This window comes from Embleya sp. NPDC005971 (assembly GCF_040629175.1).
GTDB lineage: Bacteria > Actinomycetota > Actinomycetes > Streptomycetales > Streptomycetaceae > Embleya.
In genome coordinates, this window is sequence record NZ_JBEXUX010000018.1 from 114093 (window position 1) to 157071 (window position 42979).

Genomic DNA, 42979 nt, shown 5'->3' on the forward strand with positions numbered 1-42979 from the left:
GAAGAGCTGGGCGCGTCGTCGCCAACCGACTTGCCGATCGGCAAGCCTGAGGTTGACGACGACACGAGTGAAGACGAGTTCGACGACCCCTACGCGGGGTACTCGGCTCGTTACAACGATGACGAAGACGAGGAAGACGACGGCCGATCGCGCCATCGTTGACCCCGCGATCTTCGTCGTCGGGCACGGGACGTAACGCCCTCTTCAGCCGGGGCGCCCGTGCACGGTGACACCGCCCGGTCCGGGACCGAGTAGCAGGACTACTCGACCCCGGGCCGTTTGGCGTGTTCGCGAACGCGCCCGCAGTGGCACCGCCGTCCCGATCCGGGACGACGGCCACCGCCGCGGGTGCTTTCGTCATGCCCGGTGATCGCCGGTCAGTACGGCCCGGCCGGAGCCGGTGACGATGTCGCCGAGGATCCAGGCCGGCACCCCGCGCTCGGCGAGCACCGCGAGGGCCGCGTCGGCCGCGTCCGCGGCGACCACCGCGACCATGCCCACGCCCATGTTCAGCGTCTTCTCCAACTCGGCGCGGGCCACGTCGCCGAGCGCGCCGACCAGGCCGAAGATCGGGGCGGGCGTCCAGGTCGAGCGGTCCAGGCGGGCGTCCAGGTGGGCCGGGAGCACCCGCGCGAGGTTGGCCTCCAGGCCGCCGCCGGTGACGTGCGAGTAGGCGTGCACGTCGGTGCGCCGGGCCAGGTCGAGGCAGTCCAGCGAGTAGATCCGGGTCGGTTCGAGCAGTTCCTCGCCGAGCGTGCGGCCCAGCTCCGGGACGTCCCGGTCCAGGCTCCAGCCGGCGAGCGTGAAGAACACGTGCCGGGTCAGCGAGTAGCCGTTCGAGTGCAGGCCGGAGGCGGCCATCGCGATCACCACGTCGCCCTCGCGCACCCGCTCCGCGCCGAGCAGCCCGTCGGCCTCCACGACCCCGGTGCCGGCGCCCGCCACGTCGTACTCGTTCGGGTCGAGCAGGCCGGGGTGCTCGGCCGTCTCGCCGCCGATCAGCGCGCAGCCGGCCAGCACGCAGCCCTCGGCGATGCCCTTGACGATCGCCGCGACGCGCTCGGGAAAGACCTTGCCGGTGGCGATGTAGTCGGTCATGAACAGCGGCTCGGCACCGCACACGACCAGGTCGTCGACGACCATGCCGACCAGGTCGTGGCCGATCGTGTCGTGCTTGTCCATCGCCTGCGCGATGGCGACCTTGGTGCCCACCCCGTCGGTCGCGGTGGCCAGCAGGGGGCGCTCGTACCGCTTGAACGCGGACATGTCGAACAGGCCCGCGAAGCCGCCCAGGCCGCCGACGACCTCGGGCCGGGTGGCCTGGCCGACCCATTGCTTCATCAGGTGCACGGCGCGGTCACCGGCCTCGATGTCGACGCCGGCCGCGGCGTAGGTCGCGGTGTGGGGGGTGGAGGTGGACTGGTCGCTCACGGCGGCGGCCCTTTCGGGTCGGGTCGGTGGATCTCCTCGGCCACCGCTCCGCGCCCCCGCATGGGGGAACGCGACGCGGCGATCCGAAGAAGAGAACTCGGGGACTCGGCTGATCAGGGACGGCGGAGCGCGTCCTCGGCCCCGCCGCCGCCGAGGAGGGCCTGCACGCCGTCCACGTCGGTGCGGACGGTCTGCTCGATGCCTTCGAGGAGGTGCTTGCCCAGCCGCTCGGGGTCGGGCAGTTCGATCGGGTATTCGCCGTCGAAGCAGGCCCGGCACAGCCGGTCCTTGGGGATGGTGGTGGCCTCGACCATCGCGTCGAGCGAGATGTAGGCGAGCGAGTCGGCCCCGAGGGACTTGGCGATCTCGTCGACCGAGAGACCGTTGGCGATCAGCTCGGCCCGGGTGGCGAAGTCGATGCCGAAGAAGCACGGCCACTTCACCGGCGGCGAGGAGATCCGCACGTGCACCTCGGCCGCGCCGGCCTCGCGCAACATCCGCACCAGGGCACGCTGGGTGTTGCCGCGCACGATCGAGTCGTCGACGACGACCAGTCGCTTGCCCTGGATGACCTCGCGCAGCGGGTTGAGCTTGAGCCGGATGCCGAGTTGCCGGATGGTCTGGCTGGGCTGGATGAAGGTCCGGCCCACGTAGGAGTTCTTGACCAGGCCGTTTCCGTACGGGATGCCGGACTGCTCGGCGTAGCCGATCGCGGCCGGGGTGCCCGATTCCGGGGTCGGCATGACCAGGTCGGCGTCGACCGGGTACTCCTGGGCCAGTCGGCGGCCCATCTCGACCCGGGACGCGTAGACGCCGCGGCCGGCGATCGTGGTGTCCGGGCGGGCCAGGTAGACGTACTCGAAGACGCAGCCCTTGGGCTTGGCCTCGGCGAAGCGTCGGGTGCGCAGGCCGTGCTCGTCGACGGCGATCAGCTCGCCCGGCTCGATCTCGCGGATGAACGAGGCTCCGACGATGTCCAGGGCCGCGGTCTCGCTGGCGACCACCCAGCCGCGCTCCAGTCGACCGAGCACGAGGGGCCGGATGCCCTGGGGATCGCGCGCGGCGTAGAGCGTGGTCTCGTCCATGAAGACCAGCGAGAAGGCGCCCTTGACCTCGGGCAACACCTGCATCGCGGTCTGTTCCAGGGACAGGTCCGGGCTGCCGGCCAGGAGCGAGGTCAGCAGATCGGTGTCGCTGCTGGCCTCGATCCGGCCCTGGTACGGGTATTTCAGTTCGCCGCGATCGGGGCCCTGCTCGGCGACCAGACGGGACAGCTCACCCGTGTTGGTGAGGTTTCCGTTGTGGCCGAGCGCGATGCTGCCGGTCGCGGTTGCCCGGAAGGTCGGCTGGGCGTTCTCCCAGACCGACGAACCGGTGGTCGAGTAGCGGGCATGGCCGACGGCCATGTGCCCGCGGAGCGAGCCCAGGGTGGTTTCGTCGAAGACCTGGGAAACCAGGCCCATGTCCTTGAAGACCAGGATCTGGGATCCGTTGCTCACAGCTATGCCGGCGGATTCCGTTCCGCGGTGCTGCAATGCGTAGAGACCGAAGTAGGTGAGTTTTGCGACCTCTTCGCCGGGGGCCCAAACGCCGAAGACGCCGCAGGCATCCTGCGGGCCCTTCTCGCCGGGGAAGAGATCGTGGTTGAGTCGTCCATCGCCACGTGGCACGTGATCGAGTCTACGACAGGGCCGGATCGATCGCGGATCACCCCATCAGTGGCAGGTATCCGGACAAGTCGCTGCGTTCGCCACTGGCCAGCACCCGACCGTCCTCGATCGCGTCCGCCCAGGTCAGGCGGCCGGTGGCGAGGCGGATCCAGGTCCTTGGGTCGGTCTCGACCACGTTGGGCGGAACGCCCCGAGTGTGCCGGGGGCCTGTGACGCACTGCACTACGGCGAACGGCGGGACGCGGACCTCGACCGAGTGGCCGGGCACCCGGGTCGCCAACGCGTCGGCCAGCGCCCGGACCACGGTGCCCAGTGCGTGCCGGTCGTGCGGGAACGGCTCGCCGAGGGCGCGTTCGAGGTCGTCGGCGTGCACGACACCCTCGACCAGGCGGGTGACGAGCATGTCGGCGACGCGCATCGGGCCGATCCGGGTGATGGTGACCCGGGTGTCCGGGACGCCGTCGAGGGCGGCGATCGCGGCGTCCGCGTAGTCGGCGGGGGTGTGGCCGGCCTCCGCCATCTCGTCGGCGAGGGAGGAGATCACCGCGGCGTACGCGGAGGTGCCGTTCGCCCACTGCTCGACGGTGATCACCGGGCCGTTCGGGACCGGCTCGGCGAGCCAGCGCGGCACCGCCTGGATGCTCGCGGCCAGGTGGCCGACCAGGTTGGCGGTGGACCAGCCGGTCAGGTCGGAGGGAGCGGCGAGTTGGGCGGGGGTCAGCCGGGCCGTGACGTCCACGATCGCCCGCCACTGGGCGATCAGGGCGGCACGCACCTTGATCGGGTCGACCTTGCGGGGGCGGGGGGCGGCGGGGCGGCTGGTCATGGGTGCAGGTTAGAGCGCGCGGCCGAGAGCGAGTAGGCGATTCGTTTCTGCACAGATTCGGCGGGTGCTCGCCCGACCCGGCGCCGAATCGGTGACGCTGGGCGCATGAGCAATTACGGGGATCCCGACCGGGTCGACACGATCGCGGCCGAGTTGGCGACGGCCACCGAGCGGGTGCGACCCGGGCCGGTCGTCGCGGCCGACTGGCACGGCGGCGCGGCGGACGCCTTCGCGGTGCGCGCGCAGAGCTGGCGGCGGGAGTGTGCGGCGACCGAGCCGGCCGTGCTCGCGGTGGTCGAGGCGCTGCGGGCGCACGCGGGGGCGATGCGGGCCGCGCTCGCTCGGATCGCGGCCAACGAGCGGGCCGCCCGGGAGGCGGCCGGGCCGGGTGCGCACGAGCACTTTCCGGCCGGCGGCAGCGCGGCCTGGTTGGACGAGCGATGGGCGCCGCGATGAGCGGCGGGTTCGCCGCCGTACCGGGCGCGCTGGTGGCGCTCGCGGGGCGACTGCGCGCGGTCTCCGGGGAGGTGTGGGCGCTGCGCGAGCGCGTCGCGGCGGTCGACGTGGCGGCGAGTCGGCCGCTGGCGCCGCAGACCTTCGAGGCGGTGCGCGCCCGGCTGCGCGAGGCGGTGGAGACGTTGGATCGGGCCGAACGCACCGGGGTGGATCTGGCCGATCGCTTGGCGGAGAACGCGCGGGCGTACACCGAGGTGGACACGGCCGCGGCGACCCGGTTGCTGGACCTGGTCCCGGCCGGCCCGGCTCCCCCGCCGCCGGCCGCCGCCTCGGTCCGGGTCGCCGAACCGCCGTTCACGCTGCCCGAGGTCTACGACGGGCCGGTCACGGTCCGGCCGATCGGCCGCGGTGCGGGGATCACCCGGCTCGCGCCGGTCGCCTCGGTCACACCGGGCTCGGCGGCGGCGTCGAGTGGGGAGGCGATCGTGGCCCGCGCGAAAGGATGGGCCGACCTGCGCCTGGGTTACAGCATGAGCGGGCTGCACGACGGCTACCGCACGGACTGCTCGGGACTGGTCTCGATGGCCTGGGGCCTGCCGCCGCCGGGACTGACCACGGTGACCCTGCCGGAGGTGTCGCACCCGATCGGCCGGGACGACCTACAGCCGGGCGACATCCTGCTGAACACCGCGCCCGGGGCGGCCGGACACACGCTGATCTTCGCCGGGTGGGCCGACGCGGCGCACACGACCTACCACGCGTACGAAGAGAGCGGTGCCAAGGGCGCGCACTACGGCACCGTCCCCTACCCGTACTGGCCGGGGCACGGCACGTTCCGCCCCTATCGGTTGGGGCGGTAGCGCCCGATTCGGGAAACCCGGGAGGCCCGTGCGGTGTGCGTAGGGCACGTCGCACGGGCCTCCCGGGGGTGCTCGGCTCAGCCGAACAGGTTCTTCAGGGTTCCCTCGTGGGCGGCGCGCACCTCATCCAGCGCCACCGTGAAGTGGCCCTGGAAGTCGAGCGTGTCACCGTCGACCACGCCGATCCGGGCGCACGGCAGGCCGCGCACCTTGCACATGTCGGCGAAGCGCAGTTCCTCGCTCCGCGGCACCGCGACGATCGCCCGGCCCGCCGACTCGCTGAACAGCGCGACGGTGGGGTCCAGGTCCTCCGCGAGCACCACACGCGCGCCGTGGCCGCCGGCCAGGCACGCCTCGACCAGGGCCTGGGCCAGGCCGCCGTCGGCGAGGTCGTGCGCGGCGTCGATCATGCCGTCCCGCGAGCCCGCGATCAGGATCTCGGCGAGCAGCCGCTCGCGCTCCAGGTCGACCTTCGGCGGCAGGCCGCCGAGGTGGTCGTGGGCCACCTGGGCCCAGGCCGAGCCGGAGAGTTCCTCGTGCGTGTCGCCCAGGAGCAGGATGATCTGCCCCTCCTCGGCGAAGCCGATCGGCGTGCGCCGCTCGACGTCGTCGATCACCCCGAGCACGCCGACCACCGGTGTCGGGTGGATCGCCGTCTCGCCGGTCTGGTTGTAGAAGGACACGTTGCCGCCGGTCACCGGCGTGCCCAGGATCTGGCACGCGTCCGCGAGACCGCGGGTGGTCTCGGCGAACTGCCACATCACCGCCGGGTCCTCGGGCGAGCCGAAGTTCAGGCAGTCGGTGACGGCCAGCGGCTTGGCGCCGGTGGTGGCCACGTTGCGGTACGCCTCGGCCAGCGCGAGCTGCGCGCCGATGTACGGGTCGAGCTTGCAGAAGCGGCCGTTGCCGTCGGTGGCGAGGGCCACGCCCAGGCCGGTCTCCTCGTCGATCCGGACCATGCCGGAGTCCTCCGGCTGGGCCAGCACGGTGTTGCCGAGCACGTAGCGGTCGTACTGGGCGGTGACCCAGGACTTGTCCGCCAGGTTCGGCGACGCGACGACCTTCAGCAGGGTGGCCTTGAGCTCCTCGGCCGTGCCCGGGCGCGGCAGCCGCTCGGCGGCGTCCGCCTGGAGCGTGTCCTGCCACTGCGGGCGGGCGTACGGACGCTCGTAGACGGGCCCCTCGTGCGCGACCGTGCGCGGCGGCACGTCGACGATCTGCTCGCCGTGCCAGTAGATCTCCAGCCGGTCGCCCTCGGTGACCTCGCCGACGACGGTGGCGATCACGTCCCACTTGTCGCAGATCTCCATGAAGCGGGCCACGTGGGCCGGCTCCACGACCGCGCACATGCGCTCCTGCGACTCGCTCATCAGGATCTCTTCGGGCGAGAGCGTGTGGTCGCGCAGCGGGACGGTGTCCAGCTCGACCCGCATGCCGCCGGAGCCGGCCGAGGCCAGCTCGGAGGTGGCGCAGGACAGGCCCGCGCCGCCGAGGTCCTGGATGCCCGCGACCAGGTGCTCGCGGAACAGCTCCAGGGTGCACTCGATCAGCAGCTTCTCCTGGAACGGGTCGCCGACCTGGACCGCCGGGCGCTTGGCCGGGCCGTCCGCCTCGAAGGTCTCCGAGGCCAGGACCGAGACGCCGCCGATCCCGTCGCCGCCGGTGCGGGCGCCGTACAGGATCACCAGGTTGCCCGCGCCGGACGCCTGCGCGAGGTGGATGTCCTCGTGCTTCATCACGCCCACGCACAGCGCGTTGACCAGCGGGTTGCCCTGGTAGCAGGGGTCGAAGACGACCTCGCCGCCGATGTTGGGCAGGCCCAGGCAGTTGCCGTAGCCGCCGATGCCCGCGACCACGCCGGGCAGCACACGCCGGGTGTCGGGATGCTCGGCCGCGCCGAACCGCAGCGGGTCCATCACCGCGACCGGACGGGCACCCATCGCCAGGATGTCGCGCACGATGCCACCGATGCCGGTCGCGGCGCCCTGGTAGGGCTCCACGTAGGAGGGGTGGTTGTGCGACTCGACCTTGAAGGTCACGGCGTAGCCCTGGCCGACGTCGACGACGCCGGCGTTCTCGCCGATGCCCACGAGCATCGCGTCGTTCTCGGGCATCTTGTCGCCGAACTGGCGCAGGTGCACCTTGCTCGACTTGTACGAACAGTGCTCGGACCACATCACCGAGTACATCGCCAGCTCGGACGAGGTCGGCCGACGGCCGAGGATCTCCCGGATGCGGGTGTACTCGTCCGGCTTGAGGCCGAGTTCGGCGAAGGGCTGCTCGACCTCGGGGTGGTCGAGCGCGTTCTTGACGGTGTCCAGGCTCATCAGGCGTTCACCAGGCGCTTCAGGATCGAGGTGAAGAACGGGAGGCCCTCGGTCGTGGGACCGGTCAGCGGCTCGACCGCGTGCTCGGGGTGCGGCATCAAACCGACCACATTCCCGGCGGCGTTGCTGATCCCGGCGATGTCGCGGCGCGATCCGTTCGGGTTGACGTCGAGGTATCGCGCGATCACGCGGCCCTCGGCCTCCAACATGTCCAGGGTGCGCTCGTCGGCGACGAAACCGCCTTCACCGTTCTTGAGCGGAACGGTGATCTCCTGCCCCTGCGCGAAGTCCGAGGTCCATGCGCTGGACACGTTCTCGATGCGCAACTTTTGATCACGGCAGATGAAGTGCAGGTGATCGTTGCGGGTGAGCGCACCCGGCAGCAGGTGGGATTCGCAAAGAATTTGGAAACCGTTGCAGATGCCCAATACCGGAAGGCCGGCCTGCGCCTGCTCGATCACCGATTCCATCACCGGCGAGAAGCGCGAGATCGCGCCGCAACGCAGGTAGTCACCGTAGGAGAATCCGCCGGGCAGGACGACCGCGTCGACCTGCTGGAGGTTCTTGTCCTTGTGCCACAACGCGACCGGCTCGGCACCGGCGATACGCACCGCACGCAGGGCGTCACGGTCGTCGAGCGAGCCGGGAAAGGTGACGACGCCGACGCGGACCGTCACTTCCCCTCCTCCTCGACGCGGACCACGAAGTCCTCGATCACGGTGTTGGCGAGGAACGACTCGGCGGCTTCGCGGATGCGGGCGAGGGCGGCCTCGTCGACCGGTCCCTCCAGCTCCAGTTCGAAACGCTTGCCTTGGCGGACGTCGGTGATTCCGTCGAATCCCAGCCCCGGCAGCGCGCGCTGCACGGCCTGCCCCTGGGGATCGAGGATTTCCGGCTTGAGCATGACGTCGACGACGACGCGTGCCACAGGCACTCCCACTGTGATGGTTCGGGCCGGGCCGTATCCGGGATACGGGGGTTCGGACCCTGCTGCTGGATCGGGTCGGTCGACGCCGGCACCCGATGGATCGGCGGTATCAGGGTACCGGCCGCCTCCGGGGGACCGCCCCAACGCCAAGTTATCCACAGCTTTGGGGTTGTCCACAGGCGGGTTCGCCGGGCCTTGATGTCAATAAATCGCCTCCAAACGGGCAATGTGCCCCGCCGGGTCGTCCCGGGCGGCCGGGCCGCCCGAATGTTGTCCACAGGCTGTGGATCCAGGGTCGTCCGAGCGACGGACACGCCCGCCCGCGCGCGGCGAGAGGAATATCTCGCGTATCGTGAAAACGAATCGCCGACCGGTAAATTAGCGCTTACCGAACCGAAGAAGAGCGGACCACACCGCGACGGTTCGCGTTTAGCGCTTAGACTCGGCAATGTAGTTTTGTTTTTCGCCTCGGTGCTATCACCCGAGAGGACACCGCCATGGCCCAGCGTGTAGTCGTCAGCCTGCACGACGACATCGACGGAAGCGAGGCCACGGAAACCATCCGTTTCGGCCTCGACGGCAAGTCGTATGAAATCGACCTTTCGGAAGAGCACGTTCAGCAGATGCGGGGCGCGTTGGCGCCTTATCTCGCGGTCGCCCGGCGCACCGCGCGCACGGGAAAGCCGTTCCGGCAGACGACCGTCACCTCCGACCCCGCGGCGGTACGGGCCTGGGCCCGGGCGCGGGGCATGGACGTACCCGCCCGCGGGCGTATCCCGGCCCGCGTCTACGCGGAATTCGAGGCCGCCAACACGGCCAACTGAGGACGCGGCCCACCCGACCCCCGTCCCGCGCCACAGGAGGGACGGGGGGCGGGGCTGCGAAAGAACTTTCCCGGACAAAGCCAGACATCCGTAACGATCCGACTTCGGAGCGTACTTGGCACCTCCGAGGGTCCTATAGAGTTCTCTTGCACCCGGGAAACCGGGGAACACACGCAGGCGTAGCTCAGTGGTAGAGCGCCCCCTTTCCAAGGGGGAGACGCAGTGTTCGATTCCTGTCGCCTGCTCTGCTCGATCCCCCGAACCCGAGGTTGGTGGCAACCACCTCTGCGGATCGGGTAGGGTTGGGACACAACGCGGGGCCGAAACCCCGAGTCGTGCGGACGTGGCTCAGTTGGTAGAGCATCACCTTGCCAAGGTGAGGGTCGCGAGTTCGAATCTCGTCGTCCGCTCCATGCGAAGGCCGGATCACCTGGGTGATCCGGCCTTTTTGCTGTGCGTGGGGCATTCGCGCGGACATGCGGATGGATCGGCACGCGATACCGCCGAACCCCGATGGGTCCGGCGGTATCGGGGATGCCGGTCAGGCCCAGCGCCGGCCGGTCAGCCGTTCGTACGCCTCGACGTACTTCTCGTGCGTACGCCGGACGACCTCCTCGGGCAGGGCGGGCGGCGGGGTGTCCGCCGCGCGGTCCCAGCCGGACTCGGGCGAGGCCAGCCAGTCGCGCACGTACTGCTTGTCGAAGGACGGCTGGGCGTGCCCGGGCTGCCATTCGTCGGCCGGCCAAAAGCGCGACGAGTCGGGCGTGAGCACCTCGTCGGCCAGCACGAGGCGGCCCTGCGGGTCGAAGCCGAACTCGAACTTGGTGTCGGCCAGGATGATCCCGCGCTCGCGGGCGATGTCCCTGGCCCGGCCGTAGACGGCCAGCGTGGCCCGGCGCAGCGTGTCGGCCAGCTCGGCGCCGTGGTGCTCGGCGACGTACTCGTACGAGACGTTCTCGTCGTGCTCGCCGACCTCGGCCTTGGTGGCCGGGGTGAAGATCGGCGCGGGCAGTTCGGAGCCGTCGGTCAGGCCCTCGGGCAGCGTGATCCCGCACACCGTGCGCTCGGCGCGGTATTCCGCCAGACCGGATCCGGCCAGGTAGCCGCGCGCGACGCACTCGACCGGCACCATGTCCAGGCGCCGGCACACCAGCGCGCGACCGGCCCAGTCGGCGGGGGCGCCGGCCGGTACCTCGGTGGAGATCACGTGGTTGGGATACAGATCCGCGAGCAGTTCGAACCACCACAGCGACATGCTGGTGAGGATCCGGCCCTTCTCCGGGATCTCCGGGTCCAGGACCCAGTCGAAGGCCGACATCCGGTTGCTCGCCACCATCACGAGGTTGCCCTCGGCGTCGGTGTACAGATCACGCACCTTGCCGGTGTGGATGTGGGTCAGGCCGGGAACCTCGACCGGCTCGGGCTTGGTGACGAATCCGCTCACTGAAACCAGCACTTTCTCGGGTCGTGGACTCGCCGCGTCTGCGCCCGGGCGAGGCGAGCCGAGTCTTTCACGGCCCCGGTCGAGGCCGGTATGCGCGGGCTTGGGTGGGGGCGTGCCGGACACGGCCTAGGCGGCCGAGCCGCCCGGGTGGACCGGTTCGCGGGTGGGGATGCCGATGCGGGCCAGCCAGGTGCGCAGCGGGGCGTCGTTGCCCTCGTCGACGGCGCGGGTGATCAGCGTCGCCAGGTCGACCGCCCGGCCCGCCCCGTCGACCAGGACCGGGCCGTCCAGCCAGTCCACCGCCGGGCGCATCCGACCGGTGTCCAGGGCCGCGCAGGCGACCACCGCGAACAGGTGCTCGGCGGCCTTGCGGCGGCCCTCGTCCGGATCCCGGCGCAGCACCGCCAGCGCGTCGTCGACCGGGGCCGCGAACGCCTCGGCCCGGGCCCGCCAGACCGGCTCGATGACCGCCTGCGGGTAGTCCGTCCAGCGGACCGGGTCCGGGGTCGGGTTGTCCGCGAAGATGCCCGCCGCGAGGCGGGAGATCTCGCCGTCCATGCCGACCGGGTCGACGAGCAGGTCGCTGGCGGGCCGCTCGGCCAACCGCGCCCCGAAGGCGTCCGCGAGTTTGTCCCGCCGGGACAGCTCGGTCAGCGCCGACACCACGCCCGCCATCAGCGCGTCCGGGCGGCGCCCGATCGTCCAGGCGGGGGCCGCGAGCCGGGTCAGCAGCCGGTCCCAGCCCGCGTAGGCCAGGCCGACCTGTTCGTGCGCGGCGGCGCGCAGCTCCGGCTCCAGCGGGATGGCCAGTGCCGCCGCGCCGACCGCGATCTCGCGTTCCATCAGCTCGGCGTGCCCCTGGCACAGGCCCAGCAGTTGGCGGGCGAACGCGCGGGAGACGCGGCGTGCCGGGCGCAGCGGGAGCGGGCCCGGTGGACGGCGCACATCGGCGACGGCGTCCAGCCTGCGCACCCAGCGCCGGGCGCCCGCGACGGCCGGTTCGGCGGATGCCTCGGTGCCCGCCACGACCGGGGCGAGCAGGGCGCGCAGCTCGCCCACCCGCAACCACCACAGGAACGGTGCGCCGATCACCAGCACGGTGCGTCGGGCCCGTCGGGGATCGGGTTCCAGCCAACTGTCACATTCCGGGCACAACCGGATGCCGTCGGGCGTCGGGACGCGCAGTTCCTCGGCCAGTTCGCGCACCATCGTGTGCAGTTCGGGGGCGTCCCCGGGGTCCAGCGTGATCGCCGGGACACCGGTCCTGCGCACCAGCGCGAGGTCGAGCGCGACCCAGGCGAGCACGGTCACCAGGGCCACCGCCGAGACGGCGAGCAGCGTTCCCGGGGCGCTTGCGCCGTAGCTGCGCGAAGCGCCGTACAGCAGCAGGCCGGCGGCCGTGAGCGCGGCCAGAACGGCGCCGTTGCGCACCCACAGCACGGCGCGCGCCCGTGCGCGCGCCTCGGCCAGCGCCAGTGGTTCGGCCGACTCGCCCACACGCATCGCCCCCATCCGATCCTGGATCCGGGGATCACTCGTCCGGGTCGTCGGTCACGACCCGCGGTGCTCGCACGATAATGCGACGAGTTCCGGTGTTCAGCCCCTTCGGGCCGAACACCATCCCTGCGAGTGAGATCCGGGGCCGGACGGCTGCGTGTGTTCGAGCCGACCGGTGAGGACTGCGAACGGCCGAATTCAGCCGTTCGCGACCCCGCCGGCGACGCTGATCTCGCCGCGGATCGCCTTGGCGGCGATGTCGGTGCGATGGTGCGAGCCGGGCAGGCCGATCAGCGCGACACCCTCGTAGGCGCGTTCGCGGGCCTGTTCCAGGGTCGCACCGGTCCCGGTCACCGAGAGCACCCGGCCGCCGGAGGACAACACCTCGTCGCCCTCGCCGCGGCGGGTGCCGCCGTGCAGGACGTAGGTGTGCGCGAGCTTGGCCACCTCGGCCAGGCCCTTGATCGGGTCGCCGGTACGCGGGGTGGCCGGGTAGTTCTCCGCGGCCACCACGACGGTCACCGCGGCGCCCTCGTGCCAGCGCAGCGGCTCCAGCTCGCCCAGGCGGCCGGTGGCGGACGCGTGCAGCACGCCGGCCAGCGGGGTGGCCAGGCTCGCCAGCACAACCTGGGTCTCCGGGTCGCCGAAGCGGCAGTTGTACTCGATCACGCGCGGGCCGCGCGAGGTCAGCGCCAGGCCGATGAACAGCACGCCCGAGAACGGGGTGCCCCGGCGGCGCATCTCGTCCACGGTGGGCTGGGCGACGGTGCGCACCAGGTCCTCGGTCAGGCCCTCGGGGGCCCACGGGAGCGGGGTGTAGGCGCCCATGCCGCCGGTGTTGGGACCGGCGTCGTCGTTGCCGACCCGCTTGAAATCCTGGGCGGGCTGCAGGGCCACCACGTCGTTGCCGTCGCACAGCACGAACAGCGAGACCTCGGGGCCGTCCAGGAACTCCTCGATCACCACCCGGTCGCAGGACGCTGCGTGCGCGCGGGCGACGTCGAGGTCGTCGGTGACCACGACGCCCTTGCCGGCGGCGAGGCCGTCGTCCTTGACCACGTACGGCGGCCCGAACGCGTCCAGCGCGTGCTCGGCCTCCTCGGGGGTGGTGCACACGTAGCTGCGCGCGGTGGGCACGCCGGCCGCGGCCATCACCTCCTTGGCGAACGCCTTGGAGCCTTCCAGCCGGGCGGCCGTGCCGGACGGGCCGAAGCAGTCGATGCCGCGGGCACGCACGGCGTCCGCGACCCCGGCGACCAGCGGCGCCTCGGGGCCGACGACGACGAGGTCGACGCCGAGCCGCTGCGCGAGGTCGGCCACGTCCCCGGCGTTGAGGGCGTCGACCTGGCGCAGCTCGGCCACCTGGGCGATGCCGGCGTTGCCGGGCGCGCAGTAGACGGCGGAGACCGCGGAGTCGAGGGAGAGCGAGCGGCACAGCGCGTGCTCACGGGCACCGCTGCCAATCACGAGGACCTTCACACCGGCAGCCTAGTGGGGTGCGCCACGAGCACCGAACTCAGGCGAAGACCACCATCGCGCCCAGCGTCACGCTCTCCTGCGCGGCGGCGTACAAAGTCGCCCACACGAAGCGCTCGCGGGCGAACGGCGCGCCGTCGTAGGTGGGCGTGGGGCGGGGCGGGTCGAGCAGGTCCACGCCGATGTAGGGGGCCAGGTCCTCCAGCTCGCGCAGCATCCCCAGGCTGGAGCCCAACGGGCCGCCGTCCTCGGGCAGCGGATCGTCCATCAGCGGCTGCGGGAAGTCGACCGGCAGGTAGGCGCCCGCGTGGTCGTAGTGCCAGACCAGGTGGGAGAACTGGGCGGCGGCCTCGAAGGTCTCCAGGAGGCGGTCGTAGTCCTCGCCGAGCTGCTCCACCGGGGTGACCGGGAACCCCGTGCGGTGCAGCAGGTAGGCGCGCCGCAGGTAGTGCAGCGATTCGTGGTCGAACGCGCCCGCCAACCGCACCTCGGCGGTACCCGGCTGCCACGTGCGCACCGGCACCGCCGGCAGGCCGTTGCCGACGAGCGCGGCGTCGTAGGCGGCCAGTTCGTCGCGGAACGGATTCTCCGGGTTGTGACACAGCGCGTCCACCAACGGAACGAGCCAGACGTCGCAATCCACGGTGCAGCTCCCGGTCTTGTCGGTGCGGGTGGCGGGTCAGGGCGCCACCGTACCGTCCTGGGGCAGGGCGATCGTCAGCGCGCGTCCGCCAGTTCGCGGGCGAGCCGGCGACCGACCGAGGTGTAGTCGCGCATCAGCGCCATCGCCGCCTCCGCGTCGCGCCGCGCGACCCGGTCGGCGAGTTCGCGGTAGCGGCCCCAGCCGGACGCGGTCGGCGGTGCGTCGCGCAGGTAGGGAACGATGTACATCCAGGCTTGGACCCGCAGCACGGCGAGCACGTCCGCGAGTCGGCGATTGCCGCTCCAGCGCCCGAGTTCGCCGAAGAAACGGCGATCGAGCAGGGCCACCTCGGACACGTCGCCGTTCCAGCGCGCGGCGTCGAGTCGATCGCCGAGCGCGCGCAGCGTGGGCATCGCCTCCTCCGGCGCGGTGCGCGCGACCCGGCCGATCAGCGGCACGCCGAGCAGTCGACGCGACTCGACGATCTCGGCGAAGTCGGTCCAGGTGAAGGTGCACACCTGGAAGCCTCGGTGGTGGCCGCCGAGCAGCAGCCCCTGCGCGGCCAGTTGGATCAGCGATTCCCGTACGGGGGTTGCCGAGACGCCGAAGCGTTGTGCGGTCTCGTTGACGGTGAGCGAGGTACCGGCCGGAAGCCGCCCGGTCACCAGGTCGTCGCTGAGCACCTCGGCGATCTCCTGGCGCAGGCTGATCCGCCGCAACGGGGCGCTCGCGCCGATCGGATCGGCGCCGAGAAGCAGGCCGCCGTCTAAAACACTGCCCTGTGCCGACTGCACGCGGTCTCTTCCCGCCGGCCGTCGACGCCGTCGCGCCGACGGGCATCCGTGCGATCAAGTCGATCGCGTCGATCATATGAACGGATATCCGATTTGGGGAGCAACGTGCCCATCCGATTTCGCCCGCAACGTCGGGAGTTGCACGTAAGGATCATGTAACAGCGGGCCCCGCATGCCGAAAAGAGCCGTACCCGCACCGGTCGGGGTGCGGGTACGGCTCGTTCGCGCAGGCGGTCGGCGGGTGCCTACTCGCAGAACGCGTCCGCGACGGTCAGTGCCTCGTCCAGGATGGCCAGGCCCTCCTTGACCTCGGCCTCGGTGCTCGTGCACGGCGGCACCACGTGGGTGCGGTTCATGTTGACGAACGGCCACAGGCCGCGCGCCTTGCAGGCCGCGGTGAACTCGTTCATCGGCTGCGCGGCCGGGCCGGCGGCGTTGTAGGCGACCAGCGGCTCGCGGGTCTCCTTGTTCTTGACCAGCTCGATCGCCCAGAACACACCGAGACCGCGGACCTCGCCGATGCTCGCGTGCCGTTGGGCCATCGCGCGCAGTTCGGGGCCGATCACGCTCTCGCCGAGCCACTTGGCGTTCTCGACGATCTTCTCCTCGCGCATCGCGGTGATCGTCGCGACGGCGGCGGCGCACGCGAGCGGGTGACCGGAGTAGGTCAGGCCGCCGGGGAAGGGGCGCTCGCGGAAGGTCTCGAAGATGCGGTCCGAGATGATCACGCCGCCGAGCGGGACGTATCCGGAGTTGACGCCCTTGGCGAAGGTGATCAGGTCCGGCGTGACGCCCCAGTTGTCCACCGCGAACCACGCGCCGGTGCGGCCGAAGCCGGCCATCACCTCGTCGGCGATGAAGATGATCCCGTACTTGTCGCACAGCGCCCGGACCCCGGCGAGGTAGCCGGCCGGCGGCACCAGGATGCCGGCGGTGCCGACCACGGTCTCCAGCACGATCGCGGCGATGGTCTGGGCGCCCTCGAAGACGATGGTGTTCTCCAGGTGCGCCAGCGCGCGCTCGCACTCCTGCGCCTCGCCGTCCGCGTGGAACGCGGAGCGGTAGGCGTACGGGCCCCAGAAGTGCACGATGCCGGACACGCCGGTCTCGTTCGGCCAGCGACGCGGGTCGCCGGTCAGCGCGATCGCGTTGGCGGTGGCGCCGTGGTACGAGCGGTAGGTGGAGAGCACCTTGTGCCGACCGGTGTGCAGGCGCGCCATCCGGATCGCGTTCTCGTTCGCCTCGGCGCCGCCGTTGGTGAAGAAGACCCGGTCGAGGTCGCCGGGGGCCAGCTCGGTGATCAGCCGGGCGGCCTCGCTGCGGGCGTCGTTGGCGAAGGCCGGCTGGATCATGCACAGCTTGTCGGCCTGGGCCTTGATCGCGGCGACGACCTTGGGGTGCTGGTGACCGATGTTGGTGTTGACCAGTTGGGACGCGAAGTCCAGGTATCGGTTGCCGTCGTAGTCCCAGAAGTAGGAACCTTCGGCGCCCGCGACCGCCAGCGGGCTGATGAGCCCCTGTGCGGACCAGGAGTGGAAGACATGGGCGCGGTCGGCGTCGTAGACGGCCTGCCCGGCCGCCAGGTCCAGAGTGCTCATGCGGTCACCCTACGGCCGGACAAACGCCGCTCGAAGCGTCAGGTTGTCAACGATCACGGGCCCCGGCCGACAGTGTGTCGGCCGGGGCCCGGGGGGTTTCGCCGTCTCCGCCCGCCCGCTACTTGCCGCGGAGCAGGCTGTTGATCTCGATGGTCTGCGTGCGGCCGGGGCCGACGCCGATCGCCGAGATCGGGGCGCCGGACATGTCCTCCAGGGCCCGGACGTACGCCTGCGCGTTCTTCGGCAGATCGTCGAACGTCTGCGCGCCGGTGATGTCCTCGGTCCAGCCGGGGAGCTTCTCGTAGATCGGCTTCGCGTGGTGGAAGTCGGTCTGCGACATCGGCAGTTCGTCGTGCCGTACGCCGTCGATGTCGTACGCGACGCAGACCGGGATCTCCTCCCAGCCGGTCAGCACGTCCAGCTTGGTCAGGAAGAAGTCGGTCAGCCCGTTGACCCGGGTCGCGTAGCGCGCGATGACCGCGTCGAACCAGCCGCAGCGCCGGTCGCGACCGGTGGTCACCCCGCGCTCGTGGCCGATCCGGCGCAGCGCCTCGCCGTCCTCGTCGAAGAGCTCGGTCGGGAACGGGCCGGCCCCCACGCGCGTGGTGTACGCCTTGAGGATGCCGATCACGCCGGTGATCTTGGTCGGGCCGATGCCGGATCCGGCGCACGCGCCGCCCGCGGTCGGGTTGGAGGACGTGACGAACGGATACGTGCCGTGGTCCACGTCCAGCAGCGTGCCCTGGCCACCTTCGAGCAGGACGACCTTGCCCTGGTCCAGGGCCTGGTTCAGGACCAGCGTGGTGTCGGCGACGTACGGCTTGAGCTGCTCGGCGTAGCCGAGGTATTCCTCGACCACCTCCTCGACCCGCAGCTCGCGGCGGTTGTACATCTTGACCAGCATCTGGTTCTTGTCCGACAGCGCGCTCTCGACCTTCTGGGTCAGGATGCCGACGTCGAACAGGTCCTGGACGCGGATCCCGACCCGGTTGATCTTGTCGGCGTAGGCCGGGCCGATGCCGCGCCCGGTGGTGCCGATCCTGCGCTTGCCGAGGAACCGTTCCGTCACCTTGTCGAGGGTGCGGTGGTACGGCGTGATCAGGTGCGCGTTGCCCGAGATGATCAACTTGGAGGTGTCGATGCCGCGTTCGACCAGGGTGCTGATCTCGTGCAGCAGCACCCCCGGGTCGACCACGACACCGTTGCCGATGACGGGCGTGCACTCGGGCGTGAGGATGCCGGAGGGCAGCAGGTGGAGGGCGTACTTCTGATCGCCGATGACAACGGTATGGCCGGCATTGTTGCCGCCCTGGTACCGGACCACGTAGTCGACGGATCCGCCGAGCAGGTCGGTAGCCTTCCCCTTGCCCTCGTCTCCCCATTGGGCGCCGACGAGTACGAGTGCGGGCATGAGGCGTACACCCCTTCCAGGCGGGGCATGTTTGACAACGGGAGCCCCGGACGGTCCAAGCCCCTTGACGCGGTGCGCGGCAAGGGGCTCTTGCGGGGAGAGGTTACCTGAGGAAGGACGACCGGTGTCGGCCGAGCGCTCGCTGCTCGTGATCACGGACCCTGCGGCTCGCTCGGCGGACGGCGAATCCGTCCGGGTCGCGCTCGATGTTCTGCGGGCCTGCGCCCCCAGCAAGATCGTCATTCCCACGGACACCGCCGACCTGCAACGCGCCCTCGCGCGGCGCGGTCGTCGGCGTGTCGTGGTGATCGGCGGAGAGGCCGGAGTGCACGCCGTGGCCCGGCTGCTCGATCGTGCGGGCGAACTCGGCGACACACCCCTGGGCATCGTCCCGGTGGACACCGGGAGCGGCCACGGACTGGCCGAGGCGTTGGGCCTGCCGACCGAGCCCGCCAAGGCGGCGCGGGTGGCGGTGGGCGAGAACGAACGTTCCTTCGACCTGATGTCGGACGACCTGGGCGGGCTCGCGCTGCGCTCGGTGCGGATCGGTCACGGGGTGCGTGCGACCCGTCCGGCGCCGGTACGGCCGGCCATCGGGCGCGGCTGGCGCGGGTTGGTCGACCAGGCCGTGCGGAGCGTGTCGAGCACCGTCGGCGCGGCCGTGGGGCCCTCGGGTCACCGGCTGCGGATCGAGGCGGACGGGTGTGTCGTGGCCGACATGGATCGGCCGGTGTTCTCGGTGCATCTGGGATGCGACGGCGCGGCGACCCCCGGGGCGAAGATGACGGAAGTCACGTCGAACGGACCCGGCGGGGGCGACGGATCGAGCGGCACGAACGGGTCGAATGGTACGAAGAGCGCATATCGCACGGACGGCGTTCGCGGTGCCGGGCTGGCGAGCGTGATGATCACCGGGCATCCGGGGGCGGTCCGGTTCGGCGCGGCCCAGGCCCGCGACGCGCTCGTGCAGTTGCGGGCCCACGAGATCACCGTGTGCGGTCGCGACTTCACCTACGCGGCGGACGGCATGGCGACCGGACCGGTACGGCTGCGCACGTGGACGGTGCGGCCGACGGGCTGGCGGCTGTTCGTCCCGGCGTAGCCCCGCAGGGCGGCCGAACGCCGGCCGGGCCGGGAGCATCCGGTCCGGCCGGCGTTCGAGGCATCTCGACCGAGGGTCGGGTCTCAGCCTTCGAGCGCGTCCGCACCCGCCGGGCTGCTGTCCCGCAGGAAGATCGTGCAGCGCGAGTACTCCTCTTCCTCGCCGATGGCCCCCGCCGCCCGCGCCAGCGCGTGCAGCGAGCGCAGGAAGCCGCGGTTGGGCTCGTGCTCCCACGGCACCGGGCCGTGGCCGCGCCAGCCGGAGCGCCGCAGGGCGTCCAGGCCGCGGTGGTAGCCGACCCGGGCGTAGGCGTAGGACTCGATCACGTTGCCCTTGGCGAACGCGTCGTCGGCCAGGTCGGCCCACGCGAGCGAGAAGGTCGGGAACTTCGCGGCCACCTCGGCCGGCGGCACCCCGTCCACGAGCAACGCCAGCGGCTCGGCTTCCTCGGGCAGGTAGGTGGGGTCGGGTCCGCCGAAAAGGTTCTGATCGATGGTCATGGTCCCCATGATTGCCCATCGGGACCGATTGCCCGGCACGACGCGAAGCCCGCGACCTCGTGGTCGCGGGCTTCGGCGGTGCGGGTGCGGCAAGCGGGGCGGCTACTTCAGCCGGGTGCCCGCGGAGCGCAGGTCGCGGCAGGCCACGACGACCCGGTCGGCCATCCCGGTCTCGGCCGCCTTGCCGTACGAACGCGGGTCGTACAGCTTCTTGTTGCCGACCTCGCCGTCGACCTTGAGCACGCCGTCGTAGTTGCGCAGCATGTGGTCCACGACCGGGCGGGTGAAGGCGTACTGGGTGTCGGTGTCGACGTTCATCTTGACCACGCCGTAGTCGAGCGCCTCGCGGATCTCCTCCAGGAGCGAGCCCGAGCCGCCGTGGAAGACCAGGTCGAAGGGCTTCTCCCGGCCGTGCTTGGCGGCGACCGCGTCCTGGATGTCCTTGAGGATGCTCGGGCGCAGCTTCACGTTGCCCGGCTTGTACACGCCGTGCACGTTGCCGAACGTCGCGGCCAGCATGTACCGGCCCTTCTCGCCCAGGCCGATCGCCTCGACCGTCGCCAGCGCGTCGGCCGGGGTCGTGTAGAGCTTGTCGTTGATCTCGTTGTCGACGCCGTCCTCCTCGCCGCCGACGACGCCGATCTCCAGCTCCATGATGATCCGCGCGTCGGCGCACTTGGCGATCAGCTCGCGGGCGATCTCGAGGTTCTCGTCGAGCGGTACGGCCGAGCCGTCCCACATGTGCGACTGGAACAGCGGGTCCTGGCCCTTGGCCACCCGCTGCGCCGAGATGTCGATCAGCGGGCGCATGAACCCGTCGAGCTTGTCCTTGGGGCAGTGGTCGGTGTGCAGGGCGATGTTCACCGAGTACTTCTCCGCGACCACCTTCGCGTACTCGGCGAACGCGACCGAGCCCACGACCATGTCCTTGACGGTGGTGCCGGACAGGAACTCCGCGCCGCCCGTGGACACCTGGACGATGCCGTCGCTCTCCGCCTCGGCGAAGCCACGCAGCGCGGCGTTCAGGGTCTGGGACGAGGTCACGTTGATCGCCGGGTAGGCGAATCGACCGGCCTTCGCCCGGTCGAGCATCTCGGCGTAGACCTCGGGAGTTGCGATGGGCATGCGTCTGCTCCTCGTTGCTCGGCCAAGCGGTGATATGAGGGTTTCGGACACGGATGGCCGTATCCCCGCTTGCCGCCCATCCTGGCAGACCACCCCGGACGACACCGCATCCCGCCCTCCCCGTTCGGGGGACCGGATGCAATATCTGACGGAGCGTCAGTTCGGCATGCGGGTGGCACCGGGCTCTCGGGAAACCTCCGCACGAAATTTCCCATCGGACGCAACCATCCCATTGGAAGCGCGTCTTAGGCATTGAGAGCAAGCGGGGACGCGGCGGGAACGACATGCGGGGCCGAGCGGCACCGGCCTTCGTGACACCCGAGCCCCGGTTCATCCTCGTTTCTTTTCCCACAACCTTCCCCAAGGGACACCCCTGTCATGCGCGTGACCGTTATGAACACTTTTGGCAAGAAGGCGGCCGCGGTCGTCTCCACCGCCCTGCTGCTGGGCGTCGGCCTGCCGCTGGTGCCCGGGATGGCGGGCACGGCATACGCCTGCGCGGGCGCCGACGCCGGGGCCAAGACGCCCGACAACCCGAAGCAGGCCACCGACGCCGCCGCGAAGAGCGGCTCCGACAAAGGGGGTTCCGCCGCCGGCGCACCGGCGCGCGCCGCTTCGACCACCGTGACGACGGACTGGTCGAAGGTGGGCATCCAACTGAGCGGGGTGCCGACCCGGGTGACCCGCGAGCGGTTGGTGCACGCCCGGATCACCGTGGTCAACGGCTCGGGCACGCAGACGGGCCGGATCCCGGTGGCCGTGTACTTCTCCGTGGACGGGAAGTCGAGCCTGGACCCGAACCCGCCCAAGGGCAGCACCGAAAGGTACGCGGCCAAGCCGGCCGACGTCGCGGTGAGCTACTCGTACGCGGGCGTCACGAGCAAGCTCTCGCTGCGCCGCGAGTGCCAGGGCGTACTGGCGGGCCGATTCGCCCTGAGCGGACGCGGCGCGCCGGGTACCCGCACCACGATCGACCTGGCGTTCACGATCAAGTCCTCGCTGCCCGCCAACGCCGTGCACAGCCACCTCTCGGCCTCGATCGACGTCTCCGGCCGGCAGCCACGCAGCGAGTTCGCGTACTTCGACGTGCTCAACAACGCGAGCCCGTCGACCACGCCCTCCACGAAGCCCACCACCAAGCCGTCGACCAAGCCCTCCACGAAGCCGTCGACCGAGCCGGAGCCCACCGCCACGCCCTCGACGAAGACTTCCGTCGAAGCGACGGGTGCGGCGGCCACCGCCTCCGGGGCGCAAGCCGCCGACCGGGCCGAGCTCGCGAAGACCGGCGGCTCCATGGTCGCCCCGCTGGCCTCCGCCGGAGCCGTGCTGGTCCTCGTCGGAGGTGCCGGACTCGCCGTGACACGGCGTCGTCGCGTTCGGAACTGAACCGGCGTGGCGGCGAACTGAGCCGTGGGGAAAAGAACTTCGGGCGCCCACGCAACCCTTCGGGGGGCGGGGCGTCACCAGGACACAAGCTGTGCGCGGAGGGTGGGGGCGGTTTCATGACAGCGAAGGGGGCGGCGGAGCTGTGGCGCTGCTGAGCATGCCGGCATTCGGGGGCGACCAGCAGTCGTCCGGCTCCCCATCGGAGGAAACGACGTCGCCCGAGATACCGCGTCGGTCGCGATTTCGGATCCTCAAGGGTGGCAGTGAGGAACCGCCGGCCCGCCCGACGTTGACCGAGCTGTATCACGCCCAACGGCTCGGCATGGTCCGGCTGTCCATCCTGTTGGTCGACGACCTCGGCACCGCCGAGGACGTCGTCCAGGACGCCTTCACCGCGCTGTACCGACGCTTCGGCGAGGAGTTGGAGGACGTCGACAACGCGCTGGCGTACCTGCGCACCTCGGTGGTCAACCTCTCCCGTTCCGTGCTGCGCCGTCGGCGTACCGCCCGCGCCTACGTGCCGCCACACGAACCCGACGCCTCCTCGCCCGAGGACGCGGTGGTCCTGTCCGAGGAGCATCTACGGGTGCTCGGCGCGGTGCAACGCCTGGCCCCGCGACAGCGCGAAGTGCTGGTGCTGCGCTATTGGTCCGATATGACGGAGGCCCAGATAGCCGAGACCCTCGGGCTTTCCCGTGGAGCGGTGAAGTCCACGGCAAGCCGTGCCATCGACGCCCTGGAAAAACTCATGAAGGACGAACAGTCGTGACCGAACGCGATGCGCGCGACGAATCGATGGAGGATCTGCTGCGCGCGGCCCTGGCCTCGCGCGCGGACTCCGTCACGCTCGGCTCGCTGCGCCCGCCGGGACCGCCCGGGTCGGTGCGCGAGCGCCGCAGCCGGCGCCACACGATCGGCATCCCGCTCGCCATCCTGGCCACCGTGGCCGCGGCCTTCGGCGGGGTGTCACTGGTCGGCGCGCCGGACACGAAGACCAGCGCGCCGATGCAGTCCCGGGTGCCCTCGCCGCTGCCCACCCAGAGTGTGCGGCCGACCCCCACCACGACCGTCGCGACGCCGGAGCGGACCACCACGGCGCCGGGCGCGCAGTCGCCCGAGGCACCGGAATCGGACACCCCCGAGACCGGCCGGGCAACGCATACCCGAGCTTCGAGCCGACCGCCGTCGACGCCCCCGACGAGCGAGCCGCCCGGTTTCCTGACCAGGCCCAGGTCCCCCGACGTCTCGGCGATCAAGTTCGCCAGGCAGCCGTCCTGGACGGTGGTGCGCGAGGACGCCGCACACCAGTGCGTGCTCGCGAACGCGAAGTATGCCGGGGACTGCCTGGGCCACGGCGCCTGGATCAACGTCCAGCCGGTGCCGGACCCGTCCGGCCTGTGGCCGTCCGACCCGTTCGTGGACACCGATGCCGGCGCGTTGACCCAGCCGCTGTGCCTGCGCGACGGCATGGTGGTCACGCCGCCGCCGACCGGAGCCGTCTCGGTGCTGGACACCAAGTCCACGGTCACCGTCGCGGGATATCCCGCGAAGTACCGCTCCTGGACCGTGACCTGCGCCGGCGTCGGGTCCTACCAGGTCCGGCTGTGGTGGCTGGTCGAACAGGGGGTGTACGTGCACACGACCGGGCTGCCGGCCGGTGACGACATCGCCGATCGCATCGTCGCGTCCCTGGACCTCTCCGGCTTCAAGGCCCCCGCGGGAGGCTGAACCCCGTCCTCGGCGGCGCCGTGTCGACGGCGCCGCCGAGCGGGTCGGCGGCGGGTCAGCGCTGCTCGGCCACCTTCTGTGCCGCCTTGCGCGCCGCCACCAGGATCGGGTCCCACACCGGCGAGAACGGCGGCGCGTAACCGAGGTCCAGCGCGGTCATCTCCTCGACCGTCATCCGGTGGGTGAGCGCCACCGCCGCGGTGTCGATCCGCTTCGCGGCGCCGTCCCGGCCGACGATCTGCACACCCAGGAGCCGGCCGGTGATCCGCTCCGCGATCATCTTGACCGTCATCGAGCGCGCACCCGGGTAGTAGCCGGCCCGGCCGGTGGACTCGATGGTCGCGGTGACGAACTCGTAGCCCGCGGCGGCGGCGTCCTTCTCGCGCAGCCCGGTGCGGCCGATCTCCAGGTCGCAGACCTTGCTCACGGCGGTGCCCACGACGCCGGGGAAGGTCGCGTAGTCGCCGCCGATGTTGGTGCCGATCACCCGGCCGTGTTTGTTCGCGTGGGTGCCGAGCGCGATGTGCTGCCGCCGGCCGGAGACCAGGTTGAGCACCTCGACGCAGTCCCCGCCCGCCCAGATGCCGTCCGGGGTGACCCGCATCCGCAGGTCGGTCTGCAGACCACCGCTCGCGCCCAGCGGCAGGCCCGCCGCGCGGGCCAGCTCGGTGGCGGGACGCACGCCCAGGCCGAGCACCACGATGTCCGCGGGGAAGCGGCCGTCGTCGGTCAGCACGGCGCTCGCGCGACCGTCCACCAGCTCGATCTCCCGGGCCTCGGTCTCGGTCACCACCTCGATGCCCAGACCCTCCATCGCCTCGTGCACCAGCGCGCCCATGTCCGGGTCGAGGGTGGACATCGGGTGCGCGGAGCGGTCCACGACGGTGACCCGCAGACCCTTGTTCACCAGCGCCTCGGCCATCTCGATGCCGATGTAGCCGCCGCCGATCACCACCGCCGTACGGTGCTCGGGAGCCAGCCACTCGATCAGCTCGCGCGCGTCGTCCAGGGTCTGCACCCCGTACACGCCGGGCGCCTGGATGCCCGGCAGCGGCGGACGGATCGGCACCGCGCCGGTGGCGAGCACGAGTTGGTCGAAGCCGATCCGGTCGGCCCGCCCGGTACCCAGGTCGCGGACCGCCACCTGACGCCGATCCAGGTCCAATTCCTCCGCCTCGACCCCCAGGCGCAGGTCTATCCCCCGTTTGCGGTGCTCCTGCGGCGTGCGCGCGATCAGCGCGTCCGGGCCGTCCACCTCGCCGGACACCAGATAGGGGATGCCGCACGCGGAGTACGAGGAGAACCGGCCGCGTTCGAGCACGACGATCTCCAGGTCGTCCACGCCACGCCGCCGTCGGGCCTGGGACGCCGCGCTCATTCCGGTGGCGTCGCCACCGATCACCACCAGCCGTTCGATGCCCACGTGCTACCCCTGACCGTGTGTGCGGATGTGTGTCTGCGTGTACCCGGGCACCCTCGCCGAGCGCACGATCCCCGCCGACAAGGTCCCGACCTGGTAATGATGCGGGGTTCCAGGCGGGGACGGGTGACGAGGCGCGCGTCGCGCGGACTACCCTCCAGAGGTGGAATTCCAAGCTGTCAACGTCCTCGACGCGACGTCCCTCATCTCGACGTTCGGACTCATCGGCATCCTCGCGATCATCTTCGCGGAGACGGGTCTGCTGGTCGGGTTCTTCTTCCCCGGCGACTCGATGCTGTTCCTGGCCGGCGTCGCCGCGTCCTCGTCGGCCGAAGAGATCGTCGGCACGTCCATCTCGCTGCCCTGGTTGCTCCTGGGCGCACCGCTGTGCGCGATCGCCGGCGCCCAACTCGGCCACTTCCTCGGTGCCCGGTACGGCACGAAGATGTTCAGCAAACCGGACTCCAAGCTGTTCAAGGCCGAGTACGTGACCAAGGCCGAGCAGTACTTCGAGAAGTTCGGCCCGGCCAAGGCCGTGCTGCTCGCCCGGTTCATCCCGATCGTCCGCACCTTCCTGAACCCCGTCGCCGGCGTCCTGGAGATGCCCGCGCGGACGTTCTTCGTGTGGAACGTCATCGGCGGCCTGGTGTGGACCGACGGAATCATCCTGCTCGGCTACAAGCTCGGCGACTCGATCGGCAGCAGTATCGACAAATACCTGCTGCCGGGGGTGTTCGTCATCGTGCTGATCTCGTTGCTCCCGATCATCATCGAGGTCATTCGCAGCAAGCGGGAGGCGAAGCGCGAAGCGGCGTCCTCGTCGTCGGGTAACTGAACACATACGCTGCGAAGCGGCGGGGTGCCATTGGCACCCCGCCGCTTTTCGTTGTCCGGGCCGGCGTCGAGATCACCCATATTGAAATGCGCAGGCGTACAACCTTTTTCCGTCGCCGTGCGTCGGGTCGGTCCGCGACTAATACGGGGAGACGAAAACACCCTGCCCCCGGACGGGGACCGGAGGCAGGGCGGCTTTCGGTGCGGTGTCCACCGTCCGGTGGAGCACCACGGTTCCCGCGGCGCCGGGAGGCACCGGGGGGACCGGCACACACGCCGGGCGCGGTGCCGTCGGCGAAGGTGGCCGCCGGGTCGGACGGGGAACCGACCCGGCGGCCCGAGGGGAAAGGGCAGAGGTGTCCACGTCCTGTTCGGCGCGAATCGACTCAGCCGCGAGATCGCGGCGAGTGCGCGCAGGACGACATACACGACGAATTCATACTTCCCCCCCGGGAAGTCCGGTCGGCGGATGCGCCGACGTCGGAACTGCTTCGACAATATCCAAATCCACGAAAAAAGCAACGGCCGCCCGGTGAATGCGCAAGGCATCACACGGTGCGGCCGTCGACGGAATGTACGCGCCCGGTACTCGCCCGGTACTAATCGAGTTCGAGATCTTGCAGATGGTAGGCGACCCGATACTCCAGGCCGGCCTTTTCCACCGTCGGCGCGGCACCGCGCTCGACGATCACCGCGACCGCGACGACCTCGGCGCCGGCCTCGCGCAGCGCCTCCACCGCGGTCAGCACCGAGCCGCCGGTGGTGGAGGTGTCCTCGACGGCCAGCACCCGGCGGCCCTTCACGTCCGGACCCTCGATGCGGCGCTGGAGACCGTGCGCCTTGCCGGCCTTGCGCACCACGAACGCGTCCAGCTTGCGCCCCTGCGCGGCGGCGGCGTGCACCATCGCGACGGCGACCGGGTCGGCGCCCAGGGTCAGCCCGCCCACCGCGTCGAACTCCAGGTCCGACGTCAGCTCCAGCATGACCCGGCCGACCAGCGGGGCCGCCTCGCCGTCCAGGGTGATCCGGCGCAGGTCGACGTAGTAGTCCGCCTCCCGGCCGGAGGAGAGGACGACCTTGCCGTGCACGACGGCCTTGGTCTTGATCTGGTCGAGGAGTGCATCGCGGTCGGCATTCATGGCACCGGAGCCTAACCGGCGCGGCGGCGACGGACGTGCACCAGACGCCAGACGAGCAGCGCGCCGAGGGCGGGCACCAGGGCCCGGAGCGCGCGCCGCGCGGCCCGACCGGTGCCGTGGCCGGCCTCGGACCACAGATCCGGCTCCCCATCGAGCACGGCCGGTCGCGGCGTCGGCTGCGGCTGCCGGGACCGGGTCCGCGGCGTCGCGAAGGGATCCACGATCGGCTCGACCGGCTCGAACGGGGTGTCCGCCGCCGGCTCCGGGGCCAGTTCGTCGGCCAGCGCCGCGGCGAACAGGTCGGCGGCCCGGGCGAACGCGGCGGCCCGCGCCCCCGCATCGCCGTCCGCGTCCGGGTCACCCGTATCGGTCGGCTTCGCCGTGTCGGCGAACACGATCCGGGTCTCGCTCGGCTCGTCCTCCTCGTCCGCCGCCAGGTCGTCCAGCCGCACGGTGAACTCGGCGTCGAAGGAACCCGCGCCGTCGTCGCCCGCGCCCTCGGCGCCCGCCACACTCGCGACCAGCGCCAGCGGCTCGACCGCGTCCGCGAGCCGCAGCCTGCCGCGATAGGTGACCGTGTCGGCGCCGACCCGCACCTGCCACCGGCCGGTCAGCTCGATCCCCTCGGCCCCCGTCCGGGCCGGCGCGTCCAACAGCAGGCCGGGCACGCACTGGGCCAGGCGTTCGGCGTCGTGGAAGGTGTCCCAGACCGATCGCACCGGGATCGGCACGACGACTTCGTACTGCATCCGTTCTCCCCGTTCATGGCGGCGCACGGTGCTCGACCGGCGCGCCCGTGGACCGACCCGGACGGTCGGCGGCTACCACCCACCCCATCACACCCGGCGGTGTCGCCCGGTCGGCGCGTCGGGGTCGATCACCCGCGGCGTCTCGACCGGATCGGGGTCCGGGACCGCCGGCTCGGCGGGCAACCACAACCGGCGCACCCGCGGATAGGCGACCGGTACGACCAGTCCCGCGAACAACACCGCGGCGCCCGCCAACGCGACCGCCGCGCCCACCGGCCCGGCGCCGAACGCGTGCGCACACCAGCGGGCGAACAACCACGACCCGCCCGCCGCGCCGGCCGAGACGATCGCCAGGCCCAGGTGGGTGCGGGCGACCCGGATCGTGTCCAGGCCGCGCAGCCGCCGGCGCAGCACCAGGGCCAGCCAGACCAGCCCGATGAGCTGCGCCACGCTGTACCCGGCGGCCATCCCGGTGACCGCCCACTCGGCGGGCAGTGTCCAGTAGGCCAGCAGCGAGAACAACGCCCCGGCCGCGGTCATCGCGGCATTGGCCCAGAACGGCGTGCGGGCGTCCTGGATCGCGTACAGCCCGCGCTGGATCAGGTATTGCGCCGAGTACGCGATCAGCCCGGGCGCGAACGCGGTCAGCATCAGTCCCATCGCGCGGGTGTCCGCCTCGGTGGTGACACCGTGCTGGAAGACCACCGCAGTCACCTGCGGGCCCAGCGCCAGGAACAGGAACGACACCGGCACGATCACCAGCGCGTTCAGCCGCAGGCCCCGGGAGATCGACTCGCGGACCAGAGCCGGGTGTCCGTCCGCCGCGGCCCGGCTGATCCGGGGCATCAGCATGGTCACGATCGACACGGTGACCACGCCGTGCGGGACGATCCACAACAACTGCGCGTTGGCGTACGCGGTGTAGCCCACACCGTGGCCGAGCCCGGACTCGACCGCCTTGTCGGAGACCTCGACCGCGAGCCGGGTGACCAGCCAGTAGCCCAACTGGGAGACACCGACCATGGCGACCGCCCAGCCGGCCATCCGCAGCGGCGTGCCCAGGCCGTGCCCGCGCCAGTCGAACCGCGGTCGCCAACGCACCCCGGCGGCGCGCAGGTACGGCAGCAGCGCCGCCGCCTGCACCACTATCCCCAGCGTGGTGCCCAGGCCGAGCAGGCGGGCCTGCGCGGGGGTGATGCCCGCCGCGTCCCGCACGTCGTGCGCGACCAACAGGAAGGACCCGAAGACCGCGATCACCACGATGTTGTTCAGGATCGGCGTCCAGGCCATCGGCCCGAACCGCCCCCGTGCGTTGAGCACTTCGCCGACCAGGGCGAACACACCGTAGAAGAGGATCTGCGGCAGGCACATCCGGGCCAGCGCGATGGTCAGATCGCGCTGCGCGCCGTCGTAGTCCGCGTAGGCCGACACGATCGCGGGCGCGGCGAGCACGCCCACGACGGTCAGCACCAGCAACACGCAGCCGACCGCGGTCAGCAGCCGGTCGGTGTAGCCGGCTCCGCCGTCCGCGTCCCGCCGGGCGGCGCGCACCAGTTGCGGCACCAGGACCGAGTTGAGCGCGCCGCCGACGAGCAGGATGTAGAGGATGTTGGGCACCGTGTTCGCGACGTTGTAGCCGTCGGCGAACAAGCCGGTGCCCAGCGCCGCGACCACCGTCGCGCTGCGCACGAAGCCGGTCAGCCGGGACACCGCGGAGCCCAGGGCCAGGCTCGCGCCACCGCGCAGCACCGACCGGCCGCGAGCGGTGTCGGCGCCCCCCGCGGCCCGAGCGCGAACCGGCACGGGCACCCGCGTCGACGAGGCGGCGGGTGTCCCGGACGCGGCGTCGCGGTTCTCATCGCGAGCGTGCCTGCCCCCGGGCGGCGCCGAGACGACATGGCTCACAAACGACTCCAATTCGGCCTCGATCGGGGTTTGCGACATGCTCCCCCGTTGTCTGAGTCCTCGGGAGACCACTTCCGTTGCATTCGAATTTCTTGGTGACGAAACCCGCTGCCACGGGCTCTTAAAGAAATGCGGGGCTCCCCCGCATCCCTCCGTCCCCGAGGAGACGTCCCGTGGTCACGCTGCTCCCGGCGCCGCCCGCGCGCTCGAACGTTCCCGCCGCGGCGCCCACCGCACCCGCCGCCGGCACCCCCGCATCCGCCGCGCCCGGCGGTTCGAGGCTGCGGGTCGCCACGCTGACCTCCGACGCGCACCTGGCCCATCTGGACGGACGCGGCGACGCGGGCTTCCTGCAATACCCGTCCTGGGCCGTGGTCAAGGAGGGTTGGCGCAGCGAGGGGATCGGCTGGTACGACGCGAACGGAGCGGTGGTCGGGTCGGCCCTGGTGCTGTACCGCAAGATGCCCAAGGTGCCGTACTGGTTCGCCTACCTCCCCGAGGGTCCGGTGATCGACTGGGTCGATCCCAATCCACAACGCTGGCTGGACCCGCTGATCGAACACATGCGCAAGCGGAACGTGTTCACCGTGCGGATGGGTCCGCCGCTGGCCCACCGGCGGTGGCAGGCGCAGACCGTCAAGGACGCGGTCAAGCACGGCCTCAAGCACCTGGACCGGGTCACCCCCGACGAGATCGACCCGCTCGGCGCCACCGTCGCACTGCGACTGGGCGACCTGGGTTGGCGGGCGTCCGGCGACGGCGCGGACGCGCAGCCCCGGTACACCTTCGAGTTGCCCTTCGAGGACCGGTCGCTGGACCAGGTCAAGGCGGGCTTCAACCAGGAGTGGAAGCGGGCGATCGCCAAGGCGGGCAAGTCGGGCGTGGACATCACCGTGGGCGGCTACGAGGACCTGCCCGCGTTCTTCGAGTTGCTCCAGGTCACCGAGCGCCGCAACGGTTTCCGACTTGGCCGCGAACTGCCCTACTACGAAAGACAGTTCCGAGCCCTCAACACCGAGTCGGCAGGCCGGATGAAGCTCTACCTGGCCCGCTTCGAGGACCGGCTGCTGGCCGCGCACACGCTGATCAGCGCGGGCTCGCGGGTCTGGTACCAGACCGGCGCGTCCACCGACCACGGGCGCGGCGTGCGCCCCAGCCACGCGCTCCAGTGGCGGATGATCCAGGACGTGTACGAACGTGGCGTGCCGGTCTACGACATGCGCGGGGTCAGCGCGGTGATCGACCCGGACGACCGGCTGTTCGGCGTGCTGCGCTGGAAGTTGGGTACCAACGGCCGGGTCGTGGAGAACCTGGGCGAGTGGGAGTACCCGGTGGTACCGACGCTGCACAAGGCGTTTCGGGCGTACATGTCGATCCGCTGAGTGCCGGGACGAGGTCGCCGAGAGACGGGCGGGGGCTGCTCACCCGCGCACGTAGTCGGCGATGCGCGGGTGGTTCAGGGTGGACGGCGGCACATCCACCCGCGCCTCGTGCGGCGGGAACCAGTCGGCCCGGGCCAGCCGTTCGGCCGCCAGGAACGGCACCGCGGCCGCGTCCGGCGCGTCGTCGGCGGCCCGCAGCCCGGTGCCGGGCGCGACCGCGGCGAGCACGAAGCCCCGGTCGGCCGGGCCCGGCACGGTGACCCGATACGGCACCGTGCGCAGTCCGGCGGCGCGCAGCCCGGCCTCCGCGCACCAGTAGGCGCGCGGGTGCGCGTCCGGCGCGGGGGCGTGCACCACGATCCGGCCGGCCGGGCGCAACACGGTCCGGGTCAGGCCGTAGAACTCCTGCGTGTACAGCCGCGCGGCGGCGCCCGTGGTCGGCCCGGGCAGGTCGGCCACGACCACGTCGAAGCGCGCCGGGGCGGCCCGCACCCACGCGAAGGCGTCGGCACCGACGACCCGCACGCGCGGATCGGCGAACGCGTCACCGGCCAACGCGCGCAGCGCCGGATCGGTGCGCGCGGGCGCGGTCTCGGCCACCCGCGCGACCACCAGCACCACCTCGCGCACGGCCGGGTAGCGCAGCACCTCGCGCAGCGCCAGCCCGTCGCCGCCGCCGAGCACGAGCACCCGCTCGTGCCGGCCCGCCATCGCGGGGTGCACCAGCGCCTGGGCGGCCTCGCTCGCCCCCGGGGCGGCCACCCGACGCTCGCCGTCCACGTACAACTCGGGTCCGGCCCCGGTGTGGGTGAGCACCACGTCCTCCCGGGCGGACACCACGTCCCCGTCGTAGAGCGCGTCGCGCGCGGCCCGTTCGAAGGCCGGCGTGGCCAGCCAGGTGCCGGCCAGCAGCGCGAGCGCCGCGCCCACCGCCGCGTACATCCCCACCCGCAGCCGAAGCCGCAGGTCGACGCGGAAGAGCCACAACACCACGAGCGCGCCCACGATCGCGTTGACCACGCCGGCGAGCAACACGGTGCGCAGTTGACCCAGGTGCGGCAGCAGCAGGAACGGGAAGAGCAGGCCGCCGATCAGCGCGCCCACATAGTCGGCCGCGAACAGGTCGGCCACCGCGCTGCCCGCCTCCTGGGGGCGAATGCGCTGCACCAGCGTCATCAGCAGCGGGATCTCGGCCCCGATCAACAGCCCGAGCACGGCCGAGACGGCGATCATCGGCCAGCGGTAGACGTCGTACCAGGCGAACGCGGCGTACAGCGCGGTCGCGCACATCCCGCCGCACACCGCGAGCAGGATCTCGACGGCGACGAACGCCGCCGCGGCCCGGCGCGCGAACGGCTTGGCGGCCAGCGCCCCGACGCCCATCGCGAAGACCATCACCGAGAGCACGATCGAGGTCTCCACCACCGGGTCGCCGCCCAGCGTGCCGCCGAGCGCGGCCAGCGCGAGCTCGTAGATCAACCCGCACGCCGCGCAGACCAGCACCGCGAGCAGGACCACGAACCGCGCCGGCCCGGGCGCGATCGCGGCCGGGCGCGGGCGGACCGCGGACACGCGCGCGATGGTCGGCGCGCCCGGCACGGGGGAGTTCACCCCGAGCACGGTAGGGCCGAAGGAAGCGGATGGCGTCGAACGCGCCGACGGTTCACCCGAACCGGCTAGTTCGGGAGGCAGGGGAAGGAGCGCGGCTCACCGACCCGGCGCGCGGCCGGGTCGACCCCGGGTCAGGCGATGCACGCCGACACGATCGCGGCGATCGAGATCTGCGAGGACGCGGTGACCCACACGCACGGGTGCGGTTCCCGCTCGACCACGGTGGCGCCCAGTCGGCCCGGGGTGACCAGGTCGATCGCCAGGAAGGCGATGGCCATCAGGATCAATCCGGAGACGCCGAACATCGCCGTGGAGGCGAGGCCCTTGCCGAACTCGTCGTAGGTGGTCGCGATCGACGTGGTGACGATCATGCCCACGCCCAGCAGCGCCGAGGAGAGCACCAGGGCCGCGTTGCGATTGCGTTCGATCCAGATCTGTCGGCCGAGGTTGCCGGGCGTCAACACGTCCACGAGGACGAAGCCGAGGACCATGAGCACGATGCCCACTCCCCCGAACGCGAACGCGTAGCCGACCCCTTCGGCAAGGTCCCTGAACATGCCGCCGTCCCCCATCGTCGTCCGATCACCTGATGGGGCGTCATTGTGTCGGATCCCTTCGTGCGATCGTCACATCGCGCGGCTCCGAGTGTTCACGATCCGGCATTCCTGCGGATAGGTGTGCCAGGTGGACCAGACCGCGCCGGCCCCGCACCCCTCGACCACCATCGCGGTGACCGCGTACGGCAGCCCCGGATATCGGCCGATCAGGCCGTACCGGTGCCCGCCGGCCAGGGTGACGATCTCGCGCACCCGGGCAACGAACGCGGCATCCTCGAAACCCTGGGTCAGCGCGGTGAACTCGTACTCCCAGCGGCCGAGCCGAGTGGCCGCCCGGGCGGGCAGCGGGCCGGCCGCGCCCGGCACGCACGCGACGGTCTCCGACACCGGCGCGTCCTCCCCCCGGACGGGACTGATCAACATCTGGTGCGACGCGCCCAGCAGCCGCAGCTCCAGCGTCAGCCCTCCGAGTTCGACGGTGCGCTCGGCCAGCGCGGGCAGCGGCGGCAGGCCCAGGCACCAGCCGAGGGCGTCCGCACGGGTGTCGGTGTACGTGGTGGTGAGTGTGGCGTGCATTCTCGCGCTCATCTGTCCGGGCAACGGGGAGACCCCACGGGAGGCTCCCGGGGGCGACAATCGGCTGCAAACCAGGGGACATGACTCACGGTAGGCGCCCAAAGGCGCAACGTCGTCACCCGTGAAGGTGAAAGGCACCGACACGAATGGGTGAAGGACACCCTGTGAGCGGCCCCGACCCGCACGCGAGGATGGGCGGGTAGACCGAACCCCGCGAAGGAGCCGTACGGATGAACCGACCGCTGTTGGCCCGACACCTGGACGGCCTGGGCACCACGATCTTCGCCGAGATGTCCGCCCTCGCCCGCAGCACCGGCGCGATCAACCTGGGCCAGGGCTTCCCCGACACCGACGGCCCGGCGGAGGTGATCGAGGTCGCCGTCGCCGCCATGCGCGACGGCGCGAATCAATACCCACCGGGCGACGGCATCCCCGACCTGCGCCTGGCCGTGGCCGAGCACCGGCAGCGCTTCTACGGGCAGACCTTCGACCCCGACTCCGAGGTGCTGATCACCACCGGCGCGACCGAGGCGATCGCCGCGGCCCTGCTCGCACTGCTCGAACCGGGCGACGAGGTGGTCGCGCTCGAACCCTTCTACGACTCGTACGCGGCCTGCATCGCGATGGCCGGCGCACGCCGGGTCGGCGTCACCCTGCGCCCCCCGCACTTCCGACCGGACCCGGCCGAGCTGCGCGCGGCGATCACCGAGCGCACCCGGGTGATCATGCTCAACAGCCCGCACAACCCGACCGGCACCGTGCTCACCCGGGCCGAGCTGGAGACGATCGCCGAGATCGCGATCGAACACGACCTGATCGTGGTCACCGACGAGGTGTACGAACACCTGGTCTACACCGGCGAGCACATCCCGATCTCCACCCTGCCGGGCATGCGCGAGCGCACCGTGACCATCTCCTCGGCGGGCAAGACCTTCTCGTTCACCGGCTGGAAGGTCGGCTGGGTGTGCGCGCCCCGGGAACTGATCGCGGCGGTACGCACGACCAAGCAGTTCCTGACCTACACGTCCGGCGCGCCGTTCCAACCCGCCATCGCGCACGCGCTGCGGCTGCCGGACGACTACTTCGGCGGCCTGCGCGAGGATCTGCGACACAAGCGCGACCTGCTCGGCGGCGGCCTGCGCGCGGCCGGGCTGACCGTGTACGAACCGCAGGGCACGTACTTCACCACCACCGACATCACCGCACTCGGCTACACGGACGGCCTGGACTTCTGCCGTCGGCTGCCCGAGCTGCGCGGTGTGGTCGCGATCCCCGAGGTGGTCTTCTTCGACGACGTCGAGGTCGGCCGGCCGCTGGTGCGGTTCGCGTTCTGCAAGCGGGTCGAGGTGTTGGAGGAGGCGGCCAAGCGGCTCGCGGCGACCGGCTGAGCGGGCCCGGCCGAGCGGAAACCGGCGCCCGTGAGTGGGGGTGGGTGCCCCCACACACGGGCGCGGCGGTTACGCCTGGTCGTCGGCGGCCGGCTCGTCCTCGGGGCCGTACTGCTCGTTGATCCAGTTCCCGAACGAGATACACGTGCTGATCCACGCACGCGTGGTGAACACGAACAGCTCGCGGTTGATGCCGGGCTCGCAGTCGAGCTGGGCCTCGCCGATCAGCCGCAGCTTGTCCTCGTGCTCGTGCGTGTAGACCTTGGGCCAGAAGAACTGGCGGTGCCACTCGTCGAGCAGCTCCAGCATCCGCGGCCGCTCGGCCGGGTCGAACGCACGATCGAGGAACATCCGGACCGTGAAGATCTCGTGCTTGTCACCGCGCAGCATGAAGTAGACGCGGAAGCCGTCCCACGGCGCGCAGATGTCACCTTCCTCGTCGGTGAAATGGTTCACCTGAAGCTCGTCGAGGACCTGATTGATCAGATCCGCCGACGGCTTGACGACCGGTGCGGCCGGAACGAAGGTCGACCTCGGAAGCGAGGACGGGTCGATGCTCATGAAGGATCCTCTCCAGACGTATGCACGCCATCCTCTCTCATTCGGCCCAGGGCGGTGGGCCACGCCCGAGCCCTTATTCGTACTCGGTGCCGCCCTTGCGGGTGAGGTAGGCCGCGGAGACGATCTTGCCGATCGCCCGCCCGCCGACCACGTCGCTGTACCGCTCCCGGGCCGGGCGCACCACGAGCCCCTCCCGCAGGTGCGCACCCGTGCCCGAGACCGTCTCCCGGCCCTCGGCCAGGGCCAACAGCGCGGCCTCGTCGTAGGGCCCGGTGTACAACGTCGGCACCACCGGCGGCGCGACCGGCAACCCGGCGAGCAGGTCCGCGAGTTGCTCGGCGTCCACCCGGCGCACCACACCGGCGGCGTCCGCGAACGCGACATCGAAGACCGCGTAGCCCGGCAGCTCCGATCGACCCTGCGCGCCGTACGCCAGGTCCTGCACACCCTGCCCGAACACCTCGCCGAACACGCCCACCCGGGCCGCGCCGAAGCGCGCGGCCAACGACGCGGCGACCTCGGGCAGCCGGTGCGCGAGCACGCTGCGCCAATAGAGGTTGGACTCGTCCCGGACCAACGCCTGCGACCGCGCGCCGAAGCCCTTCGAGGAGACGAAGCTCTCGCCGGTGTCGGCCACATAGGTGTACAGGCACGCGGTCCCGTGGATCTTCTCGGTCGCCACCACCGGCTCGCCGGCGGTGAACAGCGCCGGGTAGCGCCGTACGTTCTCGATGTCGACCCACGGCAGCAACTCGGCCGCGGACACGATGTCGCCGCTCATGTGCACGGGGATCGGCGGCACCCACTTGACGATGCCCAGCAGCTCGGCGAAGTCCTCGTCGGCGGCGAGCGCGGCGGCCCGGTCCAGGCCCGCCAACGCGGCAGGCTGGCACACGATGCCCTGGGACAGCTCGCCGCGCAGCCGGATCGCCCGGACCCGGTTCTTCGCCGACCCGGCGAGCCGCCCGGTGAGCCCGAGCTCCTCGATCAGCGGGTCCGGCAGCACCGCCTGCTCCGGGATGTACAGCGCCACGTCACCGGTGACATAGGCACCCTTGGCGACCACGGCGCGGTACAGCCCGACCTGGGCCAGCTCCAGCGCGTCGGCGTTCGGGTGTGCGTGCACGACCAACCGCTCGACCGTGACCCTGAGTGTGGACATGCCCCGCCCCTTCCCTGCGCTCGCCTCGCGGTGAATCCGCGCCGTCGACACGGTCCCAAGCGGCCGGGCGGGGCCGCCAACGATTTATCGGCGCTCTGGGACAGGATGGGCCCATGCCGAACTTCATCGAAAAGCCCACGGTCGTCGAGGCGGCGGGCAACATCCCCAAGACCATTCGCGAGTTCGTCGGCCGGGTCAACACCGGCGACGAGGCGCTCAGCATCGCGCACATGACCAGCCCGGGCGGCTGGGAGGAGCCGGGCCAGCGCCCCGAGTTCGACGAGTACACGGTCGTCCTGCGCGGCGTGCTGACCGTCGAGTTCGAGGGCGGCAGCCAGGAGGTCGCCGCCGGCCAGGGCATCCACACCGCCGCCGGCGAGTGGGTGCGCTACAGCACCAGGACGACCGAGGGCGCCGACTACATCGCCGTCTGCCTCCCGGGCTTCGCCCCGAACACGGTGCACCGCGACGAGTAGACCTGTGGCCCGGCGGGTGGCGGTCGCCGCCCCGCCGGGCGCCCGGTGCGACGGGCTCAGATCTTGGCGGTGATGGTCGAGATGAACTTCGGCAGCAGTTCGCCCTGCCAGCCGGACCAGGGCGAGTCGGTGCCCTCCTTGGTGAGGCTGCCCGTACCGCCGATCTGGAGGACGTACTGCCCCTTGCGCAGCCGCAGGGTGTTGCTCGAGTAGTAGGCGTCGTCGGCGCCCCCCGCCGTACCGATCGCCTTGAAGTCGGACGCGACCCGCTGCGCGCTGTTCTTGCCGAGGTTCCAGGAGTAGTCGAGCTCCTTGGGAGCGTCGATGTTGTCGAACTGGATGTTCACCTTGATCACGTTGCTGTAGCCGAAGCCGCGCTTGGAGGTCATCGTGTACAGGCAGGTCGTGCTGCGCAGCGCCGGGCCCCGGGACTTGTAGGAGCCGACCGCGTTGGCGGTGCCCTGTTCCTCCTGGGTGATCACCTCGGGGATGACCTTGGCGATCTCCTCCGGCCGGATCAGATCGCATACGTCCGGCCAGGTGGACATGTCGCTCGCCACCGGCGCGAACCTGCCGCCGCTCTTGGGCGCGGGCGGCGCCTCGGGACGCGAGGCGGCCTTCGAGGCCGCCTCGGTCGGGGTGGCGCCGACCGCGTTCGGGTCGAAGCTCTCCAGCTTGCGCACGCTCTCCGTGGGGGGCAGCTTGACCGCTTCGTTCTTCTTGCCGTCCGTGCCGTTGATCAGCAGTGCCGCGATCACCGTCGCCGCCGTGCCCCCCGCGAGCACGGCCAGCCAACTGAAGACCTGCTTGCGGCGGTTGGGCCGCGGCGGCTCGGGCGGATACGGCTGCGGATAGCCGGGCGGGCCGTAGCCCGGCGGCCCGCCGTACTGGCCGGGCCCGCCGTACTGGCCCGGCGGCGGCTGCTGGCCGTAGCCGCCCTGCGGCGGGTAGCCGGGCCCCTGGCCGGAGTACTGGCCGGAGTTCGGGCTGTTGTATTGGCCGGTCATCGAGTGCTCCCGTGGGGACGAACCGTCGTGGGACAGCGGCGGATCAGTCGTCCGTCATCTTGATGTTGAGGACGCGCACCAGAGCCGGTCCGGCCTTCTTCGTCCAGGTGTCGGGTGCGTCGTTGGCGCCCGTCGAATCCTTGGTCATCGCGAGGACTTCCAGGACCACGTAGTAGCCCGGCGAGTCCGGCTTGGCGCCCTGCTTGTACAAGTTGAGCTTGCCGCTCTGACGGAACGCGTCCTGGACGAAGAGCTTGTTGCCCAGGTCCTCGTAGCCGGCGAACGGCGCCGCCTCCGCCTTGGCCTTCTCGTACGCGTCCTTGACCGGTCCGGCGTCGCCGATCGCCTTGATGGTCATGGTGAGCTTGCCGAGCTCGGTGGGGCTCTGCAGGTTGGGCAACTTGATCTGCACCGAGCACTCGAAGTTCCGGGGCGTCTTGGCGCCCTTGCGCCCCTGCCGCGAGCCCACGATGCTCGCGTCCGGGATCGCGTTCTGGATCTCCTTGTCGGACAACATCGTGCACGCGTCCGGCCACGTCCCGGTGTCCCCCGACGCGCGGAACTTCGGGCCGTCCACGACCGCCACCCCCGGCGGCGGCGTGTAGCCCTCGGGGAACGCGATGCCGTTCTCCGCCACCGGCTTGTCGCCCTTGTCGTTCTTCTTGTTGATCTCGTCGACGATGTACGAGGCCGCGACCGTGGCCAGCACACCGCCGACCACCACGCCGATCCAGCCCAGGATCGGCTTCAGCTTGCTTCGGCGCGGTGGCTGCTGGGGCGGCATCGGGCCACCGGGGTACGGCTGTTGGTACATCCCGGGCTGACCGTACGGCGGCTGCTGCTGCGGCGGCCCGCCGTACTGGTTCCCTCCTGGGTTCCCGATTCGTACCATCCCCGTGTTCCTCCCGATACCTGATCCGATGCGCTGTTCCGATGCGCTGTCGTTGCTGCCCTGCCGCGCGGACCGCGGTTTACATCCGTGCCACGAGGTAGCCGATGAGCGTCGGCCCGTACTGCTTGACGGCGTCGTCGCTCGGCAGCCGCGCCCCGCCCGGACCGCTCAGTCCACTGGCCATGTACAACTGCACGTAGTACGGGCCCTTGTGGAAGTAGATGTAAGCGTCGTCGCGGAACGCGTCGTCGGTGCCCAGCTTCGTGCCCAGTTCCTCGAACGTGCCGAACGGCTTGCGTCCGCGGCTCTTCTTGGTGTCGCCGTAGTGGCCCTTCGCGATCGCCGGCGTGCTCACCTCGTGGAGAGTGAGCTCGATCTTGGCGTACGTCGGATACTTCGGATTGTTCGGGTCCGGAACAGCGAGATCGAAGTTGCACTGGTTGTCCGCCGCGCCCGGGAAGTCGTACTTGACCGAGACGGTCGTGTCCGGCTTCCTGGTCTTGATCGTGGCGCCCTTGACGACCGACCCGATCTGCGCGTCCGACAACATCTCGCACGCCTTCGGCCAGGTCTTGCCGTCGTTGGTCGCGTTGAATTTTGCCCCGGCGTCGGTGGGCGGCGCTGCGGGGAAAACCATCGGGCGATCGATCGGCTCGGCACTTTGGCCGGGTTGGCCGGGTTGGCCGCTCTTGCCCCCGCCGGAGGCGCCGGGCTTCGCGGTGCCGACCGAGGTCGGGCCGGACTTGGCGGTGTCCTTGTCGTCGTCGTCCTTGTTCAGCAGCACGAAGCCGCCGACGCCGGCGCCGACCACGACGACGGCGACCGCGGCCCACAGCGCGATCCGGTTGTTTCGCCGCGGCGGCGGGGTGGGCTGCCCGTACGGGTGGCCGGGCGGTCCGTACGCCCCCGGCGGCGGGTAGCCGGGCTGCTGCGGCGGGTGGCCGGGCTGTTGCGGATAGCCGTGCTGCTGCGGGAAGGGCGGCTGCTGCTGCGGGTGTTGTGGGTACTGCCCGGGCTGACCGTAACCACCGCCCTGTTGCCCGGGCTGCTGCGGCCAACCCCCGCTCACAGCTTCTGCCCGACGACTGCGGCCACGGTCGGACCGTACTGACGCGCCATGGTGGAGCCCTTGAGCGGGTTGCCCTGCGAGTCCTCGATCTGGGCGTCCAGGGTGACCCACACCCGGAACCCGTTCTTGGAGATCTGCACCGTGCGGTTGTCGCGGAACGACCCGTCCACGCCGAGCTTGGCGGCCGGGATGTCGTCGTACTGGTCCGGGTAGGCCTTGGCGGCCGTCTCGGTCCGCGTCTTCTCCTTGTCGAAGGAGGCCTTCTCGTCGGCCAACGGCTTGTAGCCGTACGTGGTGACGTTGATCTTCGCGGGGTAGTCCGAGGACTGCAGGTTCGGCAGGTCGAGCAGGACGTCGCACTCGTTGTCGTTGACGTTCTTGCCGAAGATGTTCGAGTAGCGGCCCATGAAGCTCTTGCGCTCGCGGATGGTCGCCTCGGGGATGACCTGCTTGATCTCCTCGTCGGTCAACAGGTCGCAGGCCTTGGGCCAGGACTTCGGGTCGACCGAGACATTGCCGAACTTGGGCCCGGTGATCGCGGGCAGCGCGTCCGGGATCTTGAGCTGGTTGGTGATGTCGGCCTTCTTGGGGCCGGTCGCGGCGGTGTTCTCCGGCGCGGGCGCCTTGCCGGTGACGATCGGCGCGGCCGTGGTCTTCTGCGCCTCGGGGTCCTTCTTGTCGGTCGGGTCGTCGAAACCGACCAGCGCGACCACGACGGACGCGACGATGGCACCCGTGATACCGGCGATCCAGGTGCCGATCACCTTCTTGCTGCGTCCCCCGCGCGGCGGTTGACCGTCCGGGCCCAACGGGACCGGGTTCTGCGCGTACTGCTGGTAGTGCCCGTACTGGCTGTACTGCGGGTACGGATAGCCGCCGGACTCCTGGAAGCCGCCCGGCTGCCCCTGTTGTTGCGGAAAGCCGCCCTGCTGCTGTTGCGGAAAGCCGGCCTGCGGCGGATAGCCACCCTGCGGCGGGCCCGGCTGTCCCTGCTGTCCCGGTTGTCCCGGCGGGCCGGGTGGCATCGGCGGCACAGGCGGATAGCCCTGACCATCGCTCATCGGGAGGTCCCCCTCGGATCTCGGCTTCGCCTGGCGATTTTCGTGCAGGCAGCAGGCGCTGAGACATGCTGCCATGTGCATGGTGGGGCCGCAGCGGTCAAGGGTGTCGTTTGTGGCGACATTCACCTAAATAAGTCTCCCGGGGCGCACAACGTTTCGATGACGTCAAGCGTCTCGACCATCGGATCATCGCCCCGAAGCCGCCCCTCACAGGCTACGAGGCACTAAAGTTGAGTCAGGAATACTCAAGCGATTTGACCGGTTGCACCCGACGGCTCATCCTTGAGCGACAACCACTCAACTCTTTCCGTGGAGGAAGCGAATCATGGCACGTGCGGTCGGTATCGACCTCGGTACGACGAACTCCGTCGTCAGCGTTCTGGAAGGCGGCGAGTCGACCGTCATCACCAACGCGGAGGGGTCGCGGACCACACCGTCCGTGGTTGCCTTCGCGAAGAACGGTGAAGTGCTCGTCGGCGAGGTGGCCAAGCGTCAGGCCGTCACCAACGTCGACCGGACCATCCGTTCCGTCAAGCGTCACGTGGGCACCACGTGGTCCGTGGCGATCGACGACAAGAAGTACACCGCGCAGGAGATCAGCTCCCGCATCCTGATGAAGCTCAAGCGCGACGCCGAGGCGTACCTCGGTGAGAAGGTCACCGACGCGGTCATCACCGTGCCGGCGTACTTCAACGACGCCGAGCGCCAGGCGACCAAGGAAGCCGGCGAGATCGCCGGCCTGAAGGTCCTGCGCATCGTCAACGAGCCCACCGCGGCGGCGCTGGCGTACGGCCTGGACAAGGCCGACGAGCAGACCATCCTCGTCTTCGACCTCGGTGGCGGCACGTTCGACGTGTCGCTCCTGGAGATCGGCGACGGCGTAGTCGAGGTCAAGGCCACCAACGGCGACAACCACCTCGGCGGCGACGACTGGGACCAGCGGGTGATGGACCACCTGGTCAAGCAGTTCCAGAACGCGCACGGCGTGGACCTGTCCAAGGACAAGATGGCCCTCCAGCGCCTGCGCGAGGCGGCGGAGAAGGCCAAGATCGAGCTGTCCTCCTCGATGGAGACCTCGATCAACCTGCCCTACATCACGGCCTCGGCCGAGGGCCCGCTGCACCTGGACGAGAAGCTCACCCGCGCCCAGTTCCAGCAGCTCAC

At 70.9% G+C, this 42979-nt stretch carries 41 protein-coding genes and 2 tRNA genes (1 of these 43 running past the window's edge); 15 read left to right on the forward strand and 28 right to left on the reverse strand.

The window, feature by feature from the left end; genetic code table 11:
- A protein-coding gene (locus tag ABZ374_RS18310; protein ID WP_020555620.1) for a DUF3073 domain-containing protein crosses the window boundary here: on the forward strand, nt 1-162 show its 3' portion. It extends 90 nt beyond the left edge of the window; 162 of the gene's 252 nt are visible here — the last part of the coding sequence; its start codon lies off the left edge, out of view; the stop codon is at nt 160-162.
- 195 nt (nt 163-357) lie between these two features.
- Here the strand turns inward: ABZ374_RS18310 and purM are convergent, their stop codons facing one another.
- The 3 genes from purM to ABZ374_RS18325 form a co-directional block, all read right to left on the reverse strand.
- Nucleotides 358-1431, reverse strand: coding sequence for a phosphoribosylformylglycinamidine cyclo-ligase (gene purM, locus ABZ374_RS18315; protein ID WP_360312115.1), 1074 nt, complete (start codon nt 1429-1431; stop codon nt 358-360).
- Nucleotides 1432-1544: 113 nt separating this feature from the next.
- Nucleotides 1545-3101 (reverse strand): amidophosphoribosyltransferase, encoded by a 1557-nt coding sequence (gene purF, locus ABZ374_RS18320; RefSeq protein ID WP_360312117.1) that lies wholly within the window; start codon nt 3099-3101, stop codon nt 1545-1547.
- Nucleotides 3102-3138: 37 nt separating this feature from the next.
- Nucleotides 3139-3927 carry a sterol carrier family protein gene (locus tag ABZ374_RS18325; protein ID WP_360312119.1) on the reverse strand — a complete coding sequence of 263 codons (789 nt, stop codon included), beginning with the start codon at nt 3925-3927 and terminating at the stop codon, nt 3139-3141.
- A gap of 105 nt (nt 3928-4032) precedes the next feature.
- On the opposite strand from ABZ374_RS18325, the gene ABZ374_RS18330 reads away from it, so the two are divergent.
- Nucleotides 4033-4383: a hypothetical protein gene (locus tag ABZ374_RS18330; RefSeq protein WP_360312121.1), complete on the forward strand. Its 351-nt coding sequence runs from the start codon at nt 4033-4035 to the stop codon at nt 4381-4383.
- Nucleotides 4368-5243, forward strand: a complete 876-nt coding sequence (locus ABZ374_RS18335) for a hypothetical protein (RefSeq protein ID WP_360312123.1) — start codon at nt 4368-4370, stop codon at nt 5241-5243. The genes ABZ374_RS18330 and ABZ374_RS18335 overlap by 16 nt, the downstream gene beginning before the upstream one ends.
- 77 nt (nt 5244-5320) lie before the next feature.
- On the opposite strand, the gene purL is transcribed toward ABZ374_RS18335, so the two are convergent.
- From purL to purS, 3 genes are read right to left on the reverse strand one after another with little or no spacing between them, the layout of a single operon-like run.
- Nucleotides 5321-7570, reverse strand: a complete 2250-nt coding sequence (gene purL / locus ABZ374_RS18340) for a phosphoribosylformylglycinamidine synthase subunit PurL (protein ID WP_360312125.1) — start codon at nt 7568-7570, stop codon at nt 5321-5323.
- A complete protein-coding gene (gene purQ / locus ABZ374_RS18345) occupies nt 7570-8247 on the reverse strand; it encodes a phosphoribosylformylglycinamidine synthase subunit PurQ (protein ID WP_360312127.1) in 678 nt (225 codons plus the stop codon). The genes purL and purQ overlap by 1 nt, the downstream gene beginning before the upstream one ends.
- Complete coding sequence (gene purS / locus ABZ374_RS18350) at nt 8244-8498, reverse strand: phosphoribosylformylglycinamidine synthase subunit PurS (protein WP_360312129.1); 255 nt, start codon at nt 8496-8498, stop codon at nt 8244-8246. Before purS ends, purQ begins: the two co-directional genes overlap by 4 nt.
- A gap of 497 nt (nt 8499-8995) precedes the next feature.
- Here purS and ABZ374_RS18355 point away from each other — a divergent pair, with 497 nt between their 5' ends.
- The 3 genes from ABZ374_RS18355 to ABZ374_RS18365 all read left to right on the forward strand — a co-directional run bounded on the left by ABZ374_RS18355 (nt 8996) and on the right by ABZ374_RS18365 (nt 9735).
- Nucleotides 8996-9322 carry an Lsr2 family protein gene (locus ABZ374_RS18355; RefSeq protein ID WP_360312131.1) on the forward strand — a complete coding sequence of 109 codons (327 nt, stop codon included), beginning with the start codon at nt 8996-8998 and terminating at the stop codon, nt 9320-9322.
- Nucleotides 9323-9495: 173 nt separating this feature from the next.
- Nucleotides 9496-9567 (forward strand) — tRNA-Gly (locus tag ABZ374_RS18360).
- A gap of 92 nt (nt 9568-9659) precedes the next feature.
- Nucleotides 9660-9735 (forward strand) — tRNA-Gly (locus ABZ374_RS18365).
- Nucleotides 9736-9863: 128 nt separating this feature from the next.
- Here ABZ374_RS18365 and ABZ374_RS18370 read toward each other — a convergent pair.
- The 7 genes from ABZ374_RS18370 to ABZ374_RS18400 all read right to left on the reverse strand — a co-directional run bounded on the left by ABZ374_RS18370 (nt 9864) and on the right by ABZ374_RS18400 (nt 18185).
- Entirely contained in the window at nt 9864-10766 is a 903-nt protein-coding gene (locus tag ABZ374_RS18370) for a phosphoribosylaminoimidazolesuccinocarboxamide synthase (RefSeq protein ID WP_360312133.1), read from the reverse strand.
- A 126-nt stretch (nt 10767-10892) separates the two neighbouring features.
- On the reverse strand, nt 10893-12269 hold the full coding sequence (locus ABZ374_RS18375; protein ID WP_360312135.1) for a hypothetical protein: 1377 nt from the start codon (nt 12267-12269) through the stop codon (nt 10893-10895).
- 192 nt (nt 12270-12461) lie between these two features.
- Nucleotides 12462-13742 (reverse strand): phosphoribosylamine--glycine ligase, encoded by a 1281-nt coding sequence (purD, locus tag ABZ374_RS18380; RefSeq protein WP_360312137.1) that lies wholly within the window; start codon nt 13740-13742, stop codon nt 12462-12464.
- Nucleotides 13743-13779: 37 nt separating this feature from the next.
- Nucleotides 13780-14382: a hypothetical protein gene (locus ABZ374_RS18385; RefSeq protein ID WP_355545100.1), complete on the reverse strand. Its 603-nt coding sequence runs from the start codon at nt 14380-14382 to the stop codon at nt 13780-13782.
- Between the two features lie 74 nt (nt 14383-14456).
- Nucleotides 14457-15176: a GntR family transcriptional regulator gene (locus ABZ374_RS18390; protein WP_360312140.1), complete on the reverse strand. Its 720-nt coding sequence runs from the start codon at nt 15174-15176 to the stop codon at nt 14457-14459.
- Between the two features lie 245 nt (nt 15177-15421).
- Entirely contained in the window at nt 15422-16774 is a 1353-nt protein-coding gene (locus ABZ374_RS18395; protein ID WP_360312142.1) for an aspartate aminotransferase family protein, read from the reverse strand.
- A gap of 118 nt (nt 16775-16892) precedes the next feature.
- The gene (locus ABZ374_RS18400) at nt 16893-18185 is read right to left on the reverse strand and encodes an adenylosuccinate synthase (RefSeq protein WP_360312144.1); all 1293 of its coding nucleotides are present in this window, start codon (nt 18183-18185) and stop codon (nt 16893-16895) included.
- 124 nt (nt 18186-18309) lie between these two features.
- On the opposite strand from ABZ374_RS18400, the gene ABZ374_RS18405 reads away from it, so the two are divergent.
- Nucleotides 18310-19287 carry a diacylglycerol kinase family protein gene (locus ABZ374_RS18405; RefSeq protein WP_360312146.1) on the forward strand — a complete coding sequence of 326 codons (978 nt, stop codon included), beginning with the start codon at nt 18310-18312 and terminating at the stop codon, nt 19285-19287.
- An 83-nt stretch (nt 19288-19370) separates the two neighbouring features.
- On the opposite strand, the gene ABZ374_RS18410 is transcribed toward ABZ374_RS18405, so the two are convergent.
- Together ABZ374_RS18410 and fbaA are read right to left on the reverse strand one after the other, a co-directional pair.
- A complete protein-coding gene (locus tag ABZ374_RS18410) occupies nt 19371-19787 on the reverse strand; it encodes a DUF3151 domain-containing protein (RefSeq protein ID WP_026219278.1) in 417 nt (138 codons plus the stop codon).
- A gap of 102 nt (nt 19788-19889) precedes the next feature.
- The gene (fbaA, locus tag ABZ374_RS18415) at nt 19890-20912 is read right to left on the reverse strand and encodes a class II fructose-bisphosphate aldolase (protein ID WP_360312149.1); all 1023 of its coding nucleotides are present in this window, start codon (nt 20910-20912) and stop codon (nt 19890-19892) included.
- A gap of 378 nt (nt 20913-21290) precedes the next feature.
- On the opposite strand from fbaA, the gene ABZ374_RS18420 reads away from it, so the two are divergent.
- The 3 genes from ABZ374_RS18420 (at nt 21291) to ABZ374_RS18430 (ending at nt 24026) form a co-directional block, all read left to right on the forward strand.
- The gene (locus ABZ374_RS18420; RefSeq protein WP_360312151.1) at nt 21291-22298 is read left to right on the forward strand and encodes an LPXTG cell wall anchor domain-containing protein; all 1008 of its coding nucleotides are present in this window, start codon (nt 21291-21293) and stop codon (nt 22296-22298) included.
- 157 nt (nt 22299-22455) lie between these two features.
- A complete protein-coding gene (locus tag ABZ374_RS18425; protein WP_360312153.1) occupies nt 22456-23067 on the forward strand; it encodes a SigE family RNA polymerase sigma factor in 612 nt (203 codons plus the stop codon).
- Complete coding sequence (locus tag ABZ374_RS18430; RefSeq protein WP_360312155.1) at nt 23064-24026, forward strand: hypothetical protein; 963 nt, start codon at nt 23064-23066, stop codon at nt 24024-24026. The genes ABZ374_RS18425 and ABZ374_RS18430 overlap by 4 nt, the downstream gene beginning before the upstream one ends.
- A 55-nt stretch (nt 24027-24081) precedes the next feature.
- On the opposite strand, the gene ABZ374_RS18435 is transcribed toward ABZ374_RS18430, so the two are convergent.
- Nucleotides 24082-25449: an FAD-dependent oxidoreductase gene (locus tag ABZ374_RS18435; RefSeq protein ID WP_360312157.1), complete on the reverse strand. Its 1368-nt coding sequence runs from the start codon at nt 25447-25449 to the stop codon at nt 24082-24084.
- Nucleotides 25450-25609: 160 nt separating this feature from the next.
- Here ABZ374_RS18435 and ABZ374_RS18440 point away from each other — a divergent pair, with 160 nt between their 5' ends.
- Entirely contained in the window at nt 25610-26281 is a 672-nt protein-coding gene (locus ABZ374_RS18440) for a VTT domain-containing protein (RefSeq protein WP_360312159.1), read from the forward strand.
- Nucleotides 26282-26879: 598 nt separating this feature from the next.
- Here the strand turns inward: ABZ374_RS18440 and pyrE are convergent.
- The 3 genes from pyrE to murJ form a co-directional block, all read right to left on the reverse strand.
- Nucleotides 26880-27419, reverse strand: coding sequence for an orotate phosphoribosyltransferase (pyrE, locus tag ABZ374_RS18445; protein WP_360312161.1), 540 nt, complete (start codon nt 27417-27419; stop codon nt 26880-26882).
- Nucleotides 27420-27430: 11 nt separating this feature from the next.
- Nucleotides 27431-28168 carry a hypothetical protein gene (locus ABZ374_RS18450; RefSeq protein ID WP_360312163.1) on the reverse strand — a complete coding sequence of 246 codons (738 nt, stop codon included), beginning with the start codon at nt 28166-28168 and terminating at the stop codon, nt 27431-27433.
- An 87-nt stretch (nt 28169-28255) separates the two neighbouring features.
- On the reverse strand, nt 28256-30112 hold the full coding sequence (gene murJ / locus ABZ374_RS18455) for a murein biosynthesis integral membrane protein MurJ (RefSeq protein WP_360312165.1): 1857 nt from the start codon (nt 30110-30112) through the stop codon (nt 28256-28258).
- Between the two features lie 134 nt (nt 30113-30246).
- Here murJ and ABZ374_RS18460 point away from each other — a divergent pair, with 134 nt between their 5' ends.
- Nucleotides 30247-31455: a peptidoglycan bridge formation glycyltransferase FemA/FemB family protein gene (locus ABZ374_RS18460; protein ID WP_360312167.1), complete on the forward strand. Its 1209-nt coding sequence runs from the start codon at nt 30247-30249 to the stop codon at nt 31453-31455.
- Between the two features lie 39 nt (nt 31456-31494).
- Here the strand turns inward: ABZ374_RS18460 and ABZ374_RS18465 are convergent, their stop codons facing one another.
- The 3 genes from ABZ374_RS18465 to ABZ374_RS18475 form a co-directional block, all read right to left on the reverse strand.
- Nucleotides 31495-33066, reverse strand: coding sequence for a polyamine aminopropyltransferase (locus ABZ374_RS18465; protein ID WP_360312169.1), 1572 nt, complete (start codon nt 33064-33066; stop codon nt 31495-31497).
- Nucleotides 33067-33197: 131 nt separating this feature from the next.
- Nucleotides 33198-33623 carry a DUF350 domain-containing protein gene (locus ABZ374_RS18470; protein ID WP_360312171.1) on the reverse strand — a complete coding sequence of 142 codons (426 nt, stop codon included), beginning with the start codon at nt 33621-33623 and terminating at the stop codon, nt 33198-33200.
- Nucleotides 33624-33692: 69 nt separating this feature from the next.
- Nucleotides 33693-34199, reverse strand: a complete 507-nt coding sequence (locus ABZ374_RS18475) for a DUF2617 family protein (RefSeq protein WP_360312173.1) — start codon at nt 34197-34199, stop codon at nt 33693-33695.
- 230 nt (nt 34200-34429) lie between these two features.
- Between ABZ374_RS18475 and ABZ374_RS18480 the strand changes: the two genes are divergently transcribed.
- The gene (locus tag ABZ374_RS18480; protein ID WP_360312175.1) at nt 34430-35587 is read left to right on the forward strand and encodes a pyridoxal phosphate-dependent aminotransferase; all 1158 of its coding nucleotides are present in this window, start codon (nt 34430-34432) and stop codon (nt 35585-35587) included.
- Nucleotides 35588-35656: 69 nt separating this feature from the next.
- Here the strand turns inward: ABZ374_RS18480 and ABZ374_RS18485 are convergent, their stop codons facing one another.
- Nucleotides 35657-36148: a YbjN domain-containing protein gene (locus ABZ374_RS18485; protein WP_360312177.1), complete on the reverse strand. Its 492-nt coding sequence runs from the start codon at nt 36146-36148 to the stop codon at nt 35657-35659.
- A gap of 73 nt (nt 36149-36221) precedes the next feature.
- Complete coding sequence (locus tag ABZ374_RS18490) at nt 36222-37310, reverse strand: RNA ligase (ATP) (protein WP_360312179.1); 1089 nt, start codon at nt 37308-37310, stop codon at nt 36222-36224.
- A 113-nt stretch (nt 37311-37423) separates the two neighbouring features.
- On the opposite strand from ABZ374_RS18490, the gene ABZ374_RS18495 reads away from it, so the two are divergent.
- Entirely contained in the window at nt 37424-37786 is a 363-nt protein-coding gene (locus tag ABZ374_RS18495; RefSeq protein WP_360312181.1) for a cupin, read from the forward strand.
- 56 nt (nt 37787-37842) lie between these two features.
- Here ABZ374_RS18495 and ABZ374_RS18500 read toward each other — a convergent pair whose 3' ends face one another.
- The 4 genes from ABZ374_RS18500 to ABZ374_RS18515 form a co-directional block, all read right to left on the reverse strand.
- Nucleotides 37843-38793 carry a hypothetical protein gene (locus ABZ374_RS18500; protein ID WP_360312183.1) on the reverse strand — a complete coding sequence of 317 codons (951 nt, stop codon included), beginning with the start codon at nt 38791-38793 and terminating at the stop codon, nt 37843-37845.
- 43 nt (nt 38794-38836) lie between these two features.
- The gene (locus ABZ374_RS18505) at nt 38837-39685 is read right to left on the reverse strand and encodes a hypothetical protein (protein ID WP_360312185.1); all 849 of its coding nucleotides are present in this window, start codon (nt 39683-39685) and stop codon (nt 38837-38839) included.
- A 79-nt stretch (nt 39686-39764) separates the two neighbouring features.
- A complete protein-coding gene (locus ABZ374_RS18510; protein ID WP_360312187.1) occupies nt 39765-40754 on the reverse strand; it encodes a hypothetical protein in 990 nt (329 codons plus the stop codon).
- The gene (locus tag ABZ374_RS18515; protein WP_360312189.1) at nt 40751-41815 is read right to left on the reverse strand and encodes a hypothetical protein; all 1065 of its coding nucleotides are present in this window, start codon (nt 41813-41815) and stop codon (nt 40751-40753) included. The genes ABZ374_RS18510 and ABZ374_RS18515 overlap by 4 nt, the downstream gene beginning before the upstream one ends.
- A gap of 325 nt (nt 41816-42140) precedes the next feature.
- On the opposite strand from ABZ374_RS18515, the gene ABZ374_RS18520 reads away from it, so the two are divergent.
- Nucleotides 42141-42979, forward strand: an 839-nt coding sequence (locus ABZ374_RS18520) for an Hsp70 family protein (protein ID WP_360312191.1), incomplete at its 3' end; no start/stop codon positions are given.

What these genes read in the sequence shown, in the direction of transcription:
- murJ (WP_360312165.1), bottom strand. Translation starts at nt 30,112, where the DNA reads ATGTCGCAAACCCCGATCGAGGCCGAATTGGAGTCGTTTGTGAGCCAT.
- ABZ374_RS18485 (WP_360312177.1), bottom strand. Translation starts at nt 36,148, where the DNA reads ATGAGCATCGACCCGTCCTCGCTTCCGAGGTCGACCTTCGTTCCGGCC.
- ABZ374_RS18450 (WP_360312163.1), bottom strand. Translation starts at nt 28,168, where the DNA reads ATGCAGTACGAAGTCGTCGTGCCGATCCCGGTGCGATCGGTCTGGGAC.
- fbaA (WP_360312149.1), bottom strand. Translation starts at nt 20,912, where the DNA reads ATGCCCATCGCAACTCCCGAGGTCTACGCCGAGATGCTCGACCGGGCG.
- ABZ374_RS18515 (WP_360312189.1), bottom strand. Translation starts at nt 41,815, where the DNA reads ATGAGCGATGGTCAGGGCTATCCGCCTGTGCCGCCGATGCCACCCGGC.
- ABZ374_RS18505 (WP_360312185.1), bottom strand. Translation starts at nt 39,685, where the DNA reads ATGGTACGAATCGGGAACCCAGGAGGGAACCAGTACGGCGGGCCGCCG.
- ABZ374_RS18375 (WP_360312135.1), bottom strand. Translation starts at nt 12,269, where the DNA reads ATGCGTGTGGGCGAGTCGGCCGAACCACTGGCGCTGGCCGAGGCGCGC.
- ABZ374_RS18475 (WP_360312173.1), bottom strand. Translation starts at nt 34,199, where the DNA reads ATGCACGCCACACTCACCACCACGTACACCGACACCCGTGCGGACGCC.
- ABZ374_RS18480 (WP_360312175.1), top strand. Translation starts at nt 34,430, where the DNA reads ATGAACCGACCGCTGTTGGCCCGACACCTGGACGGCCTGGGCACCACG.
- ABZ374_RS18330 (WP_360312121.1), top strand. Translation starts at nt 4,033, where the DNA reads ATGAGCAATTACGGGGATCCCGACCGGGTCGACACGATCGCGGCCGAG.
- ABZ374_RS18425 (WP_360312153.1), top strand. Translation starts at nt 22,456, where the DNA reads ATGCCGGCATTCGGGGGCGACCAGCAGTCGTCCGGCTCCCCATCGGAG.
- ABZ374_RS18400 (WP_360312144.1), bottom strand. Translation starts at nt 18,185, where the DNA reads ATGCCCGCACTCGTACTCGTCGGCGCCCAATGGGGAGACGAGGGCAAG.
- ABZ374_RS18335 (WP_360312123.1), top strand. Translation starts at nt 4,368, where the DNA reads ATGGGCGCCGCGATGAGCGGCGGGTTCGCCGCCGTACCGGGCGCGCTG.
- purL (WP_360312125.1), bottom strand. Translation starts at nt 7,570, where the DNA reads ATGAGCCTGGACACCGTCAAGAACGCGCTCGACCACCCCGAGGTCGAG.
- ABZ374_RS18355 (WP_360312131.1), top strand. Translation starts at nt 8,996, where the DNA reads ATGGCCCAGCGTGTAGTCGTCAGCCTGCACGACGACATCGACGGAAGC.
- ABZ374_RS18420 (WP_360312151.1), top strand. Translation starts at nt 21,291, where the DNA reads ATGCGCGTGACCGTTATGAACACTTTTGGCAAGAAGGCGGCCGCGGTC.
- ABZ374_RS18490 (WP_360312179.1), bottom strand. Translation starts at nt 37,310, where the DNA reads ATGTCCACACTCAGGGTCACGGTCGAGCGGTTGGTCGTGCACGCACAC.
- ABZ374_RS18495 (WP_360312181.1), top strand. Translation starts at nt 37,424, where the DNA reads ATGCCGAACTTCATCGAAAAGCCCACGGTCGTCGAGGCGGCGGGCAAC.
- ABZ374_RS18395 (WP_360312142.1), bottom strand. Translation starts at nt 16,774, where the DNA reads ATGAGCACTCTGGACCTGGCGGCCGGGCAGGCCGTCTACGACGCCGAC.
- ABZ374_RS18470 (WP_360312171.1), bottom strand. Translation starts at nt 33,623, where the DNA reads ATGTTCAGGGACCTTGCCGAAGGGGTCGGCTACGCGTTCGCGTTCGGG.
- ABZ374_RS18500 (WP_360312183.1), bottom strand. Translation starts at nt 38,793, where the DNA reads ATGACCGGCCAATACAACAGCCCGAACTCCGGCCAGTACTCCGGCCAG.
- ABZ374_RS18325 (WP_360312119.1), bottom strand. Translation starts at nt 3,927, where the DNA reads ATGACCAGCCGCCCCGCCGCCCCCCGCCCCCGCAAGGTCGACCCGATC.
- pyrE (WP_360312161.1), bottom strand. Translation starts at nt 27,419, where the DNA reads ATGAATGCCGACCGCGATGCACTCCTCGACCAGATCAAGACCAAGGCC.
- ABZ374_RS18410 (WP_026219278.1), bottom strand. Translation starts at nt 19,787, where the DNA reads ATGACCATCGATCAGAACCTTTTCGGCGGACCCGACCCCACCTACCTG.